This is a genomic window from Methylobacterium currus, assembly GCF_003058325.1.
Classification (GTDB): domain Bacteria; phylum Pseudomonadota; class Alphaproteobacteria; order Rhizobiales; family Beijerinckiaceae; genus Methylobacterium; species Methylobacterium currus.
On sequence record NZ_CP028844.1, the window covers coordinates 811,247 to 867,893 of the forward strand.

At 69.1% G+C, this 56,647-nt stretch carries 51 protein-coding genes and 3 pseudogenes (1 of these 54 only partly in view); 23 read left to right on the forward strand and 31 right to left on the reverse strand.

Going from position 1 to position 56,647, the window contains the following annotated elements; genetic code table 11:
* Nucleotides 1-106 carry the final stretch of a hypothetical protein gene (locus DA075_RS33900; protein ID WP_099957453.1) on the forward strand. Its footprint begins 254 nt before the window's first position, so only the last 106 of its 360 coding nucleotides appear in the window; the start codon falls outside the window, past its left edge; its stop codon occupies nt 104-106.
* A gap of 29 nt (nt 107-135) precedes the next feature.
* Here the strand turns inward: DA075_RS33900 and DA075_RS33905 are convergent, their stop codons facing one another.
* The 4 genes from DA075_RS33905 to DA075_RS33920 all read right to left on the reverse strand — a co-directional run bounded on the left by DA075_RS33905 (nt 136) and on the right by DA075_RS33920 (nt 3,255).
* Entirely contained in the window at nt 136-360 is a 225-nt protein-coding gene (locus tag DA075_RS33905; RefSeq protein WP_099957454.1) for a DUF6117 family protein, read from the reverse strand.
* Entirely contained in the window at nt 357-770 is a 414-nt protein-coding gene (locus DA075_RS33910; RefSeq protein WP_099957455.1) for a hypothetical protein, read from the reverse strand. The genes DA075_RS33905 and DA075_RS33910 overlap by 4 nt, the downstream gene beginning before the upstream one ends.
* Nucleotides 771-838: 68 nt before the next feature.
* A complete protein-coding gene (locus DA075_RS33915) occupies nt 839-1,057 on the reverse strand; it encodes a hypothetical protein (RefSeq protein ID WP_099957456.1) in 219 nt (72 codons plus the stop codon).
* A gap of 59 nt (nt 1,058-1,116) precedes the next feature.
* Nucleotides 1,117-3,255 carry a ParB/RepB/Spo0J family partition protein gene (locus tag DA075_RS33920; protein ID WP_099957457.1) on the reverse strand — a complete coding sequence of 713 codons (2,139 nt, stop codon included), beginning with the start codon at nt 3,253-3,255 and terminating at the stop codon, nt 1,117-1,119.
* A 267-nt stretch (nt 3,256-3,522) separates the two neighbouring features.
* On the opposite strand from DA075_RS33920, the gene DA075_RS33925 reads away from it, so the two are divergent.
* Nucleotides 3,523-3,816 carry a hypothetical protein gene (locus tag DA075_RS33925; protein ID WP_099957458.1) on the forward strand — a complete coding sequence of 98 codons (294 nt, stop codon included), beginning with the start codon at nt 3,523-3,525 and terminating at the stop codon, nt 3,814-3,816.
* Nucleotides 3,817-3,856: 40 nt separating this feature from the next.
* Here DA075_RS33925 and DA075_RS33930 read toward each other — a convergent pair whose 3' ends face one another.
* The 6 genes and pseudogenes from DA075_RS33930 to DA075_RS33955 all read right to left on the reverse strand — a co-directional run bounded on the left by DA075_RS33930 (nt 3,857) and on the right by DA075_RS33955 (nt 7,539).
* Entirely contained in the window at nt 3,857-4,237 is a 381-nt protein-coding gene (locus tag DA075_RS33930) for a DUF2958 domain-containing protein (RefSeq protein WP_099957459.1), read from the reverse strand.
* Nucleotides 4,234-4,458, reverse strand: a pseudogene (locus tag DA075_RS33935) (zincin-like metallopeptidase domain-containing protein); the annotation flags it as partial. The pseudogene DA075_RS33935 and the gene DA075_RS33930, both read right to left, overlap by 4 nt.
* A gap of 381 nt (nt 4,459-4,839) precedes the next feature.
* Nucleotides 4,840-6,189, reverse strand: coding sequence for a dihydrolipoyl dehydrogenase family protein (locus tag DA075_RS33940; RefSeq protein WP_016744716.1), 1,350 nt, complete (start codon nt 6,187-6,189; stop codon nt 4,840-4,842).
* On the reverse strand, nt 6,171-6,950 hold the full coding sequence (locus DA075_RS33945; protein ID WP_021224338.1) for an organomercurial lyase: 780 nt from the start codon (nt 6,948-6,950) through the stop codon (nt 6,171-6,173). The genes DA075_RS33940 and DA075_RS33945 overlap by 19 nt, the downstream gene beginning before the upstream one ends.
* Nucleotides 6,951-6,962: 12 nt before the next feature.
* Nucleotides 6,963-7,187 (reverse strand): GDCCVxC domain-containing (seleno)protein, encoded by a 225-nt coding sequence (locus DA075_RS33950; RefSeq protein WP_021224337.1) that lies wholly within the window; start codon nt 7,185-7,187, stop codon nt 6,963-6,965.
* Complete coding sequence (locus DA075_RS33955; protein WP_021224336.1) at nt 7,180-7,539, reverse strand: hypothetical protein; 360 nt, start codon at nt 7,537-7,539, stop codon at nt 7,180-7,182. Before DA075_RS33955 ends, DA075_RS33950 begins: the two co-directional genes overlap by 8 nt.
* Nucleotides 7,540-7,613: 74 nt before the next feature.
* Between DA075_RS33955 and DA075_RS33960 the strand changes: the two genes are divergently transcribed.
* Nucleotides 7,614-8,030: a MerR family transcriptional regulator gene (locus tag DA075_RS33960; protein WP_016744720.1), complete on the forward strand. Its 417-nt coding sequence runs from the start codon at nt 7,614-7,616 to the stop codon at nt 8,028-8,030.
* A gap of 3 nt (nt 8,031-8,033) precedes the next feature.
* Here the strand turns inward: DA075_RS33960 and DA075_RS33965 are convergent, their stop codons facing one another.
* The 5 genes and pseudogenes from DA075_RS33965 to DA075_RS33985 form a co-directional block, all read right to left on the reverse strand.
* A complete protein-coding gene (locus DA075_RS33965) occupies nt 8,034-8,897 on the reverse strand; it encodes an ArdC family protein (RefSeq protein ID WP_030538909.1) in 864 nt (287 codons plus the stop codon).
* A gap of 169 nt (nt 8,898-9,066) precedes the next feature.
* Nucleotides 9,067-11,229 (reverse strand): hypothetical protein, encoded by a 2,163-nt coding sequence (locus DA075_RS33970; protein WP_021224413.1) that lies wholly within the window; start codon nt 11,227-11,229, stop codon nt 9,067-9,069.
* Nucleotides 11,226-13,013 (reverse strand): hypothetical protein, encoded by a 1,788-nt coding sequence (locus DA075_RS33975; protein ID WP_021224414.1) that lies wholly within the window; start codon nt 13,011-13,013, stop codon nt 11,226-11,228. The genes DA075_RS33970 and DA075_RS33975 overlap by 4 nt, the downstream gene beginning before the upstream one ends.
* Nucleotides 13,010-14,359: a tyrosine-type recombinase/integrase gene (locus DA075_RS33980; RefSeq protein WP_021224415.1), complete on the reverse strand. Its 1,350-nt coding sequence runs from the start codon at nt 14,357-14,359 to the stop codon at nt 13,010-13,012. The genes DA075_RS33975 and DA075_RS33980 overlap by 4 nt, the downstream gene beginning before the upstream one ends.
* A 196-nt stretch (nt 14,360-14,555) precedes the next feature.
* A pseudogene (locus tag DA075_RS33985) lies at nt 14,556-15,293 on the reverse strand (ArdC family protein); the annotation flags it as partial.
* A 298-nt stretch (nt 15,294-15,591) separates the two neighbouring features.
* On the opposite strand from DA075_RS33985, the gene DA075_RS33990 reads away from it, so the two are divergent.
* The gene (locus tag DA075_RS33990; RefSeq protein WP_244936664.1) at nt 15,592-17,430 is read left to right on the forward strand and encodes a bifunctional diguanylate cyclase/phosphodiesterase; all 1,839 of its coding nucleotides are present in this window, start codon (nt 15,592-15,594) and stop codon (nt 17,428-17,430) included.
* Nucleotides 17,431-17,451: 21 nt separating this feature from the next.
* Here the strand turns inward: DA075_RS33990 and DA075_RS33995 are convergent, their stop codons facing one another.
* From DA075_RS33995 to DA075_RS36920, 8 genes are all read right to left on the reverse strand, one after another.
* Nucleotides 17,452-20,724 carry an error-prone DNA polymerase gene (locus tag DA075_RS33995; RefSeq protein ID WP_099957462.1) on the reverse strand — a complete coding sequence of 1,091 codons (3,273 nt, stop codon included), beginning with the start codon at nt 20,722-20,724 and terminating at the stop codon, nt 17,452-17,454.
* A complete protein-coding gene (locus DA075_RS34000; protein WP_099957463.1) occupies nt 20,721-22,241 on the reverse strand; it encodes a Y-family DNA polymerase in 1,521 nt (506 codons plus the stop codon). The genes DA075_RS33995 and DA075_RS34000 overlap by 4 nt, the downstream gene beginning before the upstream one ends.
* Nucleotides 22,156-22,908, reverse strand: a complete 753-nt coding sequence (locus tag DA075_RS34005) for an ImuA family protein (protein ID WP_099957464.1) — start codon at nt 22,906-22,908, stop codon at nt 22,156-22,158. Before DA075_RS34005 ends, DA075_RS34000 begins: the two co-directional genes overlap by 86 nt.
* A gap of 138 nt (nt 22,909-23,046) precedes the next feature.
* On the reverse strand, nt 23,047-23,625 hold the full coding sequence (locus DA075_RS34010; RefSeq protein ID WP_099957465.1) for a PIN domain-containing protein: 579 nt from the start codon (nt 23,623-23,625) through the stop codon (nt 23,047-23,049).
* Nucleotides 23,615-24,061, reverse strand: coding sequence for a MerR family transcriptional regulator (locus DA075_RS34015; RefSeq protein ID WP_099957466.1), 447 nt, complete (start codon nt 24,059-24,061; stop codon nt 23,615-23,617). The genes DA075_RS34010 and DA075_RS34015 overlap by 11 nt, the downstream gene beginning before the upstream one ends.
* Before the next feature lie 73 nt (nt 24,062-24,134).
* Complete coding sequence (locus DA075_RS34020) at nt 24,135-25,496, reverse strand: tyrosine-type recombinase/integrase (RefSeq protein ID WP_099957467.1); 1,362 nt, start codon at nt 25,494-25,496, stop codon at nt 24,135-24,137.
* 306 nt (nt 25,497-25,802) lie between these two features.
* Nucleotides 25,803-25,994 carry a hypothetical protein gene (locus DA075_RS34025; RefSeq protein ID WP_099957468.1) on the reverse strand — a complete coding sequence of 64 codons (192 nt, stop codon included), beginning with the start codon at nt 25,992-25,994 and terminating at the stop codon, nt 25,803-25,805.
* Between the two features lie 636 nt (nt 25,995-26,630).
* Nucleotides 26,631-26,792 (reverse strand): hypothetical protein, encoded by a 162-nt coding sequence (locus DA075_RS36920; RefSeq protein WP_164712596.1) that lies wholly within the window; start codon nt 26,790-26,792, stop codon nt 26,631-26,633.
* 554 nt (nt 26,793-27,346) lie between these two features.
* On the opposite strand from DA075_RS36920, the gene repA reads away from it, so the two are divergent.
* A complete protein-coding gene (repA, locus tag DA075_RS34030; RefSeq protein WP_099957469.1) occupies nt 27,347-28,570 on the forward strand; it encodes a plasmid partitioning protein RepA in 1,224 nt (407 codons plus the stop codon).
* Nucleotides 28,571-28,725: 155 nt separating this feature from the next.
* Entirely contained in the window at nt 28,726-29,580 is an 855-nt protein-coding gene (gene repB, locus DA075_RS34035) for a plasmid partitioning protein RepB (RefSeq protein ID WP_232388884.1), read from the forward strand.
* A 211-nt stretch (nt 29,581-29,791) separates the two neighbouring features.
* Here repB and DA075_RS34040 read toward each other — a convergent pair whose 3' ends face one another.
* From DA075_RS34040 to DA075_RS38325, 3 genes and pseudogenes are all read right to left on the reverse strand, one after another.
* Nucleotides 29,792-31,177 carry a class II fumarate hydratase gene (locus DA075_RS34040; protein WP_338068029.1) on the reverse strand — a complete coding sequence of 462 codons (1,386 nt, stop codon included), beginning with the start codon at nt 31,175-31,177 and terminating at the stop codon, nt 29,792-29,794.
* Between the two features lie 79 nt (nt 31,178-31,256).
* A pseudogene (locus DA075_RS38730) lies at nt 31,257-32,035 on the reverse strand (cation:dicarboxylate symporter family transporter).
* Nucleotides 32,036-32,406: 371 nt separating this feature from the next.
* The gene (locus tag DA075_RS38325) at nt 32,407-32,532 is read right to left on the reverse strand and encodes a lyase family protein (RefSeq protein WP_276330946.1); all 126 of its coding nucleotides are present in this window, start codon (nt 32,530-32,532) and stop codon (nt 32,407-32,409) included.
* On the opposite strand from DA075_RS38325, the gene DA075_RS37975 reads away from it, so the two are divergent.
* The 5 genes from DA075_RS37975 to DA075_RS34070 all read left to right on the forward strand — a co-directional run bounded on the left by DA075_RS37975 (nt 32,512) and on the right by DA075_RS34070 (nt 38,377).
* On the forward strand, nt 32,512-32,748 hold the full coding sequence (locus DA075_RS37975; RefSeq protein ID WP_244936666.1) for a hypothetical protein: 237 nt from the start codon (nt 32,512-32,514) through the stop codon (nt 32,746-32,748). The genes DA075_RS38325 and DA075_RS37975 overlap by 21 nt on opposite strands.
* A 391-nt stretch (nt 32,749-33,139) precedes the next feature.
* A complete protein-coding gene (locus DA075_RS34055) occupies nt 33,140-34,531 on the forward strand; it encodes an MFS transporter (protein ID WP_099957472.1) in 1,392 nt (463 codons plus the stop codon).
* A gap of 188 nt (nt 34,532-34,719) precedes the next feature.
* Nucleotides 34,720-35,289, forward strand: coding sequence for a MarR family winged helix-turn-helix transcriptional regulator (locus DA075_RS34060; protein WP_210207078.1), 570 nt, complete (start codon nt 34,720-34,722; stop codon nt 35,287-35,289).
* Nucleotides 35,290-35,292: 3 nt separating this feature from the next.
* Complete coding sequence (locus DA075_RS34065) at nt 35,293-37,008, forward strand: thiamine pyrophosphate-requiring protein (RefSeq protein ID WP_099957473.1); 1,716 nt, start codon at nt 35,293-35,295, stop codon at nt 37,006-37,008.
* Nucleotides 37,009-37,156: 148 nt separating this feature from the next.
* A complete protein-coding gene (locus DA075_RS34070) occupies nt 37,157-38,377 on the forward strand; it encodes a replication initiator protein A (RefSeq protein WP_099957474.1) in 1,221 nt (406 codons plus the stop codon).
* Between the two features lie 1,339 nt (nt 38,378-39,716).
* Here the strand turns inward: DA075_RS34070 and DA075_RS34075 are convergent.
* Genes DA075_RS34075 through madL form a run of 3 tightly spaced genes read right to left on the reverse strand, consistent with a single transcriptional unit; the run spans nt 39,717 to nt 41,682 of the window.
* Nucleotides 39,717-40,385 carry a GntR family transcriptional regulator gene (locus DA075_RS34075; RefSeq protein ID WP_099957475.1) on the reverse strand — a complete coding sequence of 223 codons (669 nt, stop codon included), beginning with the start codon at nt 40,383-40,385 and terminating at the stop codon, nt 39,717-39,719.
* A gap of 53 nt (nt 40,386-40,438) precedes the next feature.
* A complete protein-coding gene (madM, locus tag DA075_RS34080) occupies nt 40,439-41,203 on the reverse strand; it encodes a malonate transporter subunit MadM (RefSeq protein ID WP_099957476.1) in 765 nt (254 codons plus the stop codon).
* Between the two features lie 5 nt (nt 41,204-41,208).
* Nucleotides 41,209-41,682, reverse strand: a complete 474-nt coding sequence (gene madL, locus DA075_RS34085) for a malonate transporter subunit MadL (protein WP_099957477.1) — start codon at nt 41,680-41,682, stop codon at nt 41,209-41,211.
* A 248-nt stretch (nt 41,683-41,930) separates the two neighbouring features.
* Here madL and mdcA point away from each other — a divergent pair, with 248 nt between their 5' ends.
* The 12 genes from mdcA to DA075_RS34145 all read left to right on the forward strand — a co-directional run bounded on the left by mdcA (nt 41,931) and on the right by DA075_RS34145 (nt 54,676).
* Nucleotides 41,931-43,577: a malonate decarboxylase subunit alpha gene (gene mdcA, locus DA075_RS34090; protein ID WP_099957478.1), complete on the forward strand. Its 1,647-nt coding sequence runs from the start codon at nt 41,931-41,933 to the stop codon at nt 43,575-43,577.
* Between the two features lie 8 nt (nt 43,578-43,585).
* Nucleotides 43,586-43,894, forward strand: a complete 309-nt coding sequence (gene mdcC / locus DA075_RS34095) for a malonate decarboxylase acyl carrier protein (protein WP_099957479.1) — start codon at nt 43,586-43,588, stop codon at nt 43,892-43,894.
* Nucleotide 43,895: 1 nt separating this feature from the next.
* Nucleotides 43,896-44,831, forward strand: coding sequence for a biotin-independent malonate decarboxylase subunit beta (locus tag DA075_RS34100; RefSeq protein WP_244936667.1), 936 nt, complete (start codon nt 43,896-43,898; stop codon nt 44,829-44,831).
* Nucleotides 44,818-45,546 carry a biotin-independent malonate decarboxylase subunit gamma gene (mdcE, locus tag DA075_RS34105; protein ID WP_099957480.1) on the forward strand — a complete coding sequence of 243 codons (729 nt, stop codon included), beginning with the start codon at nt 44,818-44,820 and terminating at the stop codon, nt 45,544-45,546. The genes DA075_RS34100 and mdcE overlap by 14 nt, the downstream gene beginning before the upstream one ends.
* Complete coding sequence (mdcG, locus tag DA075_RS34110; protein ID WP_099957481.1) at nt 45,543-46,211, forward strand: malonate decarboxylase holo-[acyl-carrier-protein] synthase; 669 nt, start codon at nt 45,543-45,545, stop codon at nt 46,209-46,211. The genes mdcE and mdcG overlap by 4 nt, the downstream gene beginning before the upstream one ends.
* Nucleotides 46,212-46,402: 191 nt before the next feature.
* Nucleotides 46,403-47,254, forward strand: coding sequence for a triphosphoribosyl-dephospho-CoA synthase MdcB (gene mdcB, locus DA075_RS34115; RefSeq protein WP_099957482.1), 852 nt, complete (start codon nt 46,403-46,405; stop codon nt 47,252-47,254).
* The gene (locus DA075_RS34120; RefSeq protein ID WP_099957483.1) at nt 47,251-48,174 is read left to right on the forward strand and encodes an ACP S-malonyltransferase; all 924 of its coding nucleotides are present in this window, start codon (nt 47,251-47,253) and stop codon (nt 48,172-48,174) included. Before mdcB ends, DA075_RS34120 begins: the two co-directional genes overlap by 4 nt.
* A gap of 313 nt (nt 48,175-48,487) precedes the next feature.
* Nucleotides 48,488-49,411, forward strand: coding sequence for a beta-keto acid cleavage family enzyme (locus DA075_RS34125; protein WP_232388896.1), 924 nt, complete (start codon nt 48,488-48,490; stop codon nt 49,409-49,411).
* Nucleotides 49,408-49,953, forward strand: coding sequence for a gamma carbonic anhydrase family protein (locus DA075_RS34130; RefSeq protein ID WP_099957485.1), 546 nt, complete (start codon nt 49,408-49,410; stop codon nt 49,951-49,953). The genes DA075_RS34125 and DA075_RS34130 overlap by 4 nt, the downstream gene beginning before the upstream one ends.
* Nucleotides 49,954-50,004: 51 nt before the next feature.
* Nucleotides 50,005-50,778 carry an SDR family oxidoreductase gene (locus DA075_RS34135; protein WP_099957486.1) on the forward strand — a complete coding sequence of 258 codons (774 nt, stop codon included), beginning with the start codon at nt 50,005-50,007 and terminating at the stop codon, nt 50,776-50,778.
* A gap of 59 nt (nt 50,779-50,837) precedes the next feature.
* The gene (locus DA075_RS34140) at nt 50,838-52,937 is read left to right on the forward strand and encodes a hydantoinase/oxoprolinase family protein (RefSeq protein ID WP_099957487.1); all 2,100 of its coding nucleotides are present in this window, start codon (nt 50,838-50,840) and stop codon (nt 52,935-52,937) included.
* Nucleotides 52,938-52,948: 11 nt separating this feature from the next.
* Nucleotides 52,949-54,676, forward strand: a complete 1,728-nt coding sequence (locus DA075_RS34145; RefSeq protein WP_099957488.1) for a hydantoinase B/oxoprolinase family protein — start codon at nt 52,949-52,951, stop codon at nt 54,674-54,676.
* 151 nt (nt 54,677-54,827) lie between these two features.
* On the opposite strand, the gene DA075_RS34150 is transcribed toward DA075_RS34145, so the two are convergent.
* Both DA075_RS34150 and DA075_RS34155 read right to left on the reverse strand, forming a co-directional pair.
* Nucleotides 54,828-55,565 (reverse strand): GntR family transcriptional regulator, encoded by a 738-nt coding sequence (locus DA075_RS34150; protein ID WP_123834567.1) that lies wholly within the window; start codon nt 55,563-55,565, stop codon nt 54,828-54,830.
* Between the two features lie 270 nt (nt 55,566-55,835).
* A complete protein-coding gene (locus DA075_RS34155) occupies nt 55,836-56,603 on the reverse strand; it encodes an SDR family NAD(P)-dependent oxidoreductase (protein WP_099957490.1) in 768 nt (255 codons plus the stop codon).
* Nucleotides 56,604-56,647: the final 44 nt, after the last annotated feature.

Consider the following 56,647-nt stretch of genomic DNA (forward strand, 5'->3'; position numbering starts at 1 on the left):
CATGACGCAGATCGTGCTCGATCCGACCAGGCCGAACGCGAGCCCGCAAAACCGGCCAATCGGATTTGCCCGCGTCAACGGGCAGTGGGAAGTTGCGGTCTGGTAGCGGCGTGCGAGGACATTGAGCGCGCTCACCTATGTCGACGCGTCCGGCGGGCTGTAGATTTCGAAAGGATTGCCATCGGCGAGATGGCCGAACGGTGTGAAGACGAACTCGTCGTCATCGCGGCCGACGGCGCAGATCACGTAGCGCGGTTCGCCGGTTGCTAAGTCGGTGCATTCCATCAGCGCCAGGTCTCCGCTGTTCGCGGCACGCAGCAGCGTCTGGAAGTTTGCGCGGGCATAGGCGGGGATGCTCATCGCGCGCCTCCCTCGGAAAGCCGGTCGGCGAGCCAGCGGCCGGTGCTCGTCCATGCGATCGTCTCGCCGGTGGCGAGATCGAGCACATGGGCGCCGCCCGAGAAGCCGTCGATTACGGGAGTGGAAGCGATGCCGGCCCATTGGAACCCCCAGCGGCCGGTCAATCCGAAGGTCTCGGCGCAGCGCGTCACGAAGGTGATCGCAAGCTGCTGATCTGCGGTGCCGGGATCGCGCAGCCAGAGCTGCGACGCACCGTGATCGGGTGTCACCGACAGATGAAACGGCTCGGCCGGCGGGTCCTCGCGGCCGTTCTCGGCCATTAAGGCGGCGTAGATGTCGAAAGCCCGGGCGACATTAGCGGAGGTGCCGACGTCGAGCAGGCAGGAATAGCGGGTGAAGAAAGCGGTCATAGCGGGCTCCGGAAACGAAAAGAGCCCGGCGCTCGGGCCGGGCTCGGAGTGGGTTCGGGGTGGTGCGGCTAGTAGCCGAACTGCCAGGATGGCCATGCTTGGCCGTCGTCGGCGGCGCGGATGGCGTCGGCGAGATAAGCGGGATCGCCTTCGACGACGACGGGGTCGCGCACCGGGGATTCGTCGATGATCGTCACGCGGCCGACGATCCCGTCCTCGATCTCGACAAGCACGGGAACGAGGTACTGGAAGACGACGCGGCGGGGCGACGGGTCGGATCGCGACATGGCGATGCTCCTTCGATCTGAGAAAGGACCGGAGCGGCCGAAGCCGCTCCGGGTGCTCGTCATTCGGCTGCGACAAGGTGCGGTTCGTCGTCGTTGGCCTCCGCCGTGACCTCCTCGTCGTCGCCGGCGAGGAATGCGGGCAGCGCCGCATCGTCGTCCTCGCCGCCAGCCTCGACCTCCGGCGTGGACGCCTCGGCATCGTCGATCGGGCGCAGCGGCTCGGGCAGCCAGCCGGTCTCGGCGAGCAGCCGCTCCGCCTCCTTGGCCATGTCGCCCTTCTTCAGGTGGTCGATGAGCTGCGCGGCCTGCTCGCCGACGCCCTCGCGAACCGCCTGCAGGATGCGGGGCTTGGTGACACGGTTGAGGTAGTTGCCGAAGGTCGGGCGCCAGCCGGCCTCCACCAGATCGAGCCCCGTCGCCTTAGTCAGGCGGTCCGCCTGGGCGAGCCGCATGTCGAGCGTGTGCTGCGACACGCCGCCGGCGCTGTGCGGGTTCGGCCGCTCATAGAGCGCGTTGACGCCGTAGCTGACGCAATGCGCCAGCAGCGCCATCCGGCTGGCGTCGTCCAGGCCCGCGAGCCAGTCCCACAGGGCATCGTCGTCCTTCGGGATGTCGCCGGCCCAGGCGGCGTGACGGTCCTGCACCGCGCGGGCGGACGGGCTGTCCTTCAGCCCATCGTCCTGCGCCGGGAAGAAGACGTGCTTCACCCCGGCCTCCATGGCGCCCGTATACATGCGGGTCATGAAGGTGTCCGACACCAGCTTGTGGAGCAGCGCGGTCATGGCGACGTGCGGGTTCTCCGCGACGGCGTTGCGCAGCGCCAGCGTGCGATAGGCCGTCAGCTCGATGATCAGGCGCTCGGGGAGCGGCTTGATCGCGTCGTCCTCGTCGTCGTCCGCCTCGACGGGCTGGCCGCCGATCGTGATGACGGCGCGCTGCACGGCCGGCGCACCCGGCTCGCTCGCGCGGCCTTCGGTCTCGCCCCCGTCGGCCCCGATGTCGGGTTCGGGAACCTCGTCTTCGGCCCGGACATAGCCGCGATCGATGGCGATGCTGCCATCGTGGGCGATGCTGATGAACACGCCCGCGCGGGCGATGTCGTCGGCCTCGAATCGCACGGGACGGGTTTCGAAGACCGACAGCGCCGTCTCGATCTCGCCGAGCCGCTGGTCGATCTCGTCGGGCAGCTCGTCGGCGCCTTCATATTCCGCCTCCAGCTTCTGGTATTCGGCGTTGAGCGCCTCGATCGTGGCCTGTTCCTCGGCAGTCAGGTCCAGCGGTTCGCCCTGCAGCTCGCGCAGGCCGCGCGTAGCGTCATAGGGGAAGCCGACCGCGACCTCGATCCACTTCCAGCCCTCGGCGGCGATCGTCTCGGCCGTCGCCTTCAGCTTCTCGCCGACCAGCCGATCGAGCAACGCCGCATCCTGCAGCCAGCCGCCATCGTCGGACTGGAACAGATCGCGCATGACGATGCCGCCTGCCAGCTCATAGGCCTCGACGCCGACGAAGACGGCACGCTTGTCCGAGGCGCGCACCGTCGTCTCGGTCAGCATGCGGCGGATCTGATACGGCTCCTTCGACCAGGCGTCCTTGATCGCGTCCCAGACCTTTTCCTGGCGGGCGTGGTCGTCAGTGACGGTGAAGGCCATGAGCTGGTCGAGCGTCATGCCGTCCTCCGCATAGACCTCATGCAAGGTGGGCGATGCGGCCGCGAGGCGCAGGCGCTGCTTGACCACCTGCACTGGCACGAAGAGCGCTGCGGCGATCTCCTCCTCGGTCTTGCCCTTCACCCGCATGTCCTGGAAGGCGCGGAACTGGTCCAGCGGGTGGAGCGGCGCGCGGTCGATGTTCTCGACCAGCGAGACTTCCTCGGCCAGGACCCCGTCGTCGCGCTTGCGCACGACGCACGGCACCGGCGCGATCTTGGCGAGGCGCTTCTGCTTGACCAGCAGCTCCAGCGCGCGGAAGCGGCGGCCGCCGGCCGGCACCTCGAACATGCCGGTCTCCTGGCCCTCGGCATCGACCACGGGGATGACGCTGAGGCTCTGGATGAGGCCGCGACGCGCGATCGAGGCCGCCAGGTCCTCGATCGAGACACCGGCCTTCACGCGCCGGACGTTGGACTGGCTGAGCACCAGCTTGTTGAAGGGGATGTCGCGCGAGGACGACAGGACGATCTTCTGAATTGCAGTAGCCATCGGGATTACTCCGCGACGGGCGGCCGAGAACCTCTCTCGACCTCCAACCCGTCACGAAAATCCGGTCCTTCCTCTCACTCTCTTCTGGCCGTCGCCCCGGGGCGCGGCGACCGGGCCGATCTGGATGCGTTCGCCGCGCAAAGCCTCTGGCATTGACAAAAGACGACTATAATAGTCGCCCTTGGCGGTGTGGCTGGAGAGGAAGACACGCGCGCCAGTTTCGCGTGTGTCCGGATCGCCCGGCGCTCGGGGCGATCGGAGGAAACGATGAACACGGCGGTGAAGGACGGCGCGCGGACGCCGTGGCGCGATTGGCTGGCGATGCTCGGCCGCAGGCGATCACGGCCGAGATTGTCGAAGGTCGAGCGCGCGCTGATCGGCGCCAACGGCAAGGCCCTGACGATGCTGGCGACCGCGCTGCAGGCGCGCGGCCATCTCGACGTCCGGGAGTTCTCCGAGCTGCTCGGCATTTTCAGCGTCGTGGTCGGCGAGGATGACGACCTGGAAGGCATGATCCTCGCCGTCTGGGCGGGCCTGCTGAAGGACAGCGTCTCGTCGTAAACGAGAGAAGCCGCAAAGCCGCAGGCCCGCCTCCACGGATTTACGCCTTTACGGATGGTTCGGGCCTCGCGCGGTGGACGGCGTGAAGCACGCGTTCGGCCGCGCGGATGCCGCCGGTTCGACGGGCCGCTTCGGCCCAGGCCGAGATCGGATAAAGGCCCTCGAACAGGATGTCGCGCTCGATGCCGAGGCCCATCGGCAGGCGCACGGCGATCATTTCGGCGAGGCTGAAGGAGCCGAGTTCGGGGTCGCCGAGATCGGCCAGGCCGAACAAGGTGTCGCCGTCCTCGTCAAGTTCGGTCGCCAGCCAGACGCCTTCGCCGAGCGGGTTGAAGAATTTGACCACGGGGATGTGGTCGGCGTCGCGGTTCCGGCCGTTGGCCAGGAGCTGCTCGCGCAGCTCTTCCGTCAGGAGGATCATGCGGCCCTCCTGTCGATCGCGGGTTCGGCCGACAGCGCGGCCCCGTCGGCCGGCACGAAGCCGAGCAGCCAATCGGCGGCTTTGCTCGCCTGGCTGGCGGCGCGGACGATGGCGCGATTGTCCTCGCGCAGCACCTCCAGCCAGGAGCCGATGTAATCGGCGTGCCGCACTGTCGGCACGATGCCGAGCGAGGCGCAGCAGAAGGCGGCGTTCATTTCGGCGCAATATCCTGACAGTCCAGCCCAAAATGGCGGTTGGAAGGTGAAAACCACCGGTTGCCTCCAGCACTGCCCAAAAGCCCCATGGCCTCCCCCGAGGCGGGGGTGGGCGGCGAGAGCGACCGGAGAGGCCTGCTGAAGCGGCGGGCTGCACCCGCAGGGGCGAAATGAAATGGAGCAGCCCGGCGAAGCCGAGGCTTGCAGCGCGCCGCGGCGGGCCTAGCAGGGAGCGCCGACCACTCCCGCATCGAGGGAGAGGCCAAAAAATCGGAGCCGCCGCGCAAGCGGCGTCCGCTTAATGGCGGGCGACAGCCCGCATCGACATGCATCGCGAAGCGGCCGATCGCGCGAGGGATCGGCCGCCATGGCAGTGGCGCTCGTGCGTTAAGTCAGCATGTAGCCGACGTCGGAGGCGCCGGTCGGATAGGCGAACATGGTGGAGCGAAGATCGGCCGCGGTGAGGCCGTGGCGGATTGCCAGACCGAAAACGTTGATTACCTCGTCGGCGTTCGGCCCCACGAGATGCGCGCCGAGGATGAGGTCCGTGTCCTCGTCGATCAGCAGCTTATGGCCGTAGACCGGCTCGGCGAGGCGGCGGGCGGTGAACCAGTCTGGCGTCGAGGCTGCGTTGACCCGGAGCGCGACGCCGCCGCGGCGCGCCGCCTCCTCTGACAGTCCGACGGCGGCGATCGGCGGCAGAGTGAAGGCCACGCTCGGCACGCCGCGATAGTCCGGCTGGTGCGTCGGGCCATCCAGGAGGTTGGCGGCAACTACCTTGGCATCGTGGCTGGACACCGGCGTCAGCCGCGGCCCGACTCCGGCAGCGTCGCCGGCGGCATAGACCCGCGGGTTGGAAATGCTCCGCAGATGCGCGTCGAGCTGCAGGCGCCCGTCCTGCACCGCCACCTCGCCGGCGGACAGGTCGAGCGCCTTGAGGTCAGGACCGCGCCCGGCGGCATGAACGACGAGATCGGCGGCGACGCTGAGATCAGGCTCGCCCTGGCGCTCGGCGTGGACCAGCAGACCGCTCCCGCTGCGCTCGACCCGGGTAACGGTGGCACCGGTCTCGACGCGGATGCCGAGCGCCTCGAACCGGGGCGTCAGCCAGCCCACCAGGTCGGGATCGAAGTGCGGCAGGAGCCGCTCGGCCCGCTGTAGGATGGTGACCTCTGCGCCCGCTCGGGCCGCCAGATGCGAGAACTCCGCAGCGACATAGCCGCCGCCGATCAGCACGATCCGGCGCGGCAGGGCCTGAAGCTCCAGGAACGCATCGCTTGTGCTCACCAGATCTTCGCCCGGAATGCCGAGCGGGACTGGACGCGCGCCGCTGGCGATCAGGATATGGCGGGCCCGCAATGTCCGGCCTTCCACCACGATCGTGTCTGGGCCGGCAAAGCGAGCAACACCGTGTAATGCGTCGACACCGAGCTCGGCGTAGCGGTGCGCCTGCTTGGCGGGGATCGGATCGGTGAAGGTCCGCTTGAACGCCATCAGGTCGGGCCAGTCGATCGCCAGCGTGCCGTCGACGCCATGTCTGGCCATGCGCCTTGCCGCGTCGATCGCTTCCTCGCCGCTGACCAGCATCCTCTTGGGATCGCAGCCACGCAGCGCACAGGTGCCGCCGAACGGACGGTGATCGATGACGGCGACGGACCATCCAGCGGCACGGACCCGGCCGACCGCGACCTGCGCTGCCGTGCCACTGCCGATGACGATCAGGTCGTAGGAAGCCATGGTCGCATCTCCATCCGCATCGGCGCAAAAATCGCGCGCCCAACCTCGAGCGCTTCGGCCAGGCACAGACGAATGCCGTCATCGGCTCCGACCGGACCGCTCGCGCACCAGGCCGCCAGATGATCGTCATCGCAGAAGAAGGCCTGCAAGGTGCAGAGCGACGATGCCGCGCAGCCACTGGCATAGCGACGGCCGGACCAGACGACGATCGCGCCCGGCTCAACCTCTTCCAGCTCGCGGCCGCGGCTGGGGGTATGGATGGCGAGCGTGCGCCGGCACTGGCGGCAGGCCGAGCGGATCATGCAGTCCCGCTCCAGCATGGCGCCGATCCCCAACGCGTCGATGGCGCACATGGCGCTCATGGTCACTCCGCTGACTTCGACTTGATGTTCGCTGGGGCCGTCGGTGAACGGATAGGCGCCGGTCACCCGGCCCGCGCCGTCGAGGACCACGAGATCGCGCCCGGCGAGCCGCTGCAGGGCCGAGCCGACCTCGCCGGAGGGGAGTCCCGATGCGGCGGCGATCTGTGCCGGCACCGGCGAGCGACCATCGGCAGCATAGGCTTGAAGCACGGCGCGCCGGACCCGCTCCTCGACGCCGTCCATCCCGCGCCACTTCGAACCGATGAACGCCGCGAACAGTGCCGTCAGGGCTGCGCGGGCGCTGGGTGTTGTGACTGCGCTCCAGTCCGGGACAACGGCACCGCCGGGAAATGTAACCGTCGATCCAAAGGCGGCTTCAGCGGATGATGCGCGCGCCATCGCCCGCCCTCCTCAGCCGCAGCACGCCTTGCCGCCGCTCTCCTGGATCGGCGGACAGGGCACGTCGCCGTAGGAGCAATAGACGCAGCAATCGCCCGGCTTGGGCTTGAGGACCGCGCCGCAACCCCGGCAGTCGTAGAAATACTGGCAGGCATTGGTCGGCATGGTCTCCGTCGCCCGATGACCGCAGTGGGGACAGGTCAGCGTCGAGCGCAGCTCGGGGGTGGCATCAGACATAGCGATAGCCTGCCCAGAGCAGGGCCGCACCGAGCAGCAATCCGATGAGCGTGAGAACACGCATCCAGCGCGGCGTGCATATGCCGCCCGGCCCACAGCGCGCCGCCGTAACTTGCTGGCGCAACAGCAGCGCCGCGCCGGCAAGCAGGCACAATGCGCCAATGAGGAGAAGCGGCGTGCGATACGGCGCGGCGACAATGGCCACGCCGCCGAGCCAAGCTGCGCCGATCCCGGCGGATGCGAAGAGGATCGGCAGCGCACAGCAGGCGGCGACGCCGAACGCCGCAGCGATCCCCGCCAGCGTGAGCGTGGCGGTGCCGATCCCCTTAGGCGGGCTTGGCGTCTGGGTCACGGGCGACTCCTTGTGGCGGGCATTGAGCTGTCCTAACATCTGTAGCGACTACAGACTCAAGAGGTATTTTGGGGATGGCCGCAACCGGCGCGATCCAGATCGGCGAACTCTCACGCCGCACCGGATGCAACATCGAGACGATCCGCTATTACGAGCGGATCGGGCTGCTGCCCGCTCCGCCGCGGCGGGGCCGCTACCGCAGCTATGGCCGGGAGGACGTGGCTCGCCTGGGCTTCGTGCGCCGCGCGAGGGAGCTGGGCTTTACCCTGGACGAGGTACGCGCCTTGCTCGGACTCGCGGTTGGCGGTCAGGCCTCCTGCGCCGAGGTGCGCGAGCTCGCGGCGTCGCACCTGAAGGACGTACGCGCGCGGATCGCGGACCTCAAGCGGATGGAACGGGTTCTGGCCGACTCGGTGCGCGCCTGCGATGCCGGTCGGGATCCGGGCTGTCCGCTGCTCGACACACTTGGCGCCGAAGTGCGGGTCGCGTGAGCATTACGGCTGTCGGGCGTGCATCCAGTCGGCTGCCGCCTGCGCCTTGCTCGCCGCGGTGAAGATCGCCCGAGGCTCGTCCTTGAGCAGTTGCAGCCAGGAGGCGATGTAGGCCGCATGATCGGGTCGCGGTTCGTGCGCGATCCCAAGATCGGCGAGCAGGAACGATGCGGTCAGTTCGGCGGTCGCTTCCTCCATGGCGAGCGCGTGCCTGGTCCACTTGGCGCTGAAATCCCGGTCAAGCCGATGGGCTGCGCCACTGGCATGAGCCGCTTCGTGAATGTGGGTGGCGTAGAAGCCGTGGGCATCGTGGAAGGCGCTGAAATCCGGCATGTGAATGCGGTCTTCGGCGATATGATAATAGGCGCTGGCCGAGCCGTAGACAGTATCGATGCCGAGCGCGGCGATGAAGGCTTCGGCGGCGGCGAGGCGTTCGCTCTCAGGCAGGTCCGGCGCCGGTTCGGGCGCGTAGCCATCGACCTGATCGGCGTTGAACAGGCTGAACGCCTTGGCGAAAAGCCGTCGATGGTCGTCATCGCCGCCGGCGTCGTCACCCTTCGCGCGAAACTCCTTCCAGAGGACGCCGAGGCTGGCGTGCTCGCCCTTGCGGACCTGCGCGCCGAGCGCCTGCCACTGGCGATAGGTGCCCCAGACCCCGCTCGCGTAGCCGCTGCCATAGGCGGCCGCCCAGAGCGAGATCGTATTTATGCCGCGATAGGGCTTGCCGCTGGCGACGTTGGTCGGGCGGGTGACGTCGGCGCCAAAATGATGCCACGGCATGCGCCAGGTGCCGGTGCCGGCTTCGATGGCGTCGACGATCGCTTGCGTGACGCGAGCGTAGACGTCTGAGCGTGGTGAGGCTGACATGATATGTTCTCCGTTCTCGCGCCGGGGACCATCCCCGGCGGCGGAGGCCCGTTCGCGCCGGGCACAGGGGGGCTCGCGCACCCGTCAGGGCCGCAGCGAAGCGAAGGACGGCGAAGCCGTTGCGCGGGCGCGCCGACCGGCGCAGGACTCCGCCAACAGCCGGGGTGGTCTACGGCGCGGGAGGGTCGATCCCGGCAATCACCGCGGTCAGGCGATCAAGCTCGCGCTGGAGCGCCTGACGCTGGAGGTCGGAGATGCGCCGTTCGCGTAAGTGCGCCCGGGCATCGGCCGCCGCACGTTCCCAGGCCGGTCTGTGGCGGGCGGTGATGCAGGCGTTGGGGCAGCGGGTCGGTTCGCACAGGGCGGTAAGCGGCTGCGCGGGATCGGGGGTCGTCACGCGCTTGAGGCAGAGCGCGGTCGCGGGATCGAAGAAGCAATCCGCGAGCGGGCCGACATGGAAGGTGCGCGCGACGCTGGCGAGCATGACGCGCAGGCGGGCCCGATCGGCGATCATGGCGGGCAGTGGCCCGAGCTTAACGGCGGCATCGTCGAGGGTCCGCGCGATGCGTGGTCCCGCCGGTCCGCCGAGTGATGCGCCGCCCTGCCGCCGGTCGAAATAGTCCAGCAGATCGTCAATCTGACCGAGCCGGCGCTGCGCCTCGACCTCTGCGCGAAACCCCGATCCACTGGTCCCGGCATAGCCCTCGAAAGCGGCGACCGAGGCATGCTTGTACTGGATCATGCCGGCGATGGTGCCGAACGGACGGTTGGCGATGTGCCACGCGATGGTGCGCCGGAACTGCCGCGTCGTGATGCGCCACGGCTTGCCATCGGGGCCGGGTGGGATGACCGGCGCATCGGGGCTGCCGAAGACGGTGTTGAGGTGGTCGCGGAAGGCGTTGAGCTGGCGGACCACCTCGCTCGACAGATGCGTCTTGGTGACAGCGCGGGGACGAAGCACCGGCCAGAGCGTGTCGCTTCCAGTCTTCCGTGCCGCGTGTTCCGACAGCCGTTCGAGCACCGTGATCGCCTCGGCCACCGGTTCGATCGTCACCCAGCTCGCCGACTCACCGGCGCTCGATCGGCGCTTGTAGAGGGTCGATCGGACGCGTTGCCGCTCGATCAGGCCGTCTTCGCTGCGCGCGATCGAGAGGCAGCCGCGCCGCATCGCCTGGACCTCGCAGTCGCGCATGCCGGTCAGATAGGCGCATACGATATAGGCGGCGGCCTGCAGCATCCGCTCCTCGATCGCTAGGGTCTTCACGTCGAAGCGGGCACGCCATGGCCGACCGCTCTCGGGAGCGATCGAGATCGGCGTGTCCATGCCGCCGACCTCGGTACCAAGCGATGCAACCGCTTCGCGAATGACATCCGGTGCGCCGGTAGTGAGCATGAGATGCATGGCCGGCTCGGCGACGGCATCGATGCCGGCATGCAAATGGAGGAGATGGGCGTTGATCGGCGGGGTTGCATCCCCGGTGAGGGGATCGATGCGCGTGGCGCCGTTGTGTGCCGTCGTCCAGATGGGCACGCCGCGTCCTTGCCGGGCTCGGCGCGCGAGATAGCGCTCGAGGCGCGCGCGCTGCCGCAGGCGGCGCTCTGCATCAGGCAGTCCGCGTTCGGCGGCGAGCAGCCGAGCGCGGACTGCCTCGAGCCGATCGAGCGCGACCCGAGCCGCCAGAATATCGGTCGCGAAGGTCGTGACATAGCGCAGCGACCAGGCGAGCAGCGGCGTGACAATCTCCTCCGGCATGCGTGGGGTGCGGTTCTCGCGCACATGCCGATATCCGGCGACGCGCGCAGCCGCTTGCCCGGCCCACGGCTCGAACCCGAGACCGCCTCCAGGCAGGTGATCCCGGAGATGGTAGAGATCGGTGACCACCTGCAAGAGCTGGCCGACGATGACGGGGCGCCGCGCTGAATCATCCCGCAGGTGGCGCGCATAAGCGTCGATCAGCGCCTGATCGATGCGGCCCAGGTCGAGCCGCCCAAGCCGCTCGCGCGCGAAGGCGAAGAACCGGCGAGCCCGGTTGAATGCCTGTCGGATGCTGGCGGGCGGCAGCTTCGGGTGGTAGCCGGGAAGACCGACGTTGAGGCGGGCGTAGAGATAGGCGCGCATTGCCGCCTGCACATCGGCATGTTCGAGCACGTCGAAATGCACGGTGACGTGGCAGCGCCGAGCGTTCTCGCGGAAGACGGCGGGACCGAGATCCCAGGTCGGGTCGCCGACGTGCGACAGCTCCTCGCGGGCATGGCCCGCCTTGAGCGGCGCGCTCGCCAGCACAGGGCGATCGTCGAACGCGGGCACGAGGGCATGGACGGGCGTGGTCATGCGCGTGCCTCCGGCGGCAGATAGAGCCGTTCGCTCCCCATCTGCCGGCGCGCTTCGGCGATAACGGCATCGGAGAAGACCGGCAGGACCTGGACCGTGATCCGGGTGTGGACGCGGCCGAACTTGGCGGCCCAGTCGCTCGCCGGCAGGCTGCATCGCTGCTCTTCGACGAACGCGAGAAAGGCGAGGATCGCGGGGAGCTTGCGCGCGGTGATGACGGCGTTGGGACAATCGAGGCAGCCCCAGAAGGGCTGCGCGCAGGGCGAACCGGGCTCGGCGAAAGGACTGCTATGGAAGCCCGCGCAGGCGGCGAGCCAGACATCCTGTTCGCCGTCGAGCACCGGACCCACCGTATCAGCCGACATCAGCGACGCGACCTGTTCGGGCGCTTCGCGCAGCGCCTGCTCGGCGGTGGGTGGAAGCACGGTCGGCATCGCCGCAGCGACCGCTGCGCGGAAGGCATCGGCGACGGCCGCCTCGTGCAACGGCCGGAGCGACGGCAGATCGGCATAGTGGCGCGCCGCAACCTCGCGGGTGTGACCGACCGCGAAGCGGGCCATATGCCCCTCGGTCTTGGTGTACCATAACGCCTTGTGGGTCTTGCGCAGCCGGGAAAGCAGCAGATGGAGCGGCTTCCCATCATCGCCGGCGATACCATGGCGACGAGCCCAGGCGGCGAGTTGGAACTTGGGATCGACGATGCCGGCGCGAAGGCCGCCAACGTTGTGATAGAGCCAGAGGCAATCGTCGGTCAGATGCTCGCGTGCGACGGCGGTGACGTCGATCAGGCGACGCATGAGGCCGCCGGGTGTGCCGCTACCACCATCGCGGACCCGCATGCTCTTGTGCTCGGCACCGCGGGCGCGGCGCTTCAGATAGCGCAGCTCCACCGTGCCGGCATGCGGGTTGGTGAGACAATCCACGGTCAGCGTCTTCAGGCACTCCGGCTCGAGGCCGGTATCGAGCGTGAGCAGCACGAGCAGCGCCGGCAGATCGCGCGCGAGCAGATGATGGCGGCCATGCAGGTCGTCGATGAGCGTGCTGATCGGCAATCCGCGCCGCATGCGCATGAAATAGAGGCGCTTCAGCGCGGGCTGGTCTGCGACGATAAAGCCCTGCCGCGCGATGATCGCTTCGACATCGGCGCGCGCCCTGGCGACGACAGGGTCGCCCTCATCAGTGCGGTCGTCGGCGCCGAGGCGGCGAAGCATCGCTTCGATATCGGCCCTCGCGGCGTCGCGCAGCGCGCGGGCGACGAAGGGGCTATAGGCATCGCGCGGGGTCGAGCGGCCCGCCGAAGTGGCCAGCGTGTAGCGCAGCCGCTCATGCAGGTCGGGCGCGATCCGATCGGGCCGGTCTGCCTCGATCGCGCGCAGCGTGTTGATGACCTTGCCGACCGTTATGTGCCGGTGGATCGCGCCCATCCCACGCCGTTCGAGCGCGGACGCAAAGCCATCGATATGGACTGCGCGCAGGTCGTTGACGCCGGTCACCTCCGGCGCATCATCGCCAAGCCAGGCGAAGAAGTGGCGATAGACCTGAACATACTGCTTGATGACGCTGGCCGCACCGATGGGGCCGCCGAGCGCCGCCGATCGACGCAGCGCACCGGCGAAAGCGATGGCGAGTGGGCGAGGATCGAGCCCGGTCATATCGACTAGGACCGTTCCGCCATGCCGCGCCTCGATGGTGAACTTGAGGCCGAGCACAGGATCGGGCTGCGATCGCTCCGGCGTGATCGGCGCAAAGGCGACAGGCCGGCCCTTGCGGGGACGCCCGCTCATACGCCTTGCGGCCCCGGCAGTAACGCCAGCAGCTCCTCGACGGCCGCGTCCACCGTATCGGCGCGGGTCGCGATATGGTCGAGGTAGATATAGGTGGTGGTGAGGCTGGCGTGGCCAAGCAGGCGTTGCACCTGTTGCAGCGGGTCGCCCAGGATCAGCCGATAGCTCTCCACCGGCCCCACCGGCAATGCCGCTTCGCGCAGCCGCTGCTGGATCAGCAAGGCGAGCATATGGACTGCGAAGGCGTGGCGAAGCTGGTGCGGGCTGATCGACAGCGGGAAGCCGTTCTGTGCGCACCGCTTGCAGGCGCGGGTGAAGATCACCTCCCACGAGTTGGGGCGGACAGGCTGGCCGACCTCGGTCAGCCATAGCGCCGCCGGCTCGCGGGGCGTTCCATCCTCGTCGCACAGGATCAGGCGGCATCGTTCCTCCGGGGTGCAGATATCGCGCATGCGGTCGAGACCGGCGCGGGTGACAGGGATCGGTCGGTCGAAGCTGGCCGCACCGTCGCGCGCGGCGAACTTGGCCACGCCCGCGGCGCGCTCGACCGCGACATAGGCGGCGATCTGACGAAGCAGCCGGCGTGGGACCAGAACGCTGCGTCCGCGGTCGCCCTTGGTGAGCGGCGGCGGAAGGGGCAACCAAAGTTGTTGGACGTCACCGTCCTCGCGGTCGATCGCCGCGAGCTCGACGGTGAGCAAGCCCGACGCCTCTTCGAGGCGCAGGCCGGTGGTGACGAGAAGATCCGCGAACAGCGCGTTGCGCAGCCCATTACGGTCGCGAGCGCCGGGGCGCTCCGTGCCGTCAGGGGTGAGCCCGCGCAGGCCGACCTCGCGGAAAATGCGGTAGTCGTCCATCGTGACGAACCGGACATCCGATCGCCTGGCGACACGTTCATAGGCATCGTTGCGCGCCGCGATCATGCCGCGACGGCCACCTTGCGCCGGTCGCCACACGGCGCGGCGGCTGAACGGCGCGTCGGCGATCAACCCTTGCTGCTCGCCCCAACGGTAAAGGCGATCGAGGCTGGCGACGGCGCGGTTCCAGCTTGCCGCCGTTATCCGGTGATCGGCATCGTCGCGGCGTCGCTCACGATGATAGGCGTCGACATCGTCGCGGGTCGCAGCCCACACGGTCTTGCCGCAGGCATCGAGAAAACGAAGCCAGACTACGACATCATAGGCGTAGGCGCGAAGCGAGTGCCGCGAGCGGACGCCCGACAGCGGCAGGTCGAGAAAGAAGCGATCCAGATCGGGATCGTAGAGCGCGTCGTCGCGCTGGATCAGCGGCACATGCGCATCGAGGCCCCTGGCCTCGCGACGCTCGCAAACAGTAATGATCGACACCGGCGCGAAGCCCTCCCCCCGGACCCCCCACCCGGAAGCTGACCTTCACACCGATGCGCGCTATGGCCCGGCAGCTATCAGGCTGGCCTCCGCCAGCTCTTGGGTCAGCGCTACGGCCAGCCTGATTACTGCCTACCGTGGGCGTCCATCGCCGACCTTACTGCAATGTTGCGGACGGCGCAGACTGTCCAGATAAGGCGACCAGCTCCTCGAACGCGTATTTCTTGGTGCCGAAGCCGCCGGTCATGTCGCGGCCGAGACGGGACGGATGGCCTGTGGCGTGACCCAGCTCGTGCAGCGCGGTGCGGTGCCAGTTGATCGGTTCAAAATAGGCCTGGGGCGGCGGGACCTGCACATAGTCGAGCGCCGGCACATAGAAGGCGCGATTGCCGCCGATGCGGAAATCGATGCCGGTGGCGCGGATCAGCGCCTCGACCTGCGGCTCGATCAGGCCTGGCGCCGGTGGCGGCGCGACAATCGCGACATCCTCCGGCAGGCCCTCGCACTGTGCGGCGTTGAACACCGTGAAGCGCTTCAGGAACGGGATCGCCTGGGCCTCGTCGCCGGTCTCGCGGGCGCGCCGCTTCTCGTCGTCGGGCACGAAGCGGTCGGCATAGACGACGGTCGTGCCGCGCTCGCCCTTGCGGACATTGCCGCCGAGCGCCAGCGCCTGGCGGAAGGTGAGCCAACTCTGGCCGGCAAAGCCGTGCTCGATGACGGCGCCCCAGAGGATCAGCACATTGATCCCCGAATAATGCCGGCCGGTGGCGGCGTTCCTCGGCATGGCGAGCGGCGCCTTCGCCGCCGCGGTGCCCCAGGGCTGGACCCAGGGTACGCGGCCGGCCTCCAGCTCGCCGATGATCTTACCGGTGATTTCGTCGTAAAGGCTCGTCCGGTCCTGGCCGGCGCGAGCGGGTGCGGTTTTTCTGGACATCGCGGATCTCCGCGACGGGCGCCGGAAGCTCTCTCCCAGCTCTCAACCCGTCACGGCAAAGCCGGTCCGCACTCTCGCTCTATAGGGGGTGTTGCGGGGTGTCCCCGCAGAAGGGGTCGGCCGAGACCAAAGGCTCGGCCGCAGGGGAAGGCTTTCCCCTCCAGCGATGATTACCTCCATGTTTATCTTGTTGGGTAAGCCGAACTTCACATCTAGCGACTATTATAGTCGCATCCCTAAGTGTCAGTTGAGTTGGGCGACGACCGTGTTGTTGCATATCCAGAACAAGATATTGCGGATGATCGCCAACAGCGAACCTGTGGCTGACACGGCGCGCGAACTCTGTGCCGAGATAGAGACACTGATGTCTGGCGTGATCTGCTCGATCCTGACGGTCGATCAAGCCGGACTTTTGCATCCGCTCGCGGCACCGAGTTTGCCTGCGGACTATTCTTCTGCGCTGGATGGGATGATGGTCGGCCCGGAGGTCGGGTCCTGCGGCGCGGCTGCTTATCTGCGCGAACCCGTCATCATTGAGGATATCCGACGTGATCCGCGCTGCGCCCGCTCCATGGGGCTCATAGAAGGCCTTGGCGTGAGCGGATGCTGGTCCTTCCCTGTCGTGAACGCGGGCGGCGAGGCCATTGCCGTCATCGGCTTTTACAGCGAGCAAGCGCGCTCGCCGAACGCTTCTGAGCGCGCGCTGGCGGAAGCCTGCGTCGATCTCTGTGGTCTTGCGCTTCAGCGGCATGAGCGAGCCGTCGACCGCGAGCGCCGCGCGAACATAGACGCGCTGACCGGACTGCCCAATCGTTCGGCCTACAACGGCGCGATGGCGCAGATTCCGTGTGACGTCCCGGGGGCCTGGGCCCTCTTCATTATCGACCTCGATAATCTGAAGATCGTAAACGATACGTTCGGCCACCTGGCCGGTGATGCGCTCATCAAGGCGGCGGGGACCCGGATCGCGCGGGCGATGGCGCCCGACGTCAGCTTCCGGCTGGGCGGCGATGAATTCGCCGTCATCATTCAGAACCCCGGCTCGCTCGCCGATCTGAATGCGGCGGCGGAACGCGTGCTGACAGAATTGGAGCGCAGCGCCGATTGCGAGGGGCATGCCGTGGCGCCTCGCGCGACGATCGGCGGTGCCGTCCTCGGTGCCTCCGAACGGACTGCCGTGGCGGTCAACGAGGCCGCGGATTTCGCGCTCTATCACGCCAAGGAGACCGGTCGCGGCGGGTTTGTGCGCTACTGGCCGGGGATCGGTACGCGGATCACGCGGCGTCGTGACGCGATACGCGATGTGGCCGATGCGCTCGCCGATGAGCGCATGGAAACGCACTACCAGCCTATTGTCGCTCTCGATACGGGCGAGATCGTCGGGCTCGAGGCGCTCTGTCGCATGCGCACCGTGGCGGGTGAACTCGTAAGTGCCCTCGCTTTTCGGGAAGCGACCAGCGACGCCCATATCGCTGCGGAGCTTACGCAACGTGTTGCGGTAACAGTTGCGCGGGACATCGCATTCTGGCGGGATCAGGGTCTGCTCGTCCAGCAGGTCGGACTCAATGTTTCGACTGCCGATTTCTACACGGGCAGCCTGGCTCAGAAACTCGAAGATGCCTTTGGTCGTGCTGGCGTGTCGCTCGGCGGCTTGGTCGTCGAAGTGAGTGAGGATGCTTGCATCGGGCGAAGTGATCGCGTCGTAACGCGAGAGATAGAGGCGTTGCGCGCCGCCGGCGTCCGCGTCGCGCTTGATGACTTTGGAACGGGACATGCGTCGCTGACGCATTTGCTGAACGTGCCGGTCGACATCATCAAGATCGATCAGGCCTTCATCGGCCGACTATGGCCGGACGATCCAAGCATGGTGATCGTCGAGGGGTTAATCGATATCGCGCGGCAGCTCGGCATTGAGATCGTGGCCGAGGGGATCGAAACAGAAGTTCAGGCGAGCCAGCTTTGGTCGATGGGCTGCAAGGTCGGGCAAGGCTTTGCGTTTGCCCGTGCGGCAGACCGCGACGCGACGTCGGCGTTGCTACGCCGCCATGCGAGCGGCTGTGAAGGTGCGACGCCGATCTTCGCCCGAAGTCCGATGGAGGCTTCGACCAGTCGTTTACGAACAGTGCGCAGCGCTTGAGCGCGGGAGGCTCGGCGCAGCCTAGCGGAAATCGCGCGTTTTGACTTTGATCGTGTCGATGTGAAGGTCGGGGATGTAGATATCTCGGGTCCGAAGCCCCTTTGGCGGTAGGCCGCGCGGGTCAGGCGTCGGTGAGCCGTGGTGAAACTCGTCCCCGCGACCATGTGGCAGCGGAAAGGCCGTGTCGCGCTCGCCCACGCTGGCCAGCTCGGCGGAGAGATCGGTCAGCCGCTGGGCAACGAGGTGAACGACTTCGCCTTCGCGTTGAACGCGCCCGCGCGCCGCGATCATGCCGGCCGACAGGATGGTGCGGCGGTTCTGCTCGAAGACCTTGGGCCAGACTACGAGATTGGCGATCCCGCTCTCGTCTTCGAGGGTAATGAACATCACGCCCTTGGCGCTTCCGGGCCGCTGCCGCACCAGTACGATGCCAGCCGCCTCCAGCCAGCGGCCGTCCTTTGCGTCCATAGCCTCCTGGCAGGAGATCATGCGGCGGCGGCGCAACTCCCGGCGCAGGAACGAGACTGGATGGTCGCGTAGCGACAGGCTGACATGTCGGTAATCCTCGACGACTTCACCGCCCGCCGTCATAGGGCGCAACATGACGGCCGGCTCGGCGACCTCGGGCACGATCTCTTCCTCGCGGGCCGATGCGGCGGCGAACAGTGGAAGCGGCTCGTCGCGCAGCGCCTTGATCGCCCACAGGGCCTCACGACGGCCGAGACCGAAGGGCGGACGAAACCCGTCCGCTTCGGCGATCTGCGTGAGCGCAGCGACGGGTACGCCGGCACGGCGCCAGAGATCGTCCACTGTGCCGAAGGGCTGGTCCGCCCTAGCCGTGACGATCGCCGCGCCGTGGGCGTTGGCGAGGCCTTTGACCATGCGCAGACCAAGGCGAACGGCGAACCGCTCCTCGCTGCCGGTGGGCTCGAGTGTGCAGTCCCATCGGGAGGCGTTGGCGCAGACCGGACGGATCTCGACGCCGTGATCGCGCGCGTCGCGGACGATCTGAGCCGGTGCATAGAAGCCCATGGGCTGGCTGTTCAGCAGCGCGGCGCAGAAGATTTCCGGGTGCCAGCATTTCAGCCAGGCCGAGGCGTAAGCGATCAGCGCAAAAGAGGCTGCGTGGCTTTCCGGAAATCCGTAACTGCCGAAGCCCTCAAGCTGCTTGAAGGTCTGCTCGGCGAACTCGGCCTCGTAGCCTTTGGTGACCATGCCGGCGATGAGTTTGTCGCGGAAATGCGAGACGCCGCCGGTGAATTTGAAGGTGGCCATCGACTTGCGAAGCATATCGGCCTCGCCGGGCGTGAAGCCGGCGCATTCGATGGCGACCCGCATCGCCTGCTCCTGAAAGAGCGGCACGCCGAGCGTCTTGCCGAGCACCTTCTCCAGTTCGGGCTTCGGATAGTGGACGGGCTCAAGGCCCTCCCGGCGACGAAGATAGGGATGCACCATATCGCCTTGAATCGGGCCGGGCCTGACGATCGCGACCTGCACGACGAGATCGTAATAGGTGCGCGGCTTCAGGCGCGGCAGCATCGACATCTGCGCCCGGCTCTCGATCTGGAAGGTGCCGAGCGTGTCGGCCTTGCGGATCATCGCGTAGGTGCGCGGGTCCTCGGCCGGAATGGAGGCGAGATCGAGATTGACGCCCTTGTGCTCAGCCAGAAGGTCCAGCCCCTTCTTCATGCAGGTCAGCATCCCAAGCGCCAGGACGTCGACCTTCATGAACTTCAGGGCGTCGATGTCATCCTTATCCCATTCGATGACCTGCCGGTCCTTCATCGCGGCCGGCTCGATCGGCACGAGGTCGTCGAGCCTGTCATGGGTCAGCACGAAACCGCCAGGATGCTGGCTGAGATGGCGCGGCGCGCCCATGAGTTGGCGCGCGAGATCGAGCGTCAGGCGAAGGCGGCGATCGGCAAGATTGAGGTTCAGCTTTTCGACGTGCTTCTGTTCGACGCCTTCCTCCGACCAGGCCCAGACCTGAGACGACAGGGTGCCGATCAGATCCTCGGGCAGGCCTAGCGCCTTGCCGACATCCCGCAGCGCGCCCTTGGTGCGATAGCGGATGACAGTCGAACAGAGCGCGGCGTGGTCGCGGCCGTAGGTGTCGAACACCCATTGCATGACGATCTCACGCCGCTCATGCTCGAAATCGACGTCGATGTCGGGCGGCTCGCGCCGTTCCTCGCTGACGAAGCGTTCGAAGAGAAGGTCGTTGCGGCCGGGATCGATCGACGTGATGCCGAGGACGTAGCAGACTGCGGAGTTGGCGGCTGATCCGCGGCCTTGGCAAAGGATGTCCTTTGAGCGGGCGAAGCGGACGATCGAATTCACGGTCAGGAAATACGGCGCGTAGTCGAGCTTCTCGATCAGCCGCAGCTCATGCTGAAGCGCGGCAGCCACGCTGTCAGGCACGCCCTCCGGATAACGCTCGGCGGCGCCTTCCCAAGTGAGCTTTGCCAGCGTCTCCTGCGGCGTGAGTGCCGGATCGTCACGCTCCTCGGGATATTGATAGGCCAGCTCGTCGAGATTGAAACGGCATCGGTCGGCGATCTGCAGGGTTCTGGCAAGCGCCTCGGGATAACGGCTGAAGAGACGGTGCATCTCCTCGGGCGGCTTGATGTAGCGATCGGCGTGACGCTCCCGGCGGTCGCCGATCGTGTCGATCGTGACGTTGTGCCGGATGCAGGAGACGACGTCCTGAAGGATGCGGCGGGCGGGCTCGTGGAAGAGGACGTCGTTCGTCACCACGGTCGCAACCCGCATCTGGGCGGCCAGGTTCGACAGCTCGTGAAGGCGGAGCTGGTCGTTGGGCCGACGGCGCAATGTTAGAGCTAGGTAGGCCCGATCGCCAAACGCATCGCGCAGGCGGCGCAGCCTAAGGCCGCATTCCTCGTCGGCGAGATCCGGCACGACCACGGCGATCAAGCCTTCGCCGTAGGCGACGAGGTCCTGCCATTCGAGCACGCACTTCGCCTTTCCGCCGCGCCGCTTGCCGAGCGACAGCAGTCGGCAGAGTCGGGAATAAGCTGATCGGTCGGTTGGATAGACCAGCACCGACATGCCGTCGCTGAGGTCGAGACGGCAGCCGACAATCAAGCGAACCCCGGTTGTCTTCGCCGCTTCATGAGCCCGGACGATGCCGGCGAGCGAATTCCGGTCCACCACGGCCAGGGCTTCGATCCCGGCAAGCGCGGCCTGGGCGAACAGCTCCTCGCAAGACGAGGCCCCCCGCAGAAAGCTGAAATGCGAGGTGACCTGAAGTTCAACGTAGCCGGGCTGGCTCATCCGAAGACCCCGTGAATGAACCAGCGGTGCGAGCCTGTGGCGGTGTCCTCGCCGTCGCCGGCGCGAAACAGCCAGTAGCGTTCGCCGGCGTCGTCCTCGACCCGGAAATAGTCGCGGACGGCGGCCAGCTCAGCATCACGCTTCCACCATTCGCCGAAGACACGCTCAGGTCCGTCGCCGCGCCGAAGGCGGCGGCGGATTCCGCGCCAGGTGAACGACACCGGCGGATGGTCGGGGAGCAGCGCCACGGTCTCGACCGGCTCGGGTGCCGGGAGGAGGCGCGACGGTCTCGGCCAATGACCGGGCCAACCCGCTCCCGTGTCGGCCGCCATCGCCGGGATACGACAGACAGACCGTTCCGGAACGTCGCTGGCGACGGGGGCAAGCCGATAGAGGGCGCGCTCGCCAACGCGGTTCATCAAGGTGTCGATGAGATCGGAGACGTCCGGGGTGCTCTCCTCGACCAGCGAACTGACGATCTGCTTGCGTTCGAGCGGCTCGGCGACGCTTGCGGCAAGCGTCATCACCTCGATGCCGAAGCCGGGCGAGATGGTCTCGATCTTGTCGCACAGAAGGCGCGTCAGCCGCTTCGCGTCGCGCACCGGCGTGGCCATGCCGACCCGCACCGCCTGGGCCCGGCTATCGACGCGGTGGCAGATGAGATCGAGCCTGCGTGCGCCAAGCCCGCTTTCCTCAAGGCGTTCGCAGAGCTGCACAACAAGCTTGCCGATGTAACGGGCGATTGTCTCGGCTGCGCCGATCGGCTCGGCGAAGGCGCGGCGCACCTCGATGAGATCGGCAGGCCGAACCGGCTCAATGAGTTCGGCCGCAATGCCCAAGGCCTGGTCCAAGCGTCGGCCGAGTTCCGGGCCGAAGCGAAGCGTGAGCGGCGCGCGCGGCTGCGCCAGAAGATCGCCGACCGTTCGGAAGCCGAGCGTGCGCAGCGCCGCGACGGTGGAGGCCGGAATGCGTAACGCCTCAAGCGGCAACCGCTCCAAGACGGACGAGCCATGCCCCTTGGGCGCGATGACAACCGGCTGCGCTGAAAATCGGGCCAGTGCATGGGCCGCTCCCCAGGTGTCGGCGATCGCGCCTCTCGCGAAGATCCCGGACATGGCGAGGCGCCCGATCAAGCCGTCCAGCATGACAGTCTCGCCCCCGTGGAGATGATCAGCGCCGGTCGAGTCGATGATGAGGCCGTCGGGCGGATCGGGGGCGACGATCGGTGCATAGCGGAGAAGCCACACCGCGAGACGCTCAAGCGCCTCGGCGTCGGCAGCGGGATCGGCATCCTGCACGATGAGGCCAGGCACCAGCACTTGCGCCTTGGTGACGGGCATGCCGGCGCGCAGGCCGGTGGCCTGGGCCGCTGCATCCGCCGCCAGCACCACCCGCCTGTTCCCGTCGCGGCCAATCAGGACGAGCGGCGCCTCAGCCGGAGGCGCCGCGTCGCCAGCCTTCCGCCGCAGCCTGTCCGTGGACCAGCTCGGCAGGAAGAGCGAGACGACCCGTGTCATCGCACGCCTCCAACTCGAAATCTGCACTTTCGCCCGCTCGCGCGCGGATGAGTTCAACCAGCCAGCGGGCGCGGCCCACGCCGGGAACGGGTAGCGGCGTTGAGGGCATTACGGAGACGCGCCAGCGCGTCATCGCAGAGGTCGGTTGGCCGAAATCCGTCGCCTCTGTCTGTCGCCGCCAGCGCCGCAAAGCGATCCCGAGCGAGCCGGCGCCTTCGGCCGCCAGTTGCAGCCGTCTTGATGCTGTCATCGAAAGGCGGGCGACCTCGCCGATGACGGCCCCGAGGCCGCCGTGGCGCAATCCTTCTTCCATGCAGGCGAGGACGGTCTTGTCGTCCCCAGCTTCGAGGTAGATGACGCGGTCGCTCGCGAGCCCTGCCTGGGCAATGGCGGGCGCGAATAGGTCGGCACGCGTGATACACCAGAGGATTTTGCCTTTGGTGCGGGCCGCGAGGCCCGCGCTGAAGCAAGCCGCTGCGGCTCCGTCGACCGCTCCGTTGCCGCCGCCGGCTATTTCATGCAGCGCGCCGAGGGCAAGGCCGCCGCCGGGGAGTCGCGAATCCACCTCGGTGATCCCGAAAGGAAGGACCGATTTGGCGCGCCGGCTCCGGCCTTCGATCTTCTCGATCTGCGCGCGCAGGGACTCTATGGCGGGCTGGGGCCGCAAGTGCGTTCTTGACCTCCGAAGGCGGTGTAGTCATGTTCGCTATTTGTTCTGATTTTCGGGTCGTAGAGTCAAGAATGATTCTGCGGTCTTGCCAGCGCGGCGATAACTTGAAGCGGAGCTTCCGAGCCCTGCGGGGGATCAGGCCAGGTGCGCTTTGCGGCGCCGCAGGATGGGAGCGAACTCGGCCAGCCCCTGCCGTTCGAGAATGTCTATGAATTCCGCAATGGATGGCGTCGTGCGTCTGAGGTTTTCGCGCGCTCTCGCGATACTACTGAGAAGGGCTTTCGGATAGGCTCGGTGCAGGGCCGAAAGGAAGGCGTCGGGCGACACAGCGGCGATTCCGTGAGGGGCGATCTGCGAAGCGGGGAAATCCTTCAGGTTCCAAGTGACGATCGTCTCGGCACCGCCAGCGATCGCGGCCGCAAGCACATGCCGGTCATCCGGATCGGGCAAGGAAAGGCTCGGAATCAGGCTCCGATGGTTGGCGACATTGGCGTCAGGCAGGACGGCTTTCATCATGTCGCGGGTGGTCTCGAAGCGCGTAACCGGCGTGCTGGGGGAATTGGCGGCCAGATTGCGTATCCATTCCGCGTGAATGTCGTCGGTCCAGCGCGCGGCGACTAAGCCATCGAAGGCGCACTGGATCAGGACATTGCGCAGATGGAAGGGATAAAGGACGCAGGCGTCGTAGACCGCGATGGGCGGTCTAGAGGCCATGGTTGACGACAAGATCCTCTGTGTCTTCGGCCAAGGCGTCCATCGCCTTCCGGCGAGCGTCCAGCATCTCCTTCAAGGCCAGCACGTCCTTCAGCGATGCCCGGCGGTGCTTTCCGACATAGCGGAACGGCAGATCGCCGATGTCCATCCGATGGACGACGAGCGGACGCGAGATGCCTAGGATCACCGATGCGTCGGTCGGGCTCAGCTCTTGATCTTCCGTGAGCACGGCGACCCTCTCGCCGTTCAGCAGGCGAGACAGCAGCGTCTCGACGGCGCTGATGGCGGCCGGCGGAAGGGACAGGGTCTGCTCCCGTCCATCGCGACGCCGCACATGCACCTCCACGTGATCGCCCTCTGCCAAGGATGGCAGAGGCGTCACGGTCTTGCGGTCGCGGTCGGACAAACCGGCGAACTGCACCACTTGGCTGGCCATGATCGTGTCTCCTGACCAGCCAATATAAGGGTTGCGGGGCTTAACTGCAATAACTGAAACCCCCATCGCGCGATCAAGCTGCAAGCAACTGCTCCGAGTCCTCGGCCGTGTCCTGTTCGGTAGCGGCGGCCTTCTGCAGGAACCGCGCGAGGGCGGCTTTCCGGGAGTCGCGGTCCAGGGCGTAGGCCGTCTGTTTGAACTCGATCCCATCCAGAAGCCCCTGAATGTAGCCCGAGATAGTGTCGGCGGCCATGATGAGCGCGGTATCGAGCGTATGGATGTAGTTGCTCGTGACCGATCCCTTCGCATGCCCGACCAGCGCGGCGATCGTGACTTCGGTGAAGCCGAGATCGTTGGCGATACTGGCGAAGCTGTGCCGCAGGACGTGTGGCGTGATGTCGGCGAGCGCGGTGTCCGCGAATATCTGCTCCCAATGGTTAGGGAAGCTCCCGAACGCATTGTCATCACCCTGGCCGGGAAAGACGTAGGTGCCGGTCTGCTCCTTCCGGCGGTTTTCGAGATACTCCACGACAGGCAAGCCGATCGGACGGATCGAGCTTCCTTCCTTACTGTCGATCAGCCGGAGACAGCTTGAATCGGTGTCAGCCTCGCTCCAAGCCAAGGTGATCATCTCGGTCCGACGGCATCCGGTGAGCGCGAGCTGCCGGATGATGTCGACCGACAACTCATACTTCTCGTTCTCAGCAGCCTTGGTCAGGATGTCGCCGAGCAGGCGATATTCGGCCTCGGTCAAGCGCCGTCCGCGCACATTGTCCTTCGGCCGCCGGACGCCGTGGACGGGATTGAGGTCGATGATGCCTGCTTCAACCGCGTAGGTGAGGATGCCGCCGAACAGTCCGATCGTGCGGGTAGCCGTTCCGGCACCGCCGCGTACGATGGCGCGGCCGCGGAGCTTCTTCGTCTTGACGCTGCAGCGGGTCTTGCCGGCCATGATGTCTTTCAGGGCTTTCGTGATGTCGGCCTTCACGAGGTCCTTGACCCGTCGAGTGCCGAGCAAGGGCACGATGTGGCGCTCGATGCGTCCTGTATCCGAGAGGATCGTGCTCGCCTTCTTTGGCCGGCCACCCTTACCCAGGATGAGGCCAGCCTTGAGATCAGCGACGTAGAGGTCGCACAGCTCCTTGACGGTGATCGCCTTGTTGTCGAGCTGCTTCTCCTCGGCGGGATCTTCACCCTGAGCGATGCGGCCTAGTTGGACCTTCGCTTCCTGGCGCGCGCGCTCGGGCGTCCAGATGCCATGCAAACCGATGGTGAACCGACGTGAACGCTTGCCGAGGCGATACTGGATGACGTAGCTGCGCTTGCCCGACGCGAAGACGCGGAGGCCGAAGCCGGGGAGTTCGTCGTCCCAGATGACGTAATCTTTGGAGCGGCTTTCAGCGGCGTCAACGACCCTTTTGGTGAGCTTAGACATGGGCTTTCTCCGACCCGACAGCGCTCTCTCGCGTAAGCATCACGTAAGCAAGCGGGCGAAAACTGTGGCGAGACAGAGCGTACTTCCGGCGGAAGCCGAAATCAAATTCTTTAGCGATTACAGGGAGATAGGCGGTCATCGGCGGCTCCTGGCGTTTATTGGCGGAGCCAGCGATAATCCCTCCGAAGGCAAAGGTCACACGTTCGAATCGTGTCGGGTGCGCCATTCTTCCCAACCACTTAGCTCCAATTCGACCGCCCTGTGTCCAAGGGTTGTCCAATAGGCGGCAGTGAGCCCGGGTAGACCTCACCCATCCTCGCGAGCCTTGCCGTCAGCGCCCTGAGTGGCGGAACGGCGATCTATGGCCGCGTCATCGAGCATCACCAGGATCTGATCCACCACGTCGAGGGCGAGCCCGGCCAGGCGCTCGACCTGCTCGCGCGGGATGCGCTCTGCCGGGACGGGGCGGCCGGCGGGGAAGCGGATGATGTTGGTCATTGAAGCGTCCTATCCCTGGACGCCTCGACCGGAGCTTTGACATCGACTCCGTCAGGGGTTGCCACCGTTGATCGGCTAGCAAGCTCGTTGAGCAGGGCGTTTTGGATCGAGGCACAACGTTCGGCCTCATATCAGTCCGACAGCCCCCGCGGACCCCTAACTCGGGGCAGAACATGTTCCGCGAGAACGCGCGCCCGACCTGCTCGTATACACTCAGGAGAGCATCGAGTTCGCCAATCGGCATACCACCAAGATTGAGAGGGGCAATCTTAGCACCTCTAACGGCCTTGTCGGCCTTTTTTGGCTTGTCGACCGAAAAAGGGCAGATTTTCCCTACAGCGACCGACGATTCAGAGGCGAAGATCTCGTGGCGACCCGTGGCATCACCCGATCGCAACTGGTCGCGACGAGCAGCAATTGCGCGACTTTCAGCGTCGATTGACTTGCGATGACTATCGTGACTCCGCCCGCCCAGGCCCGACACGCGCTCGGACTCGCTGTCCACAGCGGACGCGTTGCCCTTGCTGCTCGCAGCGGCGAGCAAGCGCCCGGCCTCCTGGCGAAGCTCAGACGCCCTTTCGCGCAGGCCTTCCCCGTCTCGGAACGGAGCGGGGCGCGTCTTGCGTGCGGGAGCCATCACAGGCCTCCCTCGACCAGAAGCGCATCGAAGACTTGGCGTTCAGCCGGGCCTAGAGAGGCGAAGTCGCGGCGCAGGCCGTCGCGAAGCGCCACGAACGCATCGGTGTCGCGGGCCAGATCCTGTTCGACCGGCGTCAGCACGGAGGCGTCGTTGTCCATCGCCACCTCCCTCAGAATGGGCGCAGGACGCCGTCGCCGACGATGGTGCCGGCCACGAGGATAATGGCCGCCAGCGGCCCGCCGGTGGCGCTCAGGAAGCGCAGGGCGCGGACGTGTGGAGTGTCGGGCCGGACCGGCTGGACAGCCCCCGCTCAGGACCGGCGCCGCCCGCGCCGGGTGGAATGTCGGCCTGGAGAGAGGATCAAGCATCCGTCATGGTGGCCCACCGCCCTCCCCTTCCCGGACAATGCGGAGTCCCGATCGACCTCCCTACCGCGGATCGCCGGGGGATCCCGGTCCGGGACACGAGCCGCATGCCGTGGAACGCTTGGTCGGGCACTGGCTCCACCGTCCTGTGACGCACCGTGGCGACATCGCTGATGCCACGTCGCGCGTGATTCAGACGCCACAGCCAGACTGTCCGGATGCGCCGCCAAGCGCGTAGCTTGCGTGGGGCTTGCGCCGGCCTCGCCCTCCTCTGCCGAAGCGATCCACTCCTCTCGCTTGCGGTGTTATAATCGATTTCACCGTTTTACCGTGAACGAGGCAGGCCGATGCAGCAAAACGTTCAGCCGAGCGGAACGCCGGCACCCAGCCACACGGCGGGCCACGATGCCAAGATCCTGGGTGCGAAGCTGCGCGAGATCGCATCCGTCGTCTTCTCGCCGGCCGAGGCCAAGACCCTGCGCCGCTACACGTCGGGCGAGGTCGCCCGCATCCTCGGGGTGACGGACAGCCGGATCCGCCAGCTCCCCCCCAGCCTCCTCGTCTCCGAGCCCGAGGTCGCTCCGGGCGGGCGCCGGATGTTCACCCTGGCCGACATCCACGCCCTGCGCGCCCATCTCGACGAGATCGACCGGGTCGGCCGGCGCTACGTCCCGCATCGGGATCCCGCCAAGGGCGAGCACCTCCAGGTCATCGCCTGCGTGAACTTCAAGGGCGGCTCGGGCAAGACCACGACTTCCGCCCATCTCGCCCAGTCCCTGGTCCTGCGCGGCTATCGCGTGCTCGCGATCGATCTCGATCCCCAGGCCAGCCTCTCCACCCTCCTCGGCGTACGGCCCGAGAACGAGCGGGAGCCCTACCCGACCATCTACGACGCGATCCGTTACGGCGACCAGCGCCGCCCCTTCGACGAGGTGATCCGGCGGACCTACTTCACCGGCCTGGACCTGGTCGCGGCCGACCTGGAGCTGGAGGTCTTCGAGTTCGAGGCGCCGATGCAGTCGGCGCGGCGCAAACCCAACGACCCGGAGCCGCCATTCTTCGCCCGCATGGGCCTCGCCCTCAACGAGGTCGCGGACCGCTACGACGTCGTCGTCATCGATTGCCCGCCGCGCCTCGGCTACCTGACGATCGCGGCGCTCTGCGCGGCGACCGCGCTCCTGGTCACGATCCACCCGCAGATGCTCGACGTGTCGAGCATGCGCCAGTTCCTCACCATGATGGACGAGATCATGGAACCCGTGCGCGAGCAGGGTGCCGCCCCGGCGCATGACTGGTTCCGCTACCTCGTCACCCGCTTCGAGCCCCAGGACACGCCGCAGACGGAGGTGGTCGCGATGCTGCGCGGACTGTTCGGCGAGCGCGTCCTGACCAAGGCGATGCTGCAATCGGCGGCGATCTCGAATTCCGGCCTGCGCGGCCAGACCGTCTACGAGACGCCGCTCCGGCGTGACGAGGTCACCGGATCGACGTATCGTCGCGCCCTCGACGCGCTCGATGCCGTCAACGGCGAGATCGAAGGGCTGATCACCCGCGCCTGGGGCCGCACATGAACCAGAAGAAGCGCCTCAGTGCCATCATGGGCACGCCGGTCCAGGCCGATGCTCCACCACAGGCCTCGGCTGAAACGTCAACGGGTTACACCCCTGTAGCAGGTGCTACGCCGCCCTCCCCGGCCCTGGAGAAGCGTCCCGCGGCGGCGCGCTCCATGGCTGCCATGTGGGCGGCGTCCCGCCCCGCTCCGGCGGAGGCGGACGGCGCCATCGTCGAGCTCGACCCCGACCTGTGCCTGCCCTCGGCGATCGCCGACCGGGTTCCCGACGTCACCGACGAGGCCTTCGACGCCTTCGTGGCGCAGATCCGCGAGCAAGGCCAGCACACGCCGATCCTGGTGCGGCGCCATCCCCGGCAGGCGGGGCGATACGAGATCGCCTACGGGCGCCGCCGGACCCGTGCCGCCAAGGCGCTCGGCAAGCCCGTCCGCGCCGTCCTGCGCGACCTGAGCGATACCGAGCTGGTGGTCGCCCAGGGCTCCGAGAACCTGGCCCGGGAGGACCTGTCCTATATCGAGCGGGCGCATTTCGCCCGCAACATGGAGCAGGCCGGGATCGCCCGGGACGTGATCCTCAAGGCGATGGGCGTGCACCGGCCGGATCTCGCCAACTACCTGGCGGTGGCCGAGGCGATCCCCGCCCCGGTCCTGGCCGCGATCGGGCCGGCCCCGAAGGTCGGGCGCCCGCGCTGGCTCACCCTCGCCGAGCGGATCAAGGCCGCGAGGCCGGAGCAGGTCGAGACCGCCCTCGCCTCTCCGAGCCTCGCCGGCAAGTCCTCGGACGAGCGGTTCACGGCGATCCTGACCGCGCTCGCGGCGCCGCCGCCGCGCAAGGCGAAGCCGCGGGCCGAGACCGTGAAGGATGCCAAGGGGGTGAAGTTCGCGCGCATCGAGCGCAGCTCCGACGGCATGCGGGTGACGCTGGACGAGACGGCTGAGCCGGGCTTCGCCGATTACCTCGCCGAGCGCCTGCCCGAGATCCTGGCCGCCTACCGGCAGGGCAAGGGCTGACCCCTTTCGCACAGGGCGGAGGCGGGGACGCCGCCAGGGAGGATCCCGCAGAGAGGGTGCCGCAACGAGAACGGGCCCGCCGGATTGCCGTCCGGCAGGCCCGTTCTCTGTTGGTCTGGATGATCCCGGCGGATCCGGCCGAGGCGGGAGCCGGCGCGGCGGGCCGCCGCCGGGACGGGACGGGCCGGCCTTCAGCGCGGGGTCGGCGCGATCATCGTCCGCGGATCGACGAGGCGGTCGTACTCTTCCCCGTCACGAAATCGAGCGCGACGGCCGCCGCGCGCGGGATCATGGTCTCGGCCATCGCCTTCCGGGTGATCGCGGCGACCCGGTCGTAGCCGAGGCGCGGATTGAGCGCCGTCGCGAGGAGCAGCGCGTTCGACACGTTCGCGGCGAGGCGCTCCCGGTCGACGTCGAGGCCCTGCACCAGCTTCACCGCGAAGACGCGGGACCCGTCCGCCAGGAGGCAGATCGATTGCAGCAGGTGGTGGACGAGCACCGACTTGGCGACGTCCAGCTCGAAAGTGCCGGAGGCGCCGGCGGCCGAGATCGTCGCGTGGTTACCGATCGCCTGGAAGGCGGTCTGCATCAGGGCCTCGGCGATCGTCGGGTTGCGATTGCCCGGCATGATGGAGGAGGACAGGCCGTCATCGGGAACGACGAGATCGCCGAGGCCGCACCGGGGTCCGGAGCCGAGCAGGCGGATGTCGGTGGCGATCTTGGTGAGCGACATCGCCAGCACGTTGAGCGCGCCCGAGACCTCGGCGAGGGCGTCGTGGGCGCCCATTCCCTCGAACTTGCTCGGGTTGGGCCAGAAAGGCAGCCCGGTCAGGTCCGCGACCTGGTCGCAGACGGCCTCGTCGAACCCGGCCGAGGCGTTCAGGCCGGAGCCGACGGCGGTTCCCCCTTGCGCGAGCTGGTACAGGCGCGGGGTCGCAGCCTCGATCCGGTCGATGCCGTGGCCGATCTGCCGCGCGAAGGCGTCGAAGGCCTGCCCGGCCGTCATCGGCACCGCATCCATGAGATGGATGCGGCCGATCTTCACCACGCCGTCGAACTCCACCGCCTCGGCGGCGAAGGTGTCGCGCAGGAGCGTGAGCGCCGGCATGGGCCGGTCGCGCAGCTCGGTCGCCGTGCAGAGATGCATGACGGTCGGAAAGCGGTCGTTCGAGGATTGCGAGCGGTTGACGTGGTCGTTGGGGTGAACCGGCCGGCGCAGGCCCAGGGGCTCCTCCAGGCTCTCGTTGGCGCGGTTGGCGATGACCTCGTTCGCGTTCATGCTGGTCTGGGTGCCGGAGCCGGTCTGCCAGATCGTCAGCGGGAAATGATCGTCGAAGCGGCCCTCCCACAGCTCCCGGGCCGCCGCCTCGATGGCGTCGGCGAGGCAGGGGGCGAGCGTCCCGGGGCGGCGGTTGGCGCGGGACGCCGCGAGCTTCGGCAGGCCGAAGCTCCGCACCAGGCAGGCGGGGAAGCGCTCGTCGCCGATCTCGAAGACGCCGAGCGCCCGCTGGGTCTGCGCGCCCCGGTAGCGGTCGGCGGGGATCTCGACCGGGCCGAAAGCGTCGTGCTCGATCCGGGTTCCGGTTGGGCCGTTCATCTGCAAGGTCCCTCGGTGGGCTCGCGCCGGTCACGATGTCGGAGGCAAGGGGAGGGAGCCCCCCGGCTCCCCGGAGGCGTCACGCCGCGGCAGCACGCTCTCGGAGGAGGCGGTGCCGAGCACGATGGAGATCTCCTCGCGGATGAAATCGAGGAACTGGAACAGGTTGGTCCTGAACAGCGCCGAGATCCCGCCGGAGCACCACCACGATGAACAGGATCACCACGGCGCAGAAGCTCAGGATCAGGTCGATCAGCGCGAGGAGCACGCTGGTGCCGCTCGATCCGACCGCGAAGGCGACCGCCCCGAAGGTGCCGATCGGCGCCACCCACATGATCAGGTGGATAAACTCGAGGAACGCATCCGAGATCCGGTTCAGGCCTGCCTCAAGCGGGGCTTCTCGGGGGGCAGATGCAGCAGGGCGGCACCGAAGATCAGGGCGACGACCGGCACCTGGAGCAGCTCGCCCTTGGCGAAGGCGCCGATGAAGCTGTCGGGGAAGACGTTGAGGATGAAATCGAGGGTGGAATGCGGCGCGGCGGCGCCGCTCGGCGCCTTGCCGTGGGCGAGGCCGGCCCGGGTCGACTCGGCCATGCCCTGGCCGACGCCGAGCAGGTTGCCGGCGGGCAGGCCGACGCCGAGAGCGAACGTCGAGACGATCTCGAAGTCGAGCATCGCGATCAGGCCGACCTTGCCGACCCGCTTGAAGTCTCCGGCCGAGATCACGCCGATGACGACGCACAGGAAGACGAGCGGCGCCACCGCCGTCTTGATCAGGCGCAGGAAGATGTCGCCCAGCACCTTCCGCTGGACGGCGACGCTCGGGAGCAGGAAGCCGAGTGCGGCGCCGAGCACCATCGCGACGATGGTCTGGACGCCGAGGTTGCGCCAGAGCGCCTTCTTCGGCTTCACGGCGGCGGCAGGGGAGGGGGGGTCGCGGGGTCGGCGGGATCGCGTGGGATTCGAGCGTGGCGTCGGACATGGCGGTCTCCTGTCGGGGATGGGACGGCACGCGCTCTCGTGACCGCCGGGCGGGAGCCCGGCAGGGTGGCGCGCTCGGGTGCGGCGAGGATCATGGCGAGGCGGCGCCCGGAGATCGTGTCGGAGATCGTCTGGGACGATCTCCGGTCTCGGCGCGCGGCCATCGCCAGGATTTCGTCTGGATCCGAGCGGCGAACCGGATCCAGGACGTCGGGTGGAGCTTGCGTCGGGGTCCCGCGCCGTCGGCGTCAGGCGCCGCGGGCGGCCCCGGCGAGCACGCGGTCGACCGTCTCGGGGGCCGCACCGAGATAGTTCGCCGGATCGGTCAGGCGCTCGATCGCGGCCCGGTCGGGATGCGCCGTCAGCTCGGGCATCGCGGCCAGGGCGTCGGACAGGCTCTCGCCCCCCCGTCCTGCGCCGGCGCGTTGCAGGCCGAGCCGGGCAGCCACGCCCTCGCCATCCGCCGCCAGTACTTCCTCAGCCCCTACACCATGGCCGAGGTCTCTCTCAGCAGCCATCCGGCCGAGCGCTACGGCCATTCGAGCGCCCTCAAGCGGCACGACGAAGCGCCTTCCGAGAAATCCGAATAAATCGTGCCCTCGTGACCGCGGGCCGCCCGGCGAGACGCGCGCTTCGACCGTATCGTGGATCGCCAGGTCCCGCGCCATCCCGGCGGATGGCGGCCGGCGAAGCATAAGCCCGACCGTGCCCGCCCCGATGCGTCTCCGGCCGGCACTCCCGCGAGTCCAGACAAATCAGTTGGTAGGCAAACCAACTTGACGCGCGTGGCAGGCAGGCGCAGGCTGTTCCCGCGAGCCTGGAGCAAACCCGGCCGCATCCGGGAGAGAACGCCATGGCAGCCTCGACGGGTGAACCGCGCGTTGCCGGACCGCACGCGTCGGTCGTGCGGACGCCAACGGGACGGGAGGGCGAGCGAGCGGGCAGGCACGAGCGCGCGCCCGCCGGAGAGGGGAGGGCGGCATGACCGCCTCCGCCTCCCCCGCGCGGGCCGCGACCGATATCGGCGAGGTGCTCGATACCGGTCGCTGGACGACCCTGCAGAAGATCGTCGTCGTCCTTGCCGCCCTGTCGATCGTCATGGACGGGTTCGACGGTCAGCTGATCGGCTTCGCGATCCCCGTGCTGATCAAGGAATGGGGCATCACCCGCGGCGATTTCGCACCGGCCCTCGCGGCCGGCCTCGTCGGCATGGGGATCGGCAGCGCCTGCGCCGGCCTTTTCGCGGACCGGCTCGGCCGGCGCTGGGCGGTGATCGGCAGCGTGCTGGTCTTCGGGCTCGCCACCTGCGCCATCAGCCTCGCCAACGGCCTGTGGACGATCGGGATCCTGCGGTTCATCGCCGGGCTCGGCATCGGCGGGGCGCTGCCCAGCTCCACCACGGTCACGGCCGAGTTCACCCCGGCCCGGCGCCGGACGCTGGCGATCACCGCGACCATCGTCTGCGTGCCCTTGGGCGGGATGCTCGCCGGCGTCTTCGCCAGCCTCGTGCTGCCGACCCTCGGCTGGCGGGCCCTTTTTCTGCTCGGCGGTATGCTGCCCGTGGCCTACGGCCTCCTGCTGATCGTCGCCCTGCCGGAATCCCCCCGCTTCCTCGCCCGGCGGCCGGGCCGCTGGCCCGAGCTGACGCGGCTCCTCGGGCGCATGTCCCGCCCGGTTCCCGCCGGCGCGGTCTTCACCGATGCCGGCGAGCAGAGGCTCGAGCAGCGCGAGGGCATCCCGGCCCTGTTCGAGGCCGGCCGGGCGCGGGACACGATCGCGCTCTGGTGCGCGTTCTTCCTCAACCTGCTGGCGGTCTACAGCGCCTTCAGCTGGCTGCCGACCATGCTGAACGCCGCCGGGCTCGATGTCGCGGTCGCCGGATCGGGCCTGACCGCCTACAATTTCGGCGGCGTGTTCGGCGCCCTGCTCTGCGCCGTGGCGATCACGCGGTTCGGGTCGCGCTGGCCGCTGCTGCTTTGCTCGGTCGGCGGTGCCGCCACCGCGTTCCTCCTCACCGGCGTCGACATCCGCGCCTCCACCGGAATCCTGATCGCCGGGTTCGGCCTCCAGGGCTTCTTCGCCAACGCCACCCAGTCGACGATGTACGCGGTCTGCGCCTACGTCTACCCGACCACCGTGCGGGCGACCGGCACGGCCTCGGCCCTCGCCTTCGGCCGTCTGGGGGCGATCCTCAGCGCCTTCGCGGGCGCGGCAATCATCACCTCCGGCGGCGCCGGCGGCTACCTGGTGATGCTCGGCCTCGCCATGACCGGGGTCGCATTCTCCCTCGCCCTGGTCGGCCGTCACATCCCGGCGATGGGCCGGCCGGCCTCCGGCCTCGGGGCGGCGCCGGCCGTCGCGGCCGAACGCTGACCGGCAAGACCCGCGGCACGGGCGGTCGGCATGAGACACGGTCAGCGAGACGGAGCAGGGGAGGGGGCCGTCCGCATCCGGCGGCGAAGCGCAGGCCCGTTTGGCGGCCTGGGAACCAGCCGCTATGGCCGCTCCGGCGGTCGGGCGGCCATCCCCGCGTTCGCCGACCAGCGCTGGAACACCATGTCATGCGGAAGCGCGCCACGACCCGGCCCGGCAGGGCGATGACGGCCTCGCCCACCATCGAAGCCACCCACGGCGAAGAACCCCAGGGCGCCGCACCGGCTCCGGTTCAGCTCGGACGCCTGGGCGAGACGATCGCCTACAACCTCCGCCTCGCGCAGAACGCATCGTTCCAGGCATTCAGTGCCCTGACCGGGGATCTGGGCTTGCGGCCCGGCTGGTATGCCCTGCTGCAGCTCATCGGCGACAATCCCGGCGTCAGCCAGACCGGCTTGAGTCTCGCGACCAGCCGCGACAAGAGCACTCTGACCCCGCTGCTCGGCGAACTCGAACGCCGCCGGCTGATCCGGCGCGAGCCGGACCCCCTCGACCGGCGGGGACGCCGGATCAGCCTGACGGAGGAGGGGCGGGCGAAGCTGGCCCTGCTCGCGGACTGCGCGGCGCGCCACGACGCCCGGCTCAACGCCATGTTCGCGCCGGAGCAGCAGCGGCAGCTCGTCTCGCTGCTGAAGACCCTGACCGAATCCCTGACCACGGACACGCCGTCGCCCGACCCCGGCGCCGACGAGGAGTGAACCATGTACACGACGAGCAGCGCCTTCCTCGATGCCCTGATCGAGGCCCATGTCTCGTTCATCTTCGCCAATGTCGGCAGCGATCATCCGGCCTTGATCGAAGCGATCGCCGAGGCACGGGCCGCGGGCCGGGCGATCCCCGAGATCGTCACCTGTCCCAACGAGATGGTCGGCATGAGCGCCGCCCACGGCTACTGGCAGGCGAGCGGCGTGCCCCAGGCGGTCGTCGTGCATGTCGAGTGCGGCACCCAGGCGCTCGCGGGCGCGGTGCACAATGCCGCCAAGGGCCGCGCGCCGATGATCGTCTTCGCGGGCGCCTCCCCGTTCACCCAGGAGGGCGAGCTGAAGGGAAGCCGCAACGAGTTCATCCAGTGGATCCAGGACGTGCACGACCAGCGCGGGCTGGTGCGCGGCTACATGCGCTACGACAATGAGATTCGCACCGGCAAGAACGTCAAGGACCTGGTCCATCGGGCACTGCAATTCGCCAATTCCGATCCGAAGGGGCCCGTCTACCTGATGGGCGCGCGCGAGGTGATGGAGGAGGAGGTCGCGCCGACCGGAAACGACGCGGCCGCCTGGCGCCCGGTCGAGCCGGCCGCCCTCAGCGGGCGAGGCGTGCAGGCCATCGCGACGGCGCTCGCGGGCGCGCGCCGGCCGCTCCTCGTCACGTCCTTCGTCGGCCGCAATCCGCGGGCGGTGGCGCCGCTCACCGCCCTGTGCCGGCGGCTCGGCATGGGCGTGCTCGAATCGGTGCCGAATGCGATGAATTTTCCGCATACCGACCCGCTCTACCAGGGCAACCAGTGGAACCACCCGAGCCAGAATCCGGTGCTCGCGGCGGCGGACGTGATCCTGGTCGTCGACAGCGACGTTCCGTGGATCCCGACCGTCTCGAAGCCCGCCGACGGCGCCCGCATCTTCCACATCGACGTCGATCCGCTCAAGCAGCAGATGCCGCTCTGGCACATCGCCGCCGAGGGGGTGTTCGGCGCCGATGCCGAGACCGCCCTTCACCAGCTCGACGCGTGGTTCGACGCCAATCCGCCGGATGCGGCCGTGGTCGACGAGCGCACCCGTCACTACGCCGAGCGGCACGCGGCACGCGACCGGGAGCTTCGCGCCCTGGAACAGTCATCGGCCTCGGGGGCCGTGACCTCGGAATACCTGATCGCCCGCCTGCGGGACCTGGCGGGTGACGACGCGCTGTTCGTCAACGAGGGCATCTCGCACTACCACACCGTCTTCAACCACCTGTCCCTCGACCGGCCCGGGTCGATCTTCACCAGCGGCGGCGGGTCGCTCGGCTGGAACGGCGGCGCCGCGATCGGAATCAAGCTGGCGCGGCCGGACAAGACGGTCGTGGCGCTCACCGGCGACGGCTCCTACCTGTTCACCGTGCCGTCCTCGGTGCACTGGATGGCGCGGCGCTACGAAACACCCTTCGTCCAGATCATCTTCAACAACCGCGGCTGGAAATCGCCGAAGCTCTCGACCCTCGCCGTGCATCCCGACGGCTACGCCGCGCGGGCGAACCACCTCGATACCTCCTTCGAGCCGGCACCCGACTACGTCGGCATCGCGGCGGCCGCGGGCGGCGCCTGGGGCCGTCCGATCAAGGAGGCGGCGGAGGTGGACGAGGCCCTGGCCGAGGCGCTGCGGGTGGTCCGCGAGGAGAGGCGCTGCGCCGTCCTCGACGTGTGGCTGCCCCATCACTGAGTGCACCTCACGAAACTCCCGCTGCGCTGGCGCCGCCACCGCGAGCGATGACGGTGACCGGGAGTTTCGCGAGAGACACTGAGGCCCGACCGGGGGCAGGCACAACGATTCACCGACGCCGTGTTAGGGTGGCGCTCGAGGAATTGGTGTGCCGATGGCGAAGCTGCATCTCAAGACGCGCGAGGAGTTCGCGAAGCTCTCGCTCCACGAGAAGAACGAATACCTGCAAGGCGTCGCCCAGCAGGTCGCGCATCTGCGCGGCGACGCGTTCACCCCCCTGTCGAAGGACGGCCTCAGCCGCATCCGGCGCTTCTACAGCCGGCGCTCGTTCGCGGATCTCAAGCTGGCGGAATTCGAGGAGGGGGAGCCGCTCCGGAAGTCCCTCACGATCCTGGCCGACGCCATCCGCTCCGAGGAGGTCGCCAAGATCATCGAGCACGAGGTGCCGCGCCCGCCGCGCTCGCTCGTGCGCCCGCCGCCGATCGACGACGCCCAGCTGGCCTTCTTCGTGCCGACCGTTCATGACGCGCCGATCAAGGACGACATGAACCTGATGGACATCGCGCCCTTCGCCCTGTCGAAGACGACGGGGGAGGGGGTCATCCGCTACGAGCTGAAGGATTCCGTCATCACCGTCGAGGGGGGCGCCGAGGTAGGGCTCGCCACGGCCTACGACTACGACATCGTCATCAACATGATCTCGCACCTGGCGGAGCAGACGCGCCAGTACCGGATCGACGATTCGAAGGGGTTGCGGCCATCCCTGCCGCCCCGGACCTACCGCCCCGCCGCGTCGGAGATCCTGAAGTTCTGCCGGCGCGAGCTCGGCGGCAAGCAGTACGAGGACCTCGAGCGCGCCCTCGACCGCCTGCAGGCGACACGGATCAAGATCACCAACCTGTCGAGCGACAAGGCGAAGACGCGCCGCCGCGAGACCGAGGCCTTCCCGCTGATCGGCCGCTACAAGGTCGTGTCCCGCACCAGCGCCGACCGCATCGACCAGGTCGAGATCGACATCCCGGACTGGGTCTACGAGGGCGTCGTCAAGCCGGACGGCAAGCCGTCGATCCTGACGCTGAATCCGGACTACTTCCTGATCACCCGGCCGATCGCGAAGTTCCTGTACCGGCTGGCGCGCAAGGCCGCCGGCCAGACCGAAGCCCGCTACGGCATGACCGAGTTGCACAAGCGCAGCGGCTCGAAGCTGCCCAAGCACAAGTTCCGCCAGGCGATCAAGGAGATCGTCGACGCGGCGGTGCCCCTGCCCGATTACGACCTCAGCATCATCGAGGGCGAGCGCGAGCCGGTGCTGCGGATGGTGAACCGGTCGAATGACAGATCCGCCGTACATGAGTCCGCCGATCCGTGACAAAACCGGGAGAGGGCGGGGCGAGGGGACGATAACGGCAAGCAGCCTGCCAAAAACCCGTACTTCGGTCCGCCCGTCTCTGCCAAAAAGCGAATCGGTCTCCCCCTCGGTTCTGGCAGGCGCCGTACATCGGTCCGCCTCCGCATGACAAAAACGGGCCCTGTGGATCAGTGTGGATAAGACGGATTGCGGCGTACTTCGCTCCGGGGTTTACCGTACATCAATCTGTCAGCGGCGTAGAACGATCCGGCAGCGCCGTACTTGGGACTCCAGGCACCGGAAATTCACCTTCACGGTCAATGGCTTAAGGTGTCTTCGGCAGCCTAAAACCTAGAATCAAAACTAGAGAAACAGAATCTGAAAACGCCTTCGGCTGACAGAATTTCAGAATTTCCAGACAACAAAGGGCCCAGCGTATTTCGGTCCGTCTTGCATTTGACTCGCGTCGGAGCGGCAACCGTGCCAGACAAGGTGGGCTGATCGAGTCGGTGAGTCGTGTTCGTCGGGGTTTGTTCGACCTGGACGGCACTGAAGACCAACGCGCATCCATGACGGTCGCATCATTGATGATCCGGCAAGGCAGACGGCGAGGATCAGCGTCCGCATGAGGGGGCGAGGCGTTCCGATTTTCGAATCGGAGGCTGTTCGAGCGGGTGCATCAACCAGTCTGACACACGAGCCGACATCTCTCCACGTCATCCCTGAACTCTCCGACGGCGAGAATACGGGATCCATAACCGCTGGCGATGTCGGATGAAGCGACCCGCGTTCAAACTTCTTCTGAAGCGTCAGCGGTTACGATCCCGGGTTCCGCTGCGCGGCCCCGGTATGACGTCTCGAACTTGGGAGCGACCAGCCGACTGATACCATCGCGCTTTCGCATCGACACGTCGAAGCGAAAGCGTCCGGCGCATCAGCGCCGGCGCCCATTCGGGCTGAGCCAGCGCCTTCGAACGAGTCCGTTCGAAGGCGCGGCGGTATTAGTTGCGGTCTCAATGGGCGTAACGAATTGTGCATCGAGGTTGGTTCGCCGGTCGCGCGACCTGACCTGCGACAAGGCCGTCGATGACCGCAGGGGCCCTTCGATTGGCGATCCGGCGCGCGATTCTGCCCGGTGGACAACCGCCTTTTCCTGCACGGAGATTCTGAACCCCGCGCCGGAATCCAAAGTTCTTCTGTCGGCGCAGTCCCCGCGCCGGATGGGGAGGGTTGCGAGCAGGTGCGTCCGGCCAGCGGAGAGAATCGAGACGAGCGGCGGATTCGGCGCGTGGTGATCGGAGCTGCGCGCGAACGACCGGGATTCTGCGAGGATCGTCGGGCGGCGCGCCGGCCGCGAGACTCACTCGCTCGCGTGATCCGCCACGTAGCGGCCCAGCGCGCTCGCGGCGTTGAGCATGTGGGCGCGCATCCGCCGCGCCGCGGCCTCGCCGTCGCCCTCCGTGATCGCCCGCAGGATCTCGCCGTGCTCAGCGCGCGAGCGCCGGATGCGCTCGCCGTGACGCAGTTGCGTGCGGCGGAAGGCCGAGAGGCGCCCGCGGATCGCCAGCGCCTGCTCGGCCATGAAGCCATTATGCGTCCCGTGATAGAGCGCCTCGTGGAAGGCGCGATTCTGAGCGTCGTAGGCGTCGTAATCCTGCGCCGCCACCGCCGCGGCCGATTGCTCGTGCAGGTCCATCAGGGCGCTCAGCTCGAGCGGCGTCATCCGGTAGGTGGCGAGCCGCACGCACAGGGCCTCGAACTCGGCGGTGGTCTCGAACATCTCCATGATCCGCTCAGGCGTCATGCGTGTGACCACCACGCCGCGCCGCGGCCGCATCTCGACGAGGCCGCTGGAGGCGAGCTGGCGCAGGGCCTCGCGCACCGGCGTGCGCGAGGCCCCGAAGCGATCGGCGAGGTCCTGCTCGTCGAGGGCGATGCCTGCCGGCAGCGCGCCCGAGGCGATCTCGTCGGTGAGCGCGTTGCGGATCTGGTCGGAGAGGAGGCCTCGCCCTTCGACAATGTCGTCCATGCCGTCCTCCCCTCGCCGCCGGGCGCGTCCCGGGATCCGGGCGCCCGCGGTGTTCATCCCACCATCGCCCGCACGATCAGGAAGAACAGCGACGGACCGACGAGGCAGCCGATGCCGGTGTGGAACGTCGCCGTCAACGCCCCGTAGGGCACGAGCTTCGGATCGGTGGCGGCGAGTCCCCCGGCGACGCCGCTCACCGTCCCCATCAGGCCGCCATAGGCCATCGCCGAGCGCGGGTTGTCGAGGCCGATCAGCCGGGCGACCAGCGGCGTGCCGACCATCACCATCACGGCCTTGGTGACGCCGGTGGCGATGGACAGCGCCATCACGGTCGAATCGGCGCCGAGTGCCGCGCCGGTCACCGGCCCGACGATGTAGGTGATGGCGCCCGCCCCGATCGTCGTGATCGAGACCGCGTCGTGGTAGCCGAAGGCGAAAGCCGTCAGCGTGCCGACGATGAAGGGCAGGATCGTGCCGAGCGCCAGCGCGATCACCCCGAGGAGGCCGGCGCGGCGCGCCTCGATCACGTCGACCTCGAAGGCGGTGGCGACGATGGCGAAGTCGCGCAGCATCGCGCCGCCCATCAGGCCGATTCCGGCGAGCGCCGGGATGTCGGCAAGGCCCCGCTTCCCACCCGTCACGAGGCCGCCGACAGAGGCCAGCGCCAGGCCGAGCACGATGGCGATGGCCGAGCCATGGATGCGCCCTCTGGTCAGGCGCTTGCCGGCGAGGTTGGACACCAGCATCAGTCCGCCGACCACCGCGAAGGCCGCGACCAGGCTTTGCTCGACGAAGACGTGTTCCAGCATGTGCAGCATGGCGGTCACCTCCGGGCCGACCTGTGAAGGGGCGTTGGGGAGAGGGGAGCCTTGGAAAGGGGCGCGTCGTCGGTGTCCCCGGCGATCACCGCGCCGCCATGCTCGACCTCGGCGCTGGTCGTCGACCGGCCGCCGAGACGGCCGAGGAGCGCGGTCGCGGCGAAGCACAGGAGCACCGTGCTGACGGCCGCGATGATCACGATCGGGCCGCCGCTCACCGCCGCGACGACGTTCTGCTGCGCCGCCATCGCCACCACGATCGGGATGTACATGGTCGCCCAGAACTCGACCCCGAGCTTGGTCGCGTGGCTGAGCCGGCCGTGGCGGATCAGCCAGATCCGGGCGGCGATCAGCAGCATCATGGCGATGCCGACGCCGCCGACATTCGCCTTCACCTGAAGCAGCACCCCGAGCAGGTCGCCCAGGAACACCCCGATCAGGGTGCAGAGCGCGAGGAGCGCGACGCCGAGGATCGTCATCGATCGTCCTCCCGGCGAGTTCCCCCCGGCACGGATCGGCGGCCCGGACCGGGCCGTGTGCATGCACCCGCCATGGGGCGTCTCCTTCCCTTATGCGGTGTCTCGCTTTGGCTCCCTATTTGTATGCAAGTTATTGACGAAGGCGCAATATCGAATACACAATGGCTAAATCGGCGGCGTAAGGGATGCAAGCGAAGCCGCAGTTAGTTCTCTTGCATACGCCGGCGTCACAGCAGGGAGTGGAGCGGATGAGCGGCTGGCGTCAGGAACGGGCGGCCCGCGACGCGCGGATCGAGGCGGGCCGCGCCCACGCCTCCGGCAAGGTCGTGGCGGCCGCGCAGGTCGTCGACCTGCTGGAGGCGGTCCTCCGCCCGGGCGACCGGGTCTGCCTGGAGGGCGACAACCAGAAGCAGGCGGATTGCCTCGCGAGGGGTTTGAGCCAGTGCGAACCCGCCCGCGTGCACGACCTGCACATGGTCCAGTCCGGCATCGTGCTGCCGGAGCACCTCGACATCTTCGAGCACGGGATCGCCAGGCGCCTCGACTATTCCTATTCGGGGCCGCAGGGCGGGCGCATCGCCCGCATGCTCTATGGCGGGCAGATCGAGCTCGGGGCGGTGCACACCTACCTGGAGCTGTTCGCCCGCTACTTCGTCGACCTGACGCCGAACGTGGCGCTGATCGCCGGCGTCTCGGCCGACCGCGACGGCAACCTCTATACCGGGCCGAACACCGAGGACACGCCGACCGTCGTCGAGGCCACCGCCTTCAAGAACGGCGTCGTGGTGGCGCAGGTCAACGAGATCGTCGACCGCGTGCCCCGGGTCGACATCCCGGGCGACCGGATCGACTTCGTGGTCGAGGCGGACAAGCCGTTCTACGTCGAGCCGCTGTTCACCCGCGATCCGGCGGCGATGACCGAGACGCAGATCCTGATGGCCATGATGGCGATCAAGGGGATCTACGCCGCGTACGGCATCCGCCGGCTCAACCACGGCATCGGCTTCGGCACCGCGGCGATCGAATTGCTGCTGCCGACCTATGCCGAGCGGCTCGGCCTGAAGGGCAAGATCGCGACCCACTGGGCGCTCAACCCGCACCCGACCCTGATCCCGGCGATCGAATCGGGCTTCGTGAAACAGGTCCACTGCTTCGGCTCAGAGGTCGGCATGGACCGCTACATCCGCGAGCGGCCGGACATCTTCTTCACCGGGGCCGACGGGTCGCTCCGCTCGAACCGGGCCTTCTGCCAGACCGCCGGGCTCTATGCCTGCGACCTGTTCATCGGCTCGACCCTGCAGATCGACCTGATGGGGCATTCCTCGACGGTGACGCAGTCGCGGGTGGCGGGCTTCGGCGGCGCGCCCAACATGGGCTCGGACCCGCATGGGCGGCGACACCCCTCCGACACCTGGATGAAGGCCGGCCGCGAGATGGAGATCACCGGCGATCCGGCCCTGATGCGCGGGCGCAAGCTCGTGGTGCAGATCGTCGAGACCTTCGGCGACAAGCTCGTGCCGGCCTTCGTGGAGCGGCTCGACGCCCTCGAGCTGGCGAAGAAACTCGGGCTCGAGCTTGCCCCGGTGATGGTCTACGCCGACGACGTCACCCACATCGTCACCGAGGAGGGCATCGCCAACCTCCTCCTCTGCCGCACTGCCGACGAGCGCGAGCAGGCGATCCGCGGGGTGGCGGGCTACACCGAAATCGGCCGCAAGCGCGACCGCGCCATGGTCGAGCGTTTGCGCGAGCGCGGCATCGTGCGCCGCCCGGAGGATCTCGGCATCGAGCCCCTCGATGCCGACCGCTCCCTGCTGGCGGCGAAGTCGATCAAGGATCTCGTGCACTGGTCGGGCGGCCTCTACGAGCCGCCGGCCAAATTCCGCAACTGGTGAGGCCCGGAATGGAAAAGCTGAGCTTTCGACACACCACGCGTCGCGCGCTGCCGGGCGCCAGGGCGCAGGCGATCACGGGCGTGGTCGCCTCCGGCGACCTCGAAGTGCTGCTGGAGCGGGTGCTGCCGGCGACCGAGTGCATGGTCGAGATCGAGACCGCGATCCGCGGCTACGCCGAGGTCTGGGACGCGGTCATCGCCGATTTCGTCGCCCGCGCCGAGCCGGGCGGCCTGCGCATCACCGTCAACGACGGCGGCGCCCGCCCCGACACCGTGTCCTTGCGCCTGCTCCAGGGCGCCCGGCTGATGGAGGCCTGACGTGAGCGAGCGCATCACCGATCCCAAGATCACCGATCCAAAGGCCACGAGCTGGTACGAGGCGAGCGCCCGCGCCCGGCTCGACGGCCTGCTCGATTCCGGGACTTTTCGCGAGTTCATCGGCCCCGAGCAGCGCCGGATGAGCCCGCACCTGCCGCTCTTCGACCTGCCGCGCGCCTTCGACGACGGCATGATCGTCGGGGCGGGCCGCATCGACGGCAAACCGGTCCTCGTCGCCGCGCAGGAGGGCCGCTTCATGGGCGGTGCCTTCGGCGAGGTGCACGGCGCCAAGCTCGTCGGGCTCCTGCGCGCCGCCCTCGTGGCGCGGCCCGCCGCGGTGCTGATCCTGTTCGATACCGGCGGCGTGCGCCTCCAGGAGGCCAATGCCGGCGAGACCGCCATCGCCGAGGTGATGCGCGCGATCGCGCAGCTGCGCGCGGCCGGCGTGCCGGTGATCGGGCTGATCGGCGGCCGGGCCGGGGCCTATGGCGGCGGCGGGCTCATCGCCGGCACCTGCTCGCGGCTCGCAATCTCGGAGAGCGGGCGCATCAGCGTCTCGGGGCCGGAGGTGATCGAGACCAACAAGGGGGCGGAGGAGTTCGATTCCCGCGACCGGGCGCTGGTCTGGCGCACCATGGGCGGCAAGCACCGGCGCCTCACCGGCGGCGGCGACGCCTTCGTGGACGACACGGTCGCGGCGTTCCGCGAGGCGGCCCTCGCGCTGATCGGCACCGCGCCGGCCTTCGACCTCGCGACGATGGAGGCCGAACAGGCGCGGCTGGAGGAGCGCCTCGCGCGCTTCGGCGAATGCCGCGACGGCACGGAGATCTGGGCCCGGCTCGGGGTGAACGACCCGGCTGCCGTGCCCGGCATGACCACGGCCGAGTTCGATTCCCTTCTCGCCAGCCTCGGGGAGACCCACCATGACGCTCGCTGAGATCCTGTCGTCGCTGTTTCCCGAGGGCCATGCCGTCACGGCGGCGGACGGGCTGGTGAGCGGCGAGGGACCGTTCCGCGGCGGCCGGCTCGCGGTGATCGGAATCGACGGCGATACGCCCCTCGGCGTCGAGGGGGCGTGCCGCCTCGCCGGCCACGTCCTCGCTGTCATGCGCCGGGGCGAGCGCACCCCGATCCTGGTGGCGATCGACTCCGACAGCCAGCGGATGAGCCGGCGCGACGAGTTGCTCGGCCTCAACGAGTACCTGGCGCATCTCGCCAAGACCCTGCTCCTCGCCGACGCGAAAGGCCATCCGACGGTCGGGCTGATCTACGGCCACTCGGCGGCGGGCGCCTTCATCGCCACGGCGCTGGCGACCCGGGTCCTCGTCGGGCTGCCGGGGGCGAATCCGAGCGTGATGGACCTGCCCTCGGTCGCCCGGGTGACCAAGCTGCCCCTCGACCGGCTGGAGGCGATGGCGAAGGACACGCCGGTCTTCGCGCCCGGCCTCGACAACATGGTCAAGACCGGCGCGGTGCAAGGCGTGCTCGACCCGCGGGCTGCGCTCGGCCCCCAGATCGCCGCGGTGATCGACGCACTGCCGGAGCGCGACGCCCGCGACCGCGCCGGGCGCGAGCGCGGCGGCCGGCCGATCGCGGAAGGCATCGCCGCGCAGGTGGTGCGGGAAGCGACCCAACCCGACGCCCGCGCATGAATCCGGCCGCGGCGGAGTCCTACCGGCGCCACGACCTCCTCGACGTGGCGCCGGGAGCCTGGGCGGCGATGCTGGCGGACCGGCCGGACCTCAAGGACGTGCCGCAGGTCGCGGACTGGGCCCTGTTGCGGCGGCCGGTCATCCTGCGCCGGTCCCATCCGGGGGAGGGGGGACTGGTCCCGGCCGGCCTGCCGCTGCCGCCGCGGGACGGCAAGCGACGCATCGGCCTCGTGCTCCCGCCCGAGGCGGTGCGCCTGCGCGTCCCGGTCGCCCTGTCGGCGACCCGCGCCGCCTGCCCGGACGCCTGGGACGCCGTGGTGGCGGAGGTCGCCGCCCTCGGCGAGGCGCATGGCCTCGTGCCGCGCGCCTTCGGCAGCCTGCTCTGGCAGAGCCTGACCGGGCTGCCCTACCTGTCCGGGACCTCGGACCTCGACCTGCTCTGGCCCGTCGCCGGGGCGGTCCCGGGCGGGTTCCTCGACGGCCTCGCGGCGATCGACGCGCGGGCGCCGATGCGCCTCGACGGCGAGATGCTGCTGCCCGACGGCGGCGGCGTGAACTGGCGCGAACTGCACGAGGCCGCCCCGGGCGAGGCCGTGCTCGTCAAGCACCGCGACCGCCTCGCCCTGCGCGAGGCCGGGGCGATCCTGGCAGGAGATCCGGAATGAGATCCCGAATGAGTGCCGTCGCCACCGCATCGGCCGACCTCCCGCTGCACGCGGGGTGGTCCGAAGAGCATGAAGAGCGGGCCGCTCTCCTCTCCCCGCGAGAAGCCGGGCAAGTCCGACTTCGTCCGTCGGTTGCCGATCCCGGGCAAGCCCGGGATCTGTCGGGGAGAGGGGAGAGCCCACGCCTCGTCTTGTTCCCTGACAGCCCCGCGCTCCCCGCGGGGGACGAGGACCTTCGCGCCGCCGACGCGATCGCGCGGGCCGCCGCCGCCGCCCTGCGGGGAGAACTCGACACCTACCCGAAGCCCGGCCTCGTCAGCCCGGTCGATTCCGGCAGCCACACCGACATGGATGCGGGCACGTTCCGGGCGAGCGCGGCGGCGATCACGCCGTTCTTCGCGGCGCTGGCCCGCGCGGGCGCGGCGGGGGCCGCGATGCCGGCCCTGCGCCGCATCGGCCTCGACGCGGAGACGGCGATGCGGGCGGCGACCGGGGGCGTGAACACCCATCGCGGCGCCATCTTCGGGCTCGGCTTGCTCTGCGCCGCGGCCGGGGCACGGCCGGGGGCCGGCCCGGGGGCGCTGGGCCGCCTCGTTCGGGAGCGCTACGGCGCCGCGATCCTCGACGGTCCGGTGCTGCTCCACGCGCCGGGGGCGCGGGCACGCCGCCGCCACGGGGTGGGCGGCGCCCCGGCCGAGGCTGCGGCGGGTTTCCCGACCCTCTACCAGGTCGGCCTGCCGGCCCTGCGCCGGGGCCGGCGATGGCGGCCGGGCGACCCCCAGGCCGCCCGCGTCGAGGCCTGCCTCGCGCTCATCGCGCATCTCGAGGATACCTGCCTCCTGCACCGGGGCGGGCCGGAGGGCTACGCCTTCGCCCGCACGGAAGCGGCCCGGTTCATCGCGGAAGGAGGCGTGGCCCAGCCCGACTGGCGCGAGCGCGCGACACACCTGCACCGCGCCTTCGTGGCCCGCAACCTCAGCCCCGGCGGCGGCGCGGATCTCCTCACGATGACGCTGTTCGTCGACGGGTTCGAGGCGCCGTGACCCTCGCGGTGCTCCTCTCCGGCCAGGGCGGCCAGCATCCCGGCATGTTCGCCCTCACGGCGGACCTGGCCGAGGCCGAACCGGTCTTCGCGGCGGCCGCGCGCTTGCTCGGTGCCGACCCGCGCGCCCTCGTGCGCTCGGGGAGCGCCGACCTGCACGGCAACCGCACCGGGCAGGTCCTGTGCTGCACCGCGGCGCTTGCGGGCTGGTGCCTCGTCGCGGCCGCGCGCCCGGCCCGCGCGATCGTGGCGGGCTACAGCATCGGCGACCTCGCGGCCTGGGGCTGCGCCGGTCGTCTCGATCCCGAGGCCGTGCTGTGCCTCGCCGCGGCGCGGGCGGAGGCGATGGACGACGCGGCCCCCGCCGGGTGCGGCCTTGCCGGAATCAGGGGCCTGCCGCTCGCCCGGATCGACGCGCTCGCCAGGGAGCATGGCTGCCACCTCGCCATCCGCAACGCCGCCGACAGCGCGGTGGTCGGCGGCGCCCGCGACGCCCTCGACGCCCTATGCGGCGAGGCCCTCGCGGCCGGGGCACGCCGCGCCGTGGTGCTGCCGGTGCACACGCCCTCCCACACGCCGCTCCTGGCGCCGGCGAGCCCGCGCTTCGAGGCGCTTCTGCGTGGCGAATCCCTCCGGCGCCCGCCGCCGGGCGCCCCACGGCTGATCAGCGGGATCGACGGCGCGCCGGTCTTCGACCCGCTCGCGGGCCTGGGGAAGCTGGCGCGGCAGATCTCGCACCCGATCGACTGGGCCGCCTGCCTGGAGGCCTGTCGGGAATACGGCGCCGACACCGTGCTGGAACTCGGCCCGGGCCACGCCCTCGCTACCATGGCCAGGGACGCGATGCCGGGAGCCCGCGTGCACGCACTCGACGAGTTCCGCACGGCCTCCGGCGTCGCCGACTGGCTCAAGGGCGGCTGACCGGACCTTGCCTCCGGATATCCCGTCCGGGATCACGACGCGCTGCCGGCGCTGGATGCCGGCAAGGAGCCGTGGCCGCGCCTGAGGCTGCGAACGGCGCCCAGGACATGCAGGCTGTCGGGGCGCTGACGCTCACGCGAGACGGGGGGCCGACGCTCCCGGCCACGGCCAGGAGCATCGCGGGTTCCTGATCCGACGGCACTCCCGACGATCCCCCGCACATCGCCGTCCGCACCACACCGCTCCCCGGAACCGGCGGCGCTCCTAATTCTGACGTTTCAGATTGACAGCGCCCGCGCGGCCTATTTATCTGATGCGGCAGATTAAGAGCAAGGAGCGGGACGTGTCGCGGAAAGTCATTCTGACCTGCGCTGTCGTAGGGGAAAACGCGTATAACCGCGCGCATCCGAGCTTCCCGGTGACGCCCGAACAGATCGCCGACGCAGCCCTGGAGGCGACCGAGGCGGGGGCTTCGGCGGTGCATCTCCACGTCCGCGATCCGCTCAGCGGGGCCGGCTCCCGCGACCCTGACCTGTTCCTCGACATGGTCACCCGGGTGCGCGACCGGGGCGTCCGGGCCGTGCTCAACGTCACCTGCGGCGGCGGCGCCACCTACGTCCCGGACCCGGAGGACGAGAGCCGCGGCGGGCCCGGAACCGACATCGCCCCGGCCGCCGAACGGGTCCGCCACATCGAGATGACGCGGCCGGAGATGTGCTCCATCGACGTGACGACGCAGAACCAGATGGATGGCGACAAGGAATACGTGTACCTCAATTCGGCGCCGACCCTGCGTCAGATGGCGCGGCGGTTCCAGGAACTCGGGGTCAAGCCCGAGATCGAGGTCTTCGCGCCCGGCGACATCCTGCTCGCCAACAAGATGCTGGAGGATGGCCTGTTCGATGCGCCGCCGGTCTACCAGATCGTCACCGGGACGCGCTGGGGCCTGCCGTCGAGCGCCGAGACCCTGATCTACATGCGCAGCCTGCTCCCCCCGGGGGCGAACTGGGCGGCCTTCGGCATCGGCCGCATGCAATTGCCGATGGTCGCTCAGGCTACGCTGCTCGGCGGCAACGTCCGGGTCGGCCTCGAGGACAATCTATACCTGAAGCGCGGGGTGTTCGCCACGAACGGTCAGCTGGTCACGGCCGCCCGGACGATCATCGAGACCATGGGCTACGAGGTCGCGACGCCCGACGAGGCGCGGGCCATCCTGGGCCTGAGGCCGCGCCGATGAGCGCGCTGCTGGTTCCCTGGCGGGGCCGGGCCCCGCGCGTGGCGCCCGACAGCTTCGTGGCGCCGACCGCCGTCCTCGTCGGGGATGTCGAGGTGCGCTCCGGCGCCAGCATCTGGTACGGCGCGGTCCTGCGGGCCGACGATTGCGCGATCGCCGTCCTGGAGGGCGCCAACGTCCAGGACGGGGCGGTGATCCACGCCGATGCCGGCAACGACGTCGAGATCGGCGAGGAGGCGACGATCGGACACCGCGCCGTCATCCATGGCTGCCGGGTCGGCGCCGGCGCGCTGGTCGGCATGAACGCGGTGGCGCTCGACCGCGCGCAGATCGGCCCGCGCGCGCTCCTCGGCGCCAACGCGCTCCTGACCGCCGGCCGGATCGTGCCCCCGCAGCGGCTCTGGACCGGCTCCCCGGCCACCGACCGGCGGGACCTTACAGACGAGGAGCTGCGGCACATCCGCGAGGGCGCGGCCCTCTACCGGGAGAAGACGCGGCAGCATCTCCTGGCGGCTCAGGCCGGTGCCGAGCCACGTCCGGCCTGACCGGATCTAAGGCCACCAAAACCCCCCAACCAGCGAGCGGCAGGCGACGCGATGACGACGACCGACGGACAACGGATCCTGGTGACGGCGGGCGCCGGCGGCGCCGGGCGCGTGATGGTGCGGGACTTCGCCGCCCGGGGCGACCGGGTCCTCGTCTGCGACCTCGACGGCGAGGCCCTGGCGCGGCTGAAAGGGGAGATCCCGGGCGTCCTGACGGTGCCGTGCGATGCCGGCTCGGCCGCCTCGATCGCCGAGACGATCGAGGCCGCGCAAAGGCTGCTCGGCGGCGTGGACGTCCTCGTCAACAATGTCGGCATCTCCGGCCCCACCGCCGCTGCCGAGGATGTCGCGCTGGAGGAGTGGGAGACCGCCTTGCGGGTCAACCTCACCAGCCACTTCCTCTTCGCCCGCGGGCTGATCCCCGGGATGAAGCGCCAGGGCGGGGGAGCGATCGTCACCATCTCGTCGGGGAGCGCCAGGACCGGGCTGCCGCTGCGCCTTCCCTACGTGGTCTCGAAGGGCGCGCTCCTCAGCCTGACGACCAATCTCGCCCGCGAGCTCGGCCCCTTCGGCATCCGGGTGAACGCGATCCTGCCCGGGCCGATCCGGGGCGAGCGCATCGCCCGCATCATCCGCGAGAAGGCCGCTGCCCTGGGCGTCAGCGAGGCCGACTACGAGGAATCGCTGACGCGCTACACCTCGCTGCGCACCCTGATGGATCCCGAGGACATCGCCGCCATGGTGCTGTTCCTCGCATTAAGCGCCGGCCGCCGCATCACCGGCCAGCTGATCGGCGTCGACGGCAATCTCGAATGGGAAGAGTAGCGCTCCTCGCAAGAGGAGAACGCACCGGTCCGAAGCACGCGCAGCACGCGGAAGCAGACATGCTACAATTTGCGGTCGATACGGGTGGCACCTTCACCGATCTCATCGTCCGGGAGGCGGATGGGTGCGCGCGCATGTTCAAGGCGCCGACGACGCCGGCCGATCCGATCGCGGGCGTGCTCGACGTGCTCGGGGTGGCGGCGGGCGAGTACGGCCTGACGCGCGCCGACTTCCTGGGACGGGGCGTGCGCCTCGTCCACGCGACGACGCACGCGCTCAACGCCGTCGTCACCGGGACCACGGCGCGCACGGCGCTGATCGTCACCGCCGGGCATCCCGATATCCTGACCCTGCGGGAGGGCGGCCGCGACCAGCCGTTCAACTTCGCGATTCCCTATCCCGAACCCTACATCCCCCGGAACCTGACCTTCGAGATGCCGGGCCGGATCCTCGCCGACGGCAGCATTCTGACGGACCTCGACGAGGCGGCGGCACGCGCCGTCATCGCCGAGGTGGCGCGGGCGGAGGTCGAGGCGGTGGCGGTCTGCCTGCTGTGGTCGATCGCCAACCCTGTCCACGAGCGGCGCGTCGGGGCGCTTCTGGCCGAGTGCCTGCCCGGCCTGCCGGTCACGCTCTCCCACGCGATCAACCCGGCGATCCGCGAGTTCCGGCGCGCCTCCTCGGCGGCGGTCGACGCCTCGCTGAAGCCCATGATGGCGGTCTACATGCGCCATCTCGAATCCCGCCTGAAGGAGGCCGGCTTCCACGGGCGGACGCTCGTGGTGACCTCGCAGGGCGGCGTGATCGATGCGGCGGACGCCGCCGCCGCCCCGATCCACATCCTGAATTCCGGCCCCTCGATGGCGCCGGTGGCCGGCCGCTACTTCGCCGCGCTCGACGAGGGGGTCGACGACGTGATCGTCGCCGATACCGGCGGCACGACCTACGACGTGAGCCTCGTCCAGCGCGGCGAGATCCCGGCGACGCGCAACACCTGGATCGGACCGCCCTATCGCGGGGTCATGATCGGCTTCCCCTGGGTCGACGTGAAGAGCGTCGGGGCGGGCGGCGGCTCGATCGCCTGGATCGACGAGGGCGGGCTGTTGCGGGTCGGGCCCCGCAGCGCCGGCGCCGTGCCCGGGCCCGTGGCCTACGGGCGCGGGGGGACCGAGCCCACCGTGACCGACGCCTCGCTGGCGCTGGGCCATCTCGATCCCGGCACGTTCCTCGGCGGCGCCATGCGGCTCGACCGCGACGCCGCCCGGGCCGCCCTCGCACAGCGGATCGCCGCGCCCCTCGGCTGCTCGGTGGAAGAGGCCGCGGACGCGGTGCTGACCGTGGCGACCGAGAACATGGTCCAGGCCATCCTCGACATCACGGTCAACCAGGGGGTCGATCCCCGCAACGCCGTGCTGATCGGCGGCGGCGGCGCGGCCGGGCTGAACTCGGTGCGGATCGCCCGCCGGCTCGGCTGCCGGAGCCTGCTCGTTCCCCAGGTCGGCCCGGTCCTGTCCGCGGCGGGCGCCGTCATGTCCGACCTCAGGGCCGATTTCCGCGCGGCGTTCTTCACCCGCTCCACCGCCTTCGATGCCGCGGGGGCCGACGCCGTGCTGGCCGAACTCACGGACAAGGCGAAGGCCTTCATCGCCGGGCCGGGCGCGGGCTCGATCGAGGCGCAGATCCGCTACGCCGTCGAGGCGCGCTACGCCACCCAGGTCTGGGAGATCGAGGTCCCGCTGCGGGACAGCCTGCTCGCCGGGCCCGAGGCGCTCGCGGCCTTCGTGGCGGATTTCCATGCCCGCCACCGCGCCCTGTTCTCGTTCGAGGATCCGACCTCGGCGATCGAGATCATCGGCTGGTCGGCCGAGGCGCGCTGCCGCCTCAACCGGGACAACCATATCCGCATCGGCGCGGCCGGCGCCGAGCCGGGACAAGGAACGGGGCAAGGGGAGGGGCCCGCGACCCGCCGCGCCTATTTCGGCGGCGCCGGCTGGGTCGAGACCCCGGTCCACGCCTTCGACCGGCTCGAGCCCGACCGGGAGATTCCCGGGCCCGCGATCGTCGAGAGCCGGCTGACGACGATCGTCGTCGAGCCCGGCGCCATCTTCCAGGGGCGGCCCTCCGGCAGCCTGTCCGTCAGATTCGGGGAGCAGCCATGAGGGGACCGGCCATGACGAGCACCATCGCGATGGACGGCGTGACGCTGGCGCTGATCAACAGCCGGCTCGAAGGGGTCGTGCGCAAGATGGCGAACACGCTGCTGCGCACCGGCCGCTCGGGCGTGCTGAACATCGCCCGCGATTTCTCCTGCTGCCTGCTGACCGCCGAGGCGGAGCTTCTCGTCGCCAACGAGGCCCTGCCGATCCACACCCTGTCCGGCCCGGACATCATGGCGCGCAGCATGACGGCCTTCCACCCGGACCTGCGCCGGGGCGACGCCTTCCTCAACAACTCGCCCTATCACGGCTGCAGCCACGCCGCCGACCACACGATCCTGATGCCGGTCGTCGACGACGAGGGCCGCCACCGCTTCACCGTCCTGTGCAAGGCCCACCAGGCCGATATCGGCAACTCGCTGCCGACGACCTATCACGGCACCGCCCGGGACGTGTACGAGGAAGGCGCCCTGATCTTCCCGGGCATCAAGGTCCAGTCCGGCTACGCGATCGACCCGGATGTCGAGCGGATGTGCCGCCTGCGCATCCGCGTGCCGGACCAGTGGTGGGGCGATTTTCTCGCCATGAACGGCGCGGCCCAGATCGGCGAGCAGGAGATGCTGCGGCTGGCGGCCGAGATCGGCTGGGACACGCTCGACCGCTTCGCCCGCGACTGGCTCGATTACAGCGAGCGCCGGATGATCGCGGCGATCCGGACCCTGCCGGGCGGCGAGACGAGCGCGGTCTCGGTCCACGACCCGATCCCCGGCACCCCCGCCGAGGGCATCGCGGTCCGGGTCGCGGTGGCGATCGACCCCGAGGCCGCCCGCATCCGCGTCGACCTGACGGACAACATCGATTGCCTGCCCTGCGGCCTCAACCTCTCGGAGGCCTGCGCGCGGACCTCGGCGATGATCGGCGTGTTCAACGCCATCGATCCCGGCGTGCCGAAGAATGCGGGTTCGTTCCGGCGCCTCGACGTGAGCTTGCGGGAGAACTGCGTCGTCGGGATCCCCCGCCACCCGACCTCGACCTCGGCCGCGACCACCAACCTCGCCGACCGCGTCGCCAACGGCGTCCAGCGGGCCATCGCCGAACTCGCCGACGGCATCGGCCTCGCCGAATGCGGCGCCGGCCTGCCGGCCTCGACCTCCGTCGTGTCGGGCATCCATCCCGAGACCGGACCCTTCATCAACCAGCTCTTCCTGGGCCTCACCGGCGGTGCGGCGGCGGCGCGGACGGATGCGTGGCTCACCATCTGCCATGTCGGCAATGCCGGGCTGTGCAGCGTGGACAGCGTCGAGCTCGACGAGCAGCGCCAGCCCCTGGTGGTCCATGCGCGGCGCCTCCTGCCGGACACCGAGGGCGCCGGCGCCCAGGTGGGCGCCCGCTCCTGCGAGGTGGAGTTCGGCCCGGTCGGATGCACCATCAGCGCCGCCTATGTGAGCGACGGCGAGGCGAACCCGCCCCAGGGGGTCCGCGGCGGCCTGCCCGGCCACGCCGCGTCGCAGAGTCTCGTCGATGCCGAGGGGCGGGTGTCGCGGCTGCCGAACTGCGCGCAGGTGACGGTCCGGCCCGGCGAGCGGATCCGGTCGGTCTCGACGGGCGGCGGCGGCTACGGCGATCCGCGGCGGCGCGACCCGGACCTCGTGCGCCGCGACGTGGCGGCGTTGCGCATCAGCCCGGAGCGGGCCCGGACGGTCTACGGGGTCGAGGTCGTGGAGACGCCCCGGCCCGCGTGAGCCGCATGGGGCCCGCCGGAGGCGGGCGCAGGGCTGTCCGGGCAGAATCGCTTCACAAGCAAGTGCGGGATCTCTTCTCCCACACGGGAGAGGGGGCAGCGCTCCTTCGTTCCTGGACAGTCCTGCATCGAGCCGCGAGAGGCGGTGATCGTCAGTCCTTCAGGACCTTCGCGATCTCCTCGAAGGCCCCGATCAGGTCGGCCCGCAAGGCAGACTCCGCCGCGTCCGGGTCGTTCCTGGCCAGGGCGTCGAGCATCTGCCGGTGCTCGATCGCGGTATCGCCGTGATCCGGGATGTGGCTGACGAATTCGTGCAGCATCGGGCCGATCCGCAGCCACAGGCCCTCGATCGTCGTCATCAGCAGCGGCGAGCCGGCGAGCCGGTAGATCTCGAAGTGGAACCGGAAGTTGGGCGCCAGCGAGCGGCCCCGGTTCGCGGTCGGATCGCGCAGCACCGCCTCGTATTGCGCGTTCAGCGCCCGGAACGCGGCCAGGTTCTCGTCGGTCGCGACCTGGGCGGCGCGGCGGATCGCGAAGCCTTCGAGCAGCAGGCGGATGTCCAGGATCTCGCGGAACTCGCCGCGGGTCGGAGCGGTGACGAAGAAGGCGCTCTTGTTGCGGGAGGCGAGCACGCCCTCCGCCTCCAGCTGCTTCAGCGCCTCGCGGACCGGCGTCGAGCTGACCCCCATCGCCTTCGACAGGGAGCGCGAGGTGACCGCGTTCCCGGGCAGGATCATCCCCGACATCAGCCCGACCCGGATCGCGTCCTGGACGCGGCGGGACAGGGAGACGGACGGATCATCCGCCAGGGGAGGGAGCGTGGGCGCGTGGCCGGGCTTGCGACCCGCGCCGGGCCGCCTGATCCTCTGTCCTTCCGCCGGTTTCGGCACGCGACGCGCTCCATTTTCTTGTTCTGATCGTCCGTCGTGTTCGGGCCGGCCGACTGCCGGCGGATCGATGCAACGTGGCAAGCCGAGGCGTCCGCCATGGTTCCCGCGGGCGCGGGGGTCTCTCAGCAGGTTTCGCGAAAGCCGTCACGGGTTTCGCGACAGAAACCTGTGACACAGCATACATCCGAGGGGCGGCGCGCCGGCTCGCCGAGGCAGGCCCGCGGGGAGGCCGCAACGGCCTGCCCGCCCGTGACCACCGCCCCGGCCGGCTCACATCCCCGCGGTGAAGCCCTCGTCCGCCAGGATCGTCGTGCCGTGGATGGCCTTGGCCGCGTCGCTCACCAGGAAGGCGATCAGGCCCGCCATGTCCGCTGCCTCGGAATAGGTCCTGCCGCTCGGCGTCCGGGCGGTCATCGCGTCGAGGAACGGCTTCAGCTCCGGCTTCGTGCGGATGTCCTCGTTGATCGGGGTCGCGGTGTTGCCGGGGGCGATCGCGTTGATCCGGATCCCCTGCGGCGCGAGCTCGAGGGCGAGCGAGCGCGTCAGCATGGCGATCGCCGCCTTCGTGGCGCAATAGACCGCGTAGGGGTTGAGGCCCATGAAGGCGGCGCAGGACGACACGTTGACGATCGCCCCGCCGCCGCCGCGCTTCATCAGCGGGACCGCCTGGCCGATCGCGAAGATCGTGCCCTTGAGGTTGATGTCGATCATCCGGTCGATCTCCGCCGCCGGCGTCGCATCGATCGGCGTCGGGTAGAACACCCCGGCCGAGTTCACCAGGATGTCGAGACGGCCATGCGCCTCCTCGACCGCCCGGAACAGCCGGGCCAGCGCGGCGGCGTCGGTCACGTCGGCGACCTCCGCGAAGGCGCGGCCTCCCGCGTCGACGATCGCGTCGGCGACCCCCGCGGCCTTGTCCCGGCTCGCGCTGGCGATCACCCCGACCGTCGCGCCGTCCTCCGCCAGCCGCCGCGCGGCGGCCTCCCCGATCCCCTGGGTACCCCCGAGAACGACCGCGATCCGTCCGTCCAGCGTCATATCCGCTCTCCCCGGCGGCCCCGCCGCCGCATGCTCTAATTTTG

Coding starts and splice junctions, on each gene's coding strand:
- DA075_RS33905 (WP_099957454.1), bottom strand. CDS start 360: ATGAGCATCCCCGCCTATGCCCGCGCAAACTTCCAGACGCTGCTGCGT.
- DA075_RS33910 (WP_099957455.1), bottom strand. CDS start 770: ATGACCGCTTTCTTCACCCGCTATTCCTGCCTGCTCGACGTCGGCACC.
- DA075_RS33915 (WP_099957456.1), bottom strand. CDS start 1,057: ATGTCGCGATCCGACCCGTCGCCCCGCCGCGTCGTCTTCCAGTACCTC.
- DA075_RS33920 (WP_099957457.1), bottom strand. CDS start 3,255: ATGGCTACTGCAATTCAGAAGATCGTCCTGTCGTCCTCGCGCGACATC.
- DA075_RS33925 (WP_099957458.1), top strand. CDS start 3,523: ATGAACACGGCGGTGAAGGACGGCGCGCGGACGCCGTGGCGCGATTGG.
- DA075_RS33930 (WP_099957459.1), bottom strand. CDS start 4,237: ATGATCCTCCTGACGGAAGAGCTGCGCGAGCAGCTCCTGGCCAACGGC.
- DA075_RS33940 (WP_016744716.1), bottom strand. CDS start 6,189: ATGGCTTCCTACGACCTGATCGTCATCGGCAGTGGCACGGCAGCGCAG.
- DA075_RS33945 (WP_021224338.1), bottom strand. CDS start 6,950: ATGGCGCGCGCATCATCCGCTGAAGCCGCCTTTGGATCGACGGTTACA.
- DA075_RS33950 (WP_021224337.1), bottom strand. CDS start 7,187: ATGTCTGATGCCACCCCCGAGCTGCGCTCGACGCTGACCTGTCCCCAC.
- DA075_RS33960 (WP_016744720.1), top strand. CDS start 7,614: ATGGCCGCAACCGGCGCGATCCAGATCGGCGAACTCTCACGCCGCACC.
- DA075_RS33965 (WP_030538909.1), bottom strand. CDS start 8,897: ATGTCAGCCTCACCACGCTCAGACGTCTACGCTCGCGTCACGCAAGCG.
- DA075_RS33970 (WP_021224413.1), bottom strand. CDS start 11,229: ATGACCACGCCCGTCCATGCCCTCGTGCCCGCGTTCGACGATCGCCCT.
- DA075_RS33975 (WP_021224414.1), bottom strand. CDS start 13,013: ATGAGCGGGCGTCCCCGCAAGGGCCGGCCTGTCGCCTTTGCGCCGATC.
- DA075_RS33990 (WP_244936664.1), top strand. CDS start 15,592: ATGATCGCCAACAGCGAACCTGTGGCTGACACGGCGCGCGAACTCTGT.
- DA075_RS33995 (WP_099957462.1), bottom strand. CDS start 20,724: ATGAGCCAGCCCGGCTACGTTGAACTTCAGGTCACCTCGCATTTCAGC.
- DA075_RS34000 (WP_099957463.1), bottom strand. CDS start 22,241: ATGACACGGGTCGTCTCGCTCTTCCTGCCGAGCTGGTCCACGGACAGG.
- DA075_RS34010 (WP_099957465.1), bottom strand. CDS start 23,625: ATGGCCTCTAGACCGCCCATCGCGGTCTACGACGCCTGCGTCCTTTAT.
- DA075_RS34015 (WP_099957466.1), bottom strand. CDS start 24,061: ATGGCCAGCCAAGTGGTGCAGTTCGCCGGTTTGTCCGACCGCGACCGC.
- DA075_RS34020 (WP_099957467.1), bottom strand. CDS start 25,496: ATGTCTAAGCTCACCAAAAGGGTCGTTGACGCCGCTGAAAGCCGCTCC.
- DA075_RS34025 (WP_099957468.1), bottom strand. CDS start 25,994: ATGACCAACATCATCCGCTTCCCCGCCGGCCGCCCCGTCCCGGCAGAG.
- DA075_RS36920 (WP_164712596.1), bottom strand. CDS start 26,792: ATGGACAACGACGCCTCCGTGCTGACGCCGGTCGAACAGGATCTGGCC.
- repA (WP_099957469.1), top strand. CDS start 27,347: ATGCAGCAAAACGTTCAGCCGAGCGGAACGCCGGCACCCAGCCACACG.
- repB (WP_232388884.1), top strand. CDS start 28,726: ATGGCTGCCATGTGGGCGGCGTCCCGCCCCGCTCCGGCGGAGGCGGAC.
- DA075_RS34040 (WP_338068029.1), bottom strand. CDS start 31,177: ATGAACGGCCCAACCGGAACCCGGATCGAGCACGACGCTTTCGGCCCG.
- DA075_RS37975 (WP_244936666.1), top strand. CDS start 32,512: ATGCGCCGTCAGCTCGGGCATCGCGGCCAGGGCGTCGGACAGGCTCTC.
- DA075_RS38325 (WP_276330946.1), bottom strand. CDS start 32,532: ATGCCCGAGCTGACGGCGCATCCCGACCGGGCCGCGATCGAGCGCCTG.
- DA075_RS34055 (WP_099957472.1), top strand. CDS start 33,140: ATGACCGCCTCCGCCTCCCCCGCGCGGGCCGCGACCGATATCGGCGAG.
- DA075_RS34060 (WP_210207078.1), top strand. CDS start 34,720: ATGCGGAAGCGCGCCACGACCCGGCCCGGCAGGGCGATGACGGCCTCG.
- DA075_RS34065 (WP_099957473.1), top strand. CDS start 35,293: ATGTACACGACGAGCAGCGCCTTCCTCGATGCCCTGATCGAGGCCCAT.
- DA075_RS34075 (WP_099957475.1), bottom strand. CDS start 40,385: ATGGACGACATTGTCGAAGGGCGAGGCCTCCTCTCCGACCAGATCCGC.
- madM (WP_099957476.1), bottom strand. CDS start 41,203: ATGCTGCACATGCTGGAACACGTCTTCGTCGAGCAAAGCCTGGTCGCG.
- madL (WP_099957477.1), bottom strand. CDS start 41,682: ATGACGATCCTCGGCGTCGCGCTCCTCGCGCTCTGCACCCTGATCGGG.
- mdcA (WP_099957478.1), top strand. CDS start 41,931: ATGAGCGGCTGGCGTCAGGAACGGGCGGCCCGCGACGCGCGGATCGAG.
- mdcC (WP_099957479.1), top strand. CDS start 43,586: ATGGAAAAGCTGAGCTTTCGACACACCACGCGTCGCGCGCTGCCGGGC.
- mdcE (WP_099957480.1), top strand. CDS start 44,818: ATGACGCTCGCTGAGATCCTGTCGTCGCTGTTTCCCGAGGGCCATGCC.
- mdcG (WP_099957481.1), top strand. CDS start 45,543: ATGAATCCGGCCGCGGCGGAGTCCTACCGGCGCCACGACCTCCTCGAC.
- DA075_RS34125 (WP_232388896.1), top strand. CDS start 48,488: ATGCGGCAGATTAAGAGCAAGGAGCGGGACGTGTCGCGGAAAGTCATT.
- DA075_RS34130 (WP_099957485.1), top strand. CDS start 49,408: ATGAGCGCGCTGCTGGTTCCCTGGCGGGGCCGGGCCCCGCGCGTGGCG.
- DA075_RS34135 (WP_099957486.1), top strand. CDS start 50,005: ATGACGACGACCGACGGACAACGGATCCTGGTGACGGCGGGCGCCGGC.
- DA075_RS34140 (WP_099957487.1), top strand. CDS start 50,838: ATGCTACAATTTGCGGTCGATACGGGTGGCACCTTCACCGATCTCATC.
- DA075_RS34145 (WP_099957488.1), top strand. CDS start 52,949: ATGACGAGCACCATCGCGATGGACGGCGTGACGCTGGCGCTGATCAAC.
- DA075_RS34155 (WP_099957490.1), bottom strand. CDS start 56,603: ATGACGCTGGACGGACGGATCGCGGTCGTTCTCGGGGGTACCCAGGGG.